Here is a 57,671-nt window from a genome sequence, read left to right as displayed (position 1 = left end):
AATTTCGGATAAGTTCCCGGTCATTCCGATGGGTGCGGGCATACTCCAGTGTTTCAATAATTTCCTGATGGTTAATAAAGTCGACAGCATCAGGTGAATCTACTTTATACATGTCTTTTGTTGATTAGTTGTTATAATCTCCCCGGCTGTAGTCGATGTGATATCCGACCGCTGTCAGTTGCTTTTCCAATAAGGCCAGTCCTTCGGCCGCTTCGGCACCGAAAGCTACTTTCTGGTCGTACAGGTTATATTTGTTTCTTACAATGATAGGCGACAGATTGGGCATGACCACATTGGCGCCGGCAAGAATACCCCGTATTCTGCCGTCCGGTGCCAGGCTTGCCAACGCAGTTGTCGAAGGGATCAGTGCCTTGGGATGCATCAGCCTGAAGATAGAGAGCAGTAACAAGGTCAGCTCTACACTGCCTGCTTTTTCGTCACAGAATGGGGTTCGCTGATGAGGGATAAAAGGTCCGATACCAATCATTTCCGGTTGGAAGTTTTCAATAAAACGTATATCCTCTATCAGAAATTCCACTCTTTGATGAGGGGTTCCCACCATGATGCCTGTCCCGGTCTGGAAACCGATTCGTTTGAGTTCCTGAAGGCATTTGATACGTCTTTCGTTGGACATTTCATAGGGGTGCAGACAGTAGTAATGCCCTCTGTTGAATGTTTCGTGGCGTAACAGATACCGATCGGCGCCTTTCATAAAATAGCGTTCGTAAGCTTTCGCCGGTTTTTCACCGATAGACAGCGTGATGGCACATTCGGGATATCGCCGGCGGATTTCCGCAATGATCTCCTCCATATCATTGTCCGACCGTTTCGGATCTTCGCCTCCCTGGAGAACGAATGAGCGGAATCCGAGTTTGTAGCCATGTTCGCAACAATCCCAAATCATCTCCTTACTGAGTCGGTAGCGATCGGCTCGCCAATTGTCTTTCCGGATACCGCAATAGTTGCAGTTATTCCGGCAATAATTACTTATTTCGATCAGTCCGCGTATGTAGACTCCCTGTCCGAAGTGTACGGTCGCTACTTCCCGTGCCTGCTGATTGATGTATGCCAAGGCTTCATCATCATAGTGCGACAACAGGTGTGCGAACTCTTCGGAGGTGAGGGTGCGCTCCTCCCTTAATTTATCTATGAGTTTCTTCATATGATTCACGGCGTTTTATCAGTTCCTGGTTCAACTGCCGGCGTCCACCGATAGCGTCATTATGGGCACTGGGGCCGCTGATACATCCGCCTTCGCAGGCCATGACTTCAATGAACTGTCCTTGTGCTTTGCCTGTTTTGGCAGCAGCACGCAGCAAGCCTATGTTTTTCTTGTTCAGGTCCGAGACCTGGATAGCGGAGAATTTCTTAGCCTCTTCGCCTAAGTAGGCCTTAATAGCTCCCATTACACCACCTGCCTGAGCAAAACCGTGTGCCTCGCGTACCGAAGTATAGAGTACTGAGAATGGCTGTGTCTGTTCAAGTTGGATGTCCAGTCCCTCAAAGATCGAAGCCATTTCCTCAAAAGTAAGTATATAGTCTACGCATTCATCGCGGCGGGCTTCTTTACGTTTGGCCACACACGGGCCGATAAACACGATCTTTGCATCCGGGTGGCGTTCCTTGGCGATGCGGGCGGCATAATACATCGGGGATCCCGTAGAAGAAACATAAGGCTTCATTCCCGGTATGTGCTTGTTCACTAATTCGATGTAAGACGGGCAGCAAGAGGTTGTCATAAACGGCTGTCCTTCCTCTAGCTTTTCTTTCAGTTCGGCAGCTTCGTGACTTACGGTGTCCATAGCTCCCTGCGCCACTTCGACTACATCGGCAAATCCCATCTGGCGAAGTGCTCCGTATACTGCTTCGATGGATGTGTTGAATTGTCCGAGTATAGAGGGAGCAGGTATCGCTATCATCTTTTCACCGCTACGGATGCCTTCAAGGACATCAAAAGCCTGGGAAATCTCGAAAATGGCTCCGAAAGGACAAGCATTGAGGCACTTGCCACAGTAGATACATTTGCTCTCATCAATATGTTCGATACCGTTCTCGTCTTTGCTGATAGCTTTCACGGGACAGGCTTCTTCGCAAGGAACCGGAATGAATACGATGGCGTGGTACGGACAGCTTTGATGGCACTTCCCGCAACTGATACAAGCGTCGTGGTCAATCTTTGCCTGTCCGTTTTTTCGGAAACGGATGGCATCCTTGGGGCAGTTCATATAGCAACTGCGGGCTACACAACCACGGCAGAGGTTGGTCACCTCATAGTTAACCTGTACGCAAGATGAACAAGCTTCATCGATGACGCAGAGTATATTTTCTTTCTGTTTGTTTTTACGTTCCAACGCCTGGCGTGCGTATTCCGAAAGTGAAGTGAGCTCGTCCGTTTCGTCTGTCATATCGAAACCCAACAACGGGAAAAGTTTATATTTGTATACAGCACGCTCTTTGTGGATACAGCAGCGTCCGAGCGGGCGTGAACGGCGAGGGCTCAGTTCAATGGGAAGTCTGTCAATTTCATTCGTTAATTTGTTCTCTTTCCAGAGATTTACCAATTTAGCCAGCAACTTGTGGCGCACAATCATTACGTTGTTGGTGAAAGCCATATTTGAGTATTTAGAATTAGGGTTACAAAGATACGGCTTGTAGGAGTATTCTGCAAGCGTGCATTAATATTTGTTTTTTATTCCTTAATTATTTAACGCTGAACCACTCTTTAAATTCAGCTACACGTGCTTTACTGACTAAAATCTTCTCTCCTGATACCGAATGACGAAGATTGATGGAAAGACGACTGTTGAACCAGAGGTCTATATCCTTGATGGCTTCCCGTGAAAGGAGATATTGGCGGTTGGCCCGGAAAAAGAGTGTCGGGTCCAGACATTCGGTCAATTCGTCGAGGGTTTGTGGGAATGAATATTCCGTCCCGTCTGTCAGAACAGCTTTCACCTGGCAATCTCTGATGTAGAACAACAGGATCATATCAACCGAAACGGGGAGCAGTTTATCGCCTTTTATCGGAATCAGGAAATGGGTTTTATAGCTTTCCTGCTTTTTTAACATACGCATCAGGTTCACAAGTTCGTTTGTTTCCGGACCGGTAGGTTTGGAATTGCCGGAACTGAACAGGGTCAGTTTTTCTAATGCCTGTTCTATATCCTGTCTTCCGATAGGTTTCAGTAAATAATCGATGCTGTTGACTTTGAAAGCCCGTAAGGCATATTCGTCATAGGCAGTAGTGAAAATGATGGGGCAGGTGATGTGGACGTGTTCAAAGATCTCAAATGCCGACCCATCTGCCAGGTGGATATCCATAAATACCAGATCGGGCATTGAATGATCGGTGAACCACTCGATGGTATCGGCGATACTGTCGAGTTCCGTTACGATTTCTATTTGCGGGCAGACTTCACCGAGTAGTGAAGTCAGGTTTCGTACCGCTGCTTTTTCGTCTTCAATGATGATTGCTTTCATAGGTCTTTCCGGATGAGGGGTATACGAACGGTGAAGTTTCTGTCTTCTGTGATTTGTATTTCTTGTCGGAACAAGAGGCGATAGCGTTTGTCGAGATTGACCAGCCCAATGCCGGTACCGGTTGTAGCTGTCAGTTTAGACTGTAGGGGATTGCTTACCAGGAGTCCTTCTTCCGAATCGGTCGCGATTGTGATGGTAAGAGGACGGCGGTTGCTGATTTCATTATGCTTTACGGCATTTTCAATCAGCATCTGTATGGACATGGGAGGAAGCAAATACTCTTCGGAATTATGAGTTATATTGATCTCGAATCGCAGATTATCTTCAAAACGCATTTTAAGGAGAAAGATGTAGGCTGACACAAAGTCCATTTCTTCACGTAGAGTGACGCATTGCGACTCGTTGCCTTGCAATGTGTATCGTAGTACGTGTGACAGCTCCTGGATGTAATCTTGTGCCCGGTCTTGATTTTCACGAACGAGCGAACGCAGCGTATTGAGCGAATTGAAAAGCATGTGTGGGTTCAGTTGGTTTTTCAGCACTTCGAACTGGTTGCGTATGTTTTCTGCCTTTAATTGTTCGTTTTCAACAATTACTTGTTGTTGGCGACGAATCAGGTAGATGATATAGCAACTGCTGGTCACCAGGCTAGACATAATGAAATCGCGTAATGGATGCAGGTAGTGGTGCACCATGGCATCTATAGCGGGAATATCAAATGTCTTGTGCAAATATACAAAGCATTGTCCCAGGAAATTGCTTAATATCCAGGTTAGTACAAAAGAGAGAATAATCTTTTGCCATGTGATTTTCATTGAGGTCTGATTGAAATGAAACAGTCGGGTGTTGACTGCAAACAGAATCAGCAATGACAAAAAGGTAAAGAGGATCTCGTTGGCTACATCAGCGAATTTCATCCCGGGAAAAAGGGTATGACTCTCAAATCCGTCAAAAAGAGAGACTGATTCGGGAAAATGGATAAGCACCGCCACTGCCAGTGAGATGATGAGGGTGGATAGGAGGTATTTATCGTTGTATATAGCTCGGATTCGTTTCATGGGGACAAAGATAAGACAATACACCGGATTATTTCTGTATTCTCGCCGTTACATACATGCCGGGACGAAACTGTTGGTTGACATCATCGATACGGGCATATACTTCGAGCGAACGGCTTACCTCATCCACCTTCTGACCGATGGAGACCAAGGTAGCTTTGAACACTGTTTTGCCCATACCGTTGACCCGAAACTGGACGGGACTACCTACTTTCATATCTGCTAGGTCTTTTTCATAAGTTGTCAGGCAAAGCAGGGGGGCTGATTTGTCGATGACCTCACAAAGTGCTTCACCCGGTTGGATGTATTTACCGATATTCATCGCTACATCGCTGATATAACCACTGATGGGAGCCTTTACCTGTAGCAAGGGCTGAATGCCGCTTTTCAGCAACTCTTCCGGGACGATGCCCAATAGGGTAAGCTGTGCTGCCGTAGCTTCCAGCTTGCTTTTCATTGACAGATAGTCTGCTTTGCTCTGTTGAAACTTCTTTTGCGAAGCGGCTTGTTCGGTCGAGAGAGTTTTTTGCCGTTCATATTCGGCCTGCAGATATTCTGCTTGGGCATGGCTGTCGAGATAGGTTTGTTGCAGTGCGATGAAGTCGGGATTCTCGAGTGTTGCCAGCAGGGCACCTTGCCGTACTTGTTGCCCTGGTAAGAGTGAGGTGTGTTTCACTACTCCTCCCATAGTGAGGGCCACCGTAGCTTGACGTTGGGGAGGCAATACAATGGTGCCGTTGAAAGATACTTGATTGGGCTTTGAAGTAGCCGATGTTATTCCGTCTACTTGGGTCGTAACAGTATCGGTCGGGATGTCGGCAATAGCAGGAGCCGGAACTATGGTTTCGGATGTCTGTTCAGGGTTTTTGCATGCCGCAAGAACCAATAAGAGGACCGGATAAAATATTTTTTTCATTTTTTTTTATGTTTCAATAGGTTATTGATAAAGTTCGTATTCTAAAGAAGCTATGTTGTATTGATATATAGTTTCGATATAGCCTTTGCGTATTTCACGGGCAGCACTGACCGACTGGATAAATTCCGCAATACCGGTTTCGCTGTGTTGTAATTGTAAGTTGGCTGTTTTGACCAGTTCGTCTGCCTCTTTGAGTGCCGACGAAGTATAGAACCGGAGACTTTCTTCGTAACGTTGCAAGGCAGCACTCAACTCTGTTATTTTATTGTTCAATTCTCGGATGTTGGCTTCGGCCTGTATTTGTGCCGCCGAAACTGCTAATTTCGCTTGTTTGATCCGACTTTTTTGTGGCAGGAAGTAGATCGGGAAGGATACACCCACCATCCAGGCATTTAGATTTTTCAGTGGCAAAATATCCTGGCGGCTGTATCCGATACTTAATTCCGGAAAGAAACGGCTGCGTTCTACATTCAAGATTGCCCGTGCTTCGGAAGCTTGGCTATTGAAGAATCCGAGATGGGCTTCGGAGGTACTTCTCTGCTCACAATCGGTGGGGAAGAGTGTCATTATCGTATCTTTCGGTGTAATCGGGTCATCTGCATAACAACTCCATTGAAATCGGGCCAAAGCTACTTTTTTCTCTTCTAGTGCCTGGAAGAGTCGATTGTGTAAATCGGCTGCCAGTGTAGTCATCATGTTTTTCTCCAATAAGGTGATTTCTCCCTGTTCGTATCTCAACTCACCGATACGCCTTAATTCGGCAGCCATCCGGTCTTGGTCGTGATAGAGTGAAGACATCCCGGAGGCATACTGATAATAGGCCCATGCGCGCTTTACTTCTGCCGTAATCTCCTTTTCGACCATTTGGCGGTAGTAAGTGCTTGTTTGTACCTGTCGGTTGATAAGTACATTTTTGTAAAACGGCGTCAACAATGAACCCAGACTCTGTTCGAAAGCCATTTCCTTGTCTTTCTTATTTTCACCATTCAACTGTCCCCACGAATAGTTGAATGTGGTGGGAGTCGCTTCTACAATTTCTCCCCGTCCGGCTTGTGCCTGCCGGATGGCTGTTGTGGCTATCTTCAGTCTTGGGTGGTTTTGCTTGGCTATCTCTATCGCTTGTTCCAGGCTGACGGTTTGTGGGGCCTGTGCCGTGGCGGTGGCACTCAGCAGAAGTGCCGGTAGCAGGATGAACAGATGCAACCGTCTCTTAGGCTGTTTCCAACCGGCACTTGCCGCATTGACTATTTTATAAAAGACCGGAAGGATAATCAACGTTAATATAGTGGATAGAATCAATCCTCCGATTACAACTGTTGCCAGAGGGCGTTGTACTTCTGCTCCGGCAGATGTGGCGATGGCCATTGGTACGAAGCCCAGTGAGGCTACCAGTCCGGTGAGAAATACCGGACGTAGCAGGTGGGGTGTCCCTCTTTTTATAATCTGATTGGTGGTCATGGCATATTTATTTTGTTTTCTTAAATCGTTGAAGTGATTGATCATCAGGATTCCATTTAGTACCGCTACGCCAAACAAAGCGATGAATCCTACTCCTGCTGAGATACTGAACGGAAGTCCGCGTAACCAGAGTGCCAGAATGCCGCCTATCAGTGATAATGGTACTGTAGAGAATACCATCAGTGTATAGGTCACATTCTTGAAGGCGAAGAACAGAATCAGCAGAATCAGCATCAAGGCTACCGGTATTACAATGGTTAGTGTACGGATGGCATTCTGTAAATTTTCAAATTGTCCTCCGTATTCAAAGTAATATCCGGGTTGTAACTTGATATTCTTATCCAGTATCTGTTGTATTTCTGATACTACCTGCTGAATATCGGCATCACGTACGTTGACTCCGATTACGATGCGGCGTTTGGTGGCGTCGCGGTTAATCTGGAGCGGTCCGTTCACCAAGTCGATGCTTGCCACTTCGCTGACAGGAATCTGTATGCCTTCCGAAGTGCGTATGAAGAGCTTGTCGAGGTTGAGGTCCGCCACTTTTTCCTGATCAAGGCGTACTACTAAATCGAATCTTCTTTCATTTTCGAATACGACGCCACTTACTTCACCTGCATAGGCTGTGCGGATCATTGTATTCAATTCTTCGATATTAATGCCGTATCGGGCTATTTTTCCGCGGTTGTATTTCACTACCAGTTGGGGCAGTCCCATAGTCTGTTCGACAATGACATCGGAAGCCCCGGAAACTTGTTCGACGAAGCGGGCGGCTTCTTTCGCCTTTGCGTAAAGTTCGTGAGTATCCTCACCATATAACTTGACAGCTATATCGGCTTTGGCTCCGGTCATCAGTTCATTGAAACGTAACTGAATGGGTTGTGAGAAGTTGAACTCTGCACGATTTTCCAGGGGCTGGAGGGCTTCTTTCATTTTTTCTACCATTTCCGCCCGGCTCGATGCAGAGGTCCACTCTTTAAAGGGTTTCATCACAATCATTACATCGGCATCTTCTACTGCCATTGGATCGGTGGGTACCTCGGCTGTACCTATCTTAGCGACGACATGTTTGATTTCCGGGAACCGGTCCATCAATAATTTTTCGGCCTGATTGGAAACTTCGATGCTCTCCGAAAGTGAGCTGCCGGCCGGTAATGTCATTTGCATGGCAAAGTCCCCTTCGTCCAAAGTAGGGATAAATTCAGCTCCCAGTCGTCCGAAAAGCAGAAAAGAACCAATTAAAGTAGCGAAGGCCACGGTAACTGTTTGCCATTTGAAGCGGAGGCAGAAATGCAGGCACCGTTGATATATGACATTGAGTTTTTCAAAGAAACGGTCCGCAAATGTAGGTTTTACCATAATGGTGTGTTTTAAAAAAAGAGAAGCCATCATGGGTACATAAGTCAGGGAGAGAAGCAGTGCGCCGATAATGCAGAATACCAATGTCTTTGCCATCGGAGTGAAATATTTTCCTTCGATTCCGCTCAGTGTCAGTATAGGGAAGAATACGATCAGGATGATGAATACGGCGAATGTAGCCGAACGTACTACACCCGAAGCACCTTTCTCCACTTCTTCGTCCATTTCGGTTCCCGATAAAGTGCGTCCTTTCAGTTTATTGCTGTATAGGTGGGCAAGTATGCCTTCTACTATCACGATGGAACCGTCTACTACGATACCGAAATCAATAGCGCCGAGGCTCATCAGGTTGGCTGTCACTCCGAAAATACGCATAAGGATGAATGCGAACAGCATAGCCAGCGGAATGACTGAAGCTACGATAAGTCCGGCACGTATGTTGCCCAAAAAGATGATAAGTACCACAAATACGATAATAGCTCCTTCAATCAGGTTGTGCACTACGGTAGAGATATTCCGGTTTACCAGTTCCGAGCGGTTCAGATACGGCTCTATGCTTACTCCTTCGGGTAATAGTTTCTGTATCTTTTCTACCCGTTTTTCCAGCTCTTGTGTGACTACATTGGCATTGGCCCCTTTCAACATCATGGCGATACCTCCCACACATTCGCCTTTTCCGTCTTTGGTCATTGCTCCAAAACGTTTGGGTGCTCCAAAACGGACAATGCCCACATCGCTGATGTGTACCGGGATGCCGTTGCGGTTGGCAACCACAATCTGCTCGATATCTTTAGTGCGGCTGATCATGCCCTCCGAACGGATGTAATAAGCGTTTTTGGCTTTTTCGATGTAGCTCCCTCCGGTGTTCTGGTTGTTTTTACTCAGCGCCTCGAATACTTCACCGATGGTGATGTTCAATGAAAAAAGGGCATCCGGGTCAACGGCTACTTCATATTGCTTCAGATAGCCGCCAAAACTGTTGATTTCTACAATACCCGGTATACCGGATAACTGACGTTTCACCATCCAGTCTTGAATGGTGCGTAGTTCCATGGCGTCATATTTATCTTCGTAGCCGGGTTCTACTTTCAGGATGTACTGATAGATTTCTCCCAATCCGGTAGTGATGGGCATCATTTCCGGCATGCCCAGTTCCGGTGGAATTTCTCCGGCTACCGATTGAATCTGTTCGTTAATTAACTGTCGGGCATCGAGGGTCGGTACGCTTTCTTTAAATACGACTGTTACCACCGACAATCCGAAGCGACTTACCGAACGAATATCTTCCACGTTCATGATATTGCTCATGGCAATTTCGATGGGCATCGTGATTAATTGTTCTACTTCCTGAGGGGCAAGTGTGGGAGAGACTGTTACGATCTGTACCTGATTGTTGGTGATGTCCGGTACGGCATCGATCGGCAGAGTCAACATTGCATATATGCCTCCGATAAGAAGGAAGAGTGTAGTAAGTCCTACAAATAATTTCTTTTTTATGGAAAAACGTACAATGGCTTTAAACATAGTCTTTAAGTGTTTGAATGTCGGTACAAAGGTAAGTTGCCGGGATATTTATTGTTAACAGAAAACTGTGAGTTGGAAAGATTGACTGGTGAAATGTCAAAATGTGGAGATGAAGTGAATTGGAATAGCTGAAAAAAAACTATCTTTGCATATCAACAACACATCACAAAGATAAGATTATGAAGAAAAAAGTACTTTCCTTGCTGGCATTCCTTCCGGCATTTACGACAGTGATGGCCCAGCAGACGGCAGAAGTGCCGGATGTATGTGCATTTGTCAACCCGATCATCGGAACCAATGGTATGGGGCATACATTTCCCGGTGCTTGTGCTCCGTTCGGACTTGTACAGTTAAGTCCGGATACAGATACGATTCCTCACAACATAGATGGAACTTATCAAAAAAATGCGTATGAATATTGTGCCGGATATCAGTATCATGATCCGACAATTGTGGGATTCAGCCATACCCATCTGAGTGGTACGGGACATTCGGATCTGGGTGATATTTTGATTATGCCCGCCACAGGTCAACTGAAGTTGAATCCCGGAAGAGCCGGTACTCCTGACGAGGGATACCGCTCCCGTTTCAGTCATGACACAGAGGTTGCTCGTCCGGGGTATTATGAAGTGGAACTTGCTGATTATGGCATAAAGGCACAACTGACAGCTACTCAACGGGTAGGAATACATAAATATACTTTTCCCGATAATGCGGACGGGCACATCATTCTTGACCTGATACACGGAATCTACAACTATGATGGAAAAACTCTATGGGCTAATTTACGTGTGGAAAATGACACATTACTGACGGGCTATCGTATAACGAACGGATGGGCACGTACCAATTACACATATTTTGCCATCTCTTTGTCTCAGCCCATCAAGGATTATGGGTATATGGATAAAGGGAAAGCTCTGTATAAAGGCTTTTGGCGGCGGTTTAATACCGACCGTAATTTCCCGGAAATGACCGGTCGGAAGCTGGTGGCTTACTTTAATTTCGATACCCGGCAGAATCCGGAGCTAGTGATAAAAGTCGCTCTTTCGGCTGTGAGCACAGAAGGTGCAGTAAAGAATTTACAGGCAGAGGCTGCCGGAAAAACTTTCAATCAATTGGTTGCCGAGGCAAATTCTGCATGGAATCGTGAGTTGGATGTACTCGAAGCCAAAGGAACTCTCGATCAGTTGGCCATGTTTTATACTTCATTGTATCATACCATGATTAACCCGTCTGTTTATATGGATGTAGACGGTCGGTATCGTGGACTCGATCATAATATCCATACTTCCGAAGGATTTACCAATTATACTATCTTCTCATTATGGGATACATATCGTGCGGAGCACCCTTTCTTGAACTTGCTAAAACCCCGGCAGAATACGGACATGGTGCAGTCTATGATCCGTCATCAGCAGCAAAGTGTACATGGCATGTTGCCGGTTTGGAGCCTGATGGGCAATGAAGGCTGGTGTATGAGCGGTTATCATGCAGTGTCTGCTTTGGCTGATGCGGTTGCCAAAGGAGCGGATATATCTGTCGGGGAGGCTTTGATGGCAATGGATCATACAGCTAATGTTCCTTATTACGAAGGAGTTGAAGCTTATAAAAGATTGGGTTATGTACCTTTCGATCAAAGTGGGACGGCTGCTTCCACTACATTGGAATATGCCTATGACGATTGGACTATTTACCGGACGGCTCTGTTGGCGGGAGACGACCAGTTGGCCGATCTTTATAAGAAAAGGGCGAATAATTACCGGAATGTTTTCGACACTTCGGTTGGTTTTGCCCGTCCCCGTTATAGCAACGGAGAGTTCAGGAAGGAATTTGATGCAATGCAGACTTACGGGGAAGGATTTATAGAGGGAAATTCATGGAATTTCTCTTTCCACGTGCCCCATGATGTGGCCGGATTGATTCGTTTGATGGGAGGTGAGAAGAAGTTTGTCAGTCGGTTGGATACACTGTTCTCAATGGCACTTCCCCGCAAATATTACGAAAAGAATGAAGATATTGCTGAAGTAAGTTTGGTGGGAGGGTATGTACATGGCAATGAGCCTAGTCATCACATTCCGTATCTGTATGCTTGGACTTCCCAACCCTGGAAGACGCAATACTGGCTGCGGACGGTCATGAACCGGATGTATAAAAATGATATTGACGGCCTGGGCGGCAATGACGATTGCGGCCAGATGTCTGTCTGGTATCTTTTTACGGCAATGGGATTTTATCCGGTTTGCCCGGGTACTGACCAATATGTATTGGGAGCACCTTATCTGCCGTATATCCGTATGAATCTGCCCAATGGCCGCACTTTCGAAATAAAAGCGCCAAAGGTGAGCGATCGTAACTGCTATGTCCGGCAGGTGAAGCTGAACGGAAAGGTTTACGATAAGATGTATATTACTCATGCCGACCTTTTGGCGGGAGGAACACTTGAGTTTGATATGGCTGCTTCTCCGAATAAAAAGAGGGGGCTTGCCAAAGAAGCTAAACCTTATTCCATGTCTGAAGAGTAGGCTGCTTTCAAACATTCTGTCGGGGCTGCTTGTTAATTATTTGATAAACCAAATAATAAGATATGAAAGCATTTTTTTCTTTCGTAGCAGCCTTGGTACTTTCACTGTCGATGGCTGCTCAGAATAAATCATTCTATGACTTCACAGTGAAGACCATAGATGGCAAAGAGTATCCACTGTCAGGTCTGAAAGGTAAGAAGGTGCTGGTAGTGAATGTCGCCTCCAAGTGTGGACTGACTCCGCAATATGCAGAGTTGCAGGAGTTGTATGATCAGTATAAAGATCAGAATTTTGTGATTATTGGCTTTCCTGCCAATAACTTCATGGGACAAGAGCCGGGGACAAACGAAGAGATCGCCAAATTTTGTTCGGTGAACTATGATGTTACCTTCCCGATAATGGCCAAGATATCGGTAAAGGGTAAAGATATGGCTCCGCTTTACCACTGGTTGACAGAGAAGAAGCTGAACGGAAAGCAAGATGCGCCGGTACAGTGGAATTTTCAGAAGTTTATGATTGATGAGAATGGAAATTGGGTTGGTTTTGTAGCTCCCAAAGAGAGTCCTTTTTCAGAGACGATAATCAGTTGGATAGAAAAAAAGTAATTTAAGGTGTTAAAACTCACCACAGAAGATACAGAGTAACACAGTGGCAATCTTAAATTGTTGATTATTAACAAAAAAACTCTGTGTTACTCTGTGTTCTGTGGTGAAAAGTGTCTCTACACAGCTTCTTTGGGGGAAGTAGAAGAGAAAATCTCTACTTTATCTATTTCACTTTCAAAGTTCGGTGTGAAGACACCCTTTCCTAAATTCGTTTTGATTTCTTCATAGCTCCAGAAACGTCCGCCATCTAATTCATCGCTGGGATGTATTTCTCCGTCGTACACCGTTTTATGCACAAAGACTAATTCCCGTTCACGGGCAGACTCAAAGACATAGCTTGTCAGGAGTTCCGGTGTGAAGTCTGTGATACCCAGCTCTTCGGCGACCTCTCTCTTTAAAGCTATTTCTACACTCTCTCCCAGATCGATGTGTCCGCCTACGGAAGTATCCCATTTGCCCGGCTGTATATCTTTCCATTCAGGGCGCTTCTGCAAGTAAAGTTCACCTTTTGAGTTGAATACGTGCAGATGGACAACCGGATGCAATAGCTTGCTTCCGCTATGACATTCGCCGCGTGTAGCAGCTCCTGTAATAGTTCCCTGTTCGTCTACGATGGGGAACATTTCCTGATTATTATCGCTTTGCATGTTTTAAGGTATTAATAAAGATGAATCTCCATAACTCAGAAAGCGGAAATCGTGTCCGAGTGCATAATCATAAATGGTATGCCAGTTGCCTTTCACAAATGCCGAAACCAATAATAGCAGAGTGCTCTGTGGCTGATGAAAATTGGTAACCATTGCCTTGACTATCTTATAGTCATATCCCGGAGCAATAATGATCTGTGTACTGGTATGCAGTGCCTCCATTCCATGTCGGTCGAGATAACCTAATATTTTCTGTAAGGCTACTACGGGGCGAACATCACATTCCGTTTCGTAAGGTTGCCACTGCTTTACGTGCAATTGCTCTTCTGTGGCTTCCGGATTGTTAGCCAGTGTTACGCCGATGTGGTAGAGGCTTTCAAGGGTACGCACAGAAGTTGTTCCTACGGCAATGGCACAAGCGTCGTGGTCTATCAGCTTTTTGATAATACTGCGTGATACGGATATATATTCCGTATGCATTTCGTGCCCCTCTATCTCTTCACTTTTTACCGGTTTAAAAGTACCGGCGCCAACATGGAGAGTCAGTTCCTCGAGGTCGATCCCTTTTTCGGTCAGGGCATCCAGTACACGAGGGGTGAAATGTAAACCTGCCGTAGGAGCGGCCACCGAGCCTTTTATTTTTGAATAGACTGTCTGATAGGTCTCCTTATCACTTTCTTCCGTATCCCGGTTGAGGTAGGGAGGGATAGGTAGCTCACCGAACACTTCGAGAATATCGGCAAATGTTACTTCCGGATTGTCCCACCGGAAATCGATCCAATGACTGGTGCCACGACATTCACCGCGGGTGGCGGTCAACGTGATCGGGAATCCTTTTACAGTCATTTCACGACATAGCGGACCGTCTTTCCACTTTTTCAGATTGCCTACCATGCAAAGCCAGGCGGCATGTTCCGTTTGCTGAAAGTTGAGTACGTAGTCATTGGGTTGAATGGGCTCCAGGCAAAATACCTCGATGAGTGCTCCTGTCTCTTTGCGGAAATGGAGCCGTGCCTGAATCACTTTGGTGTTGTTGAATATCATCAGGCTTCCGGCTGGCAAATATTCCGGTAGAGAGGTAAATACATCTTCACTGACCTCGCCATGACGATAAATGAGTAACTTAGACTGGTCGCGCACAGGCAACGGGAATTTAGCGATGCGTTCATCCGGCAATGGATAATTGTATTCGCTAATACGGATATGTTTCGGGTTTTCTTTCATCATTTCTTTCTTTGCGACGACAAAAGTAGTTATATTTGCCTTAATTTGTAGATTGTAAATGGTAAATTGTAAACAGAACAATGAAAATAGGTGATAAAGTGCGCTTCCTCAGTGAGGTGGGCGGAGGAATCGTAAAAGGATTCCGGGGAAAAGATATTGTATTGGTGGAAGATGCTGATGGATTTGATATCCCGATGCAGATACGCGAGTGTGTGGTGATCGATACGGATGATTATAATATGACCCGGAAGGCTGCTCCTGCGCCAAAGAAACCCGAAGAACCCGTCAAACCGGTAAAGCCTGAGATTCCGGTAGTTCGTTCGGCCGAAGTGCGGGGTGGTGATGTTTTAAATGTTTTTCTGGCTTATGTGCCCGAAGACGTGAAAGCTATCAGCAGTACTTCGTTTGAGGCTTATTTGGTAAATGACAGCAATTATTATTTGTATTATACGTATCAGAGTGCCGAAGGAAAGGCCTGGAAAACCCGTTCGCATGGACTGGTGGAACCCAATACGAAGCTTTTGCTGGAAGAGTTTACTAAGGATATGCTGAATGAAATGGAGCATGTGGCCGTTCAGTTCATTGCTTTTAAAGATGGACGGACAGCGCCTTTGAAACCTGCGGTTTGTGTGGAGTTGCGTATCGATACGGTGAAGTTCTATAAACTGCATACATTCCGTGAGTCGGACTTCTTTGAACAGCCGGCTTTGGTTTATGATATTGTGAAAGACGATGTTCCTACCCGTCAGGTATTTGTTTCGGCTGAGGAACTGCAGTCTGTATTGATCCAGAAGAAGGAAGTGGATAAGCCTAAGTCACAACCGATTGTGAAACGTGGCGGAAAGAATGAAATTCTTGAGATAGACTTGCACATCAACGAATTGCTGGATGACACACGTGGCATGGGGAATGCCGAGATACTGAATTATCAGTTGGATAAATTCCGTGAAGTGATGGAGAAGTACAAAGCCAAACGTGAACAAAAAATAGTTTTCATTCATGGCAAAGGTGACGGAGTGCTTCGTAAAGCATTGATTGATGAATTAAAGCGAAAATATAGTAATTGCCGCTATCAGGATGCTTCATTTCAGGAATATGGTTTCGGAGCAACCATGGTGACCATTAAATGATGCTTCTATGCCTGTTTTTGAAATAGATAATCTTTAAAATTATACATCGATGTATTATACGTTGATGTATAATTTGTGTCTTTGTTCTCATCTCTCCACGTCGTTGGGGAAAGTCTTCACTTGTCAAAGTAGCGATGGACGAATTGATGCATGAAGATGAACAGGTTCGGAAACCATTGAAATGCGTACCCGGCAATTGATAGATACCGATATGCCTATGTGCATGAATGATACTGAAAATCTGACCGCTGTGCAAACAGCCATGTTGCGTGTCGTAGCCAATGGTGAATACCGCTTCAATTCTATTCCTGTAGTGCGGAAATATGAATTGGGAAGCGCGTAAACCATCACCCGCAACAAACGCATGCTGACCGAGCGTGATTTTATTGAGAAGGAGGGGGAACTGTATGTGTTTTCTGATCCTGTATTCGAACGTTGGTTTAAGAGGGAGTATTGTTGAGCTAAATTGTATGGGAAAACCGGCTGTTTAACAATGTTAACGTCAATTTCCGTTCATTTTATTCTTGTGTGCAAATAACAAATCTTTTGCATTTAAAGAACTTGTTATTCACATCTAAAGAACAAGCTTTAACACTGTGTTAAAACAAGTTTTTACTGACAGATGTTTTGAACTTTGAATAGCTTGTATTTTAGCTTGTTAAGTTTGATTTTTATTTTTTAGCTTCACTGAAGGTCTCTCAGGTTAGAGCCGATATACTTGCTTTTTTGTCAACTATACACAGGGAACTTACCCTATCCGTTTATTTCCTTTTTGCCTTGTTCAGTGCCGCTATCAGATACCTTCCTTTTGACACTATGTCACTCCAACAAGTGTTGGTAATCAGCCGCCACACCGTCGTTCCCTTTCCTCCATAGTCCGACAGTCTGAGAATGGCATTTACTTCACTTACCTCGTTAATTCCCAATCTTTGGAGCGTATCCTTCAGTCCCGGATAATTGTGTGTCATCGTATTGAAGGCGTATCCCGGTATCGGTAGAGAAGCAGAATCCTCCATCCTTTCTTCCTCCTTCCCCTCAGGGGGAGCTGAGGGGGTAATTCTTTATTTTCCTTTGCTCTACTTTTCTTTACTTTACTTTGTCTGGAATTGCATGCATTTTTTGAGTTAACGGCTACATGACGTACTACATTTCCCAGGCTAACGGCTACATTTCCTGTGCCGACAGCTACTTTTCCTTCTTTAAGCGGCTTGGGTTGTTCTATTTCCTGTTGTGCGGATGTATTGTCCGGTTTGCCGTTTTCCTTTTCCGTTTTCACCATCAGGTAGGGGAGTTTCGACAGCTCTTTCTTTCTCCGCTTTGTTGCCTCCATCCATACCTTCTGTATGTTTTCCGAGGTCAGTATTCCGTTTTCCTGACAACTGCTTCTGTCCAGTATTCCTTTGATAAAGAGAATTACGATAATTCCCTGTACCTCCCCAGTTTGCACTTCCCTTTCTACTTTGTAGGCAAAGATCAGGCACTGCTCCTCATCCCAAAGTATGTAGCATCTCTCCTTGTATATTTTACAAAGCAGCTTCAGTACGATTGCCGGGCCCTTTATTCCGTATTTTGCCTCTATCACTTCCATTGCGTTCTCTTCCATAAAGTTCTCCACCTGGAATGTCGTTCATCGCTGTTCATCTACATTCCAATAGACTACAGGACCTTCTATTTTATGGGATCGTATTTCTTGTGGAATTCCGCTTCATAGTAAATCAGTGTCGCTTTCACCAGCCTGAAGTTTCCGTTCTGCTTCTGATAAGGTCAGAATTTTAAACCTCATAATAAAAAACATTTATTATGTAAGACAATCGCTTTTTATTAACTTGATTCTGTTGTAATAAAACAATAGAATCGATTATGAACAATAAAGCTAATAATGCCTAAATCTATTGCCGCATTTTTTACACTTATAATTAACATTATAATGATTAATAATTGGCATTAAAATAAAACCTAGCGCAACCATCATTAAAGCTATTTTATTTATTAAGGAAGACCTGAGTCCAAAATCTTCAGGCAAAGCAATATAAATACCAGGAGTAAGTATAAGGAACAGGCAAAGGAAAATTAAATAAGTAATATATTTGTGATTACCAGTAATGGGTTTTACATTTTCACTTCCACATTTTGGACAGAATGTACTGATGGTATTAAAATCTTTAAGAATAGGGGAAACTATAGATAAAGCCTTTTCATAATCCTTAGCAAATACATATATAGCAATACCAGTTACGGCGCCATATGCACCAACCCTAGGATCCTGACTCTCGTCATGCTGTCGTAATGCAATATTATGCTTGTTGAGCAAATTCACAATTTTGTAAGCGCGAATACTATTTTCGCACTTTAATAATAATTTTTCATCCATGTTTCTATTGGTAGCATTCTCATGTAAACCAATTTTGTTTAATTGTTTAGATTCTAACTGTGCCATTGTTCATATTATATTTAAAGATTGAAGGAACATTTTTCTAATATAGTCAAAATAAATTTGATTGTAAATATATGTTGATATATTTTGCGTAATTTAACACTTTAGTCTATCTTACGAAAAAATCAGATTACAAAAAGAATATTAATTTTTATAGTTCATATTCCAATTATTACTTAGATTTTGTTTTAAAATATATTATTCTGTAAATAAAATTTAAAGTTGTAGACAAGGACTAATACTCGTTCTGATTTTAGCAAAACGATCTTTCTGAATACCGTTTTTTATCTATTGTCTTTTTCATGCTAAGATGAATCTCCTCTACCAACAGGAAAGGCGGATCAATAAGTTTGAGAATAGGCTTTTCTTTCTTTTTATGCTTCTTGTATTTTTTCTTTTGTATTACACCTCTTCGAGTTCCATCTTTACTAGGAAGAAATTTCTTCTGCAGCAAACAGGCATCATTTATTAGATTAAGCTGAAGATTTTTCTCGCTCTTTCTGAGCAAATAAAAGAATTAATCCAATGGTGTAGCCTTACTAGGAAGTACATCACTTACCAATAGTGTAACAGTATCAATGCAACACCGTAGTTATGAGAAAATATTATAAAATTTTACAATTCACTCATAATCAAATTGTTGAAAATCGTTTGATTTTTTGTCTCTTTAGGTATCTCGTGCGACAAGAAGTCGTATAAGTAATTATTCAGCATTGCGTCTGAATCTATCGTTCCGTCAATAGTAGCCTAAATTGCCGGACCTAATCCTTCGGGAAATTTAGGAGCGATGATTCATGGGATTAGAAATGGTAAGTACTTAAGTATTGGCTCGGAAAAGCGTTTTGATGGTTCAGGATATAGCAAATCTTGTTCCTCTATTGATTGAAAAGGGAGGGATATATAATGTTTGTGACAGTTACCAGCTGAGTTTTCGTGAATTAGAGATGGTGATATGTAAGCAATTGAATAAAAAAAGACCAATATCTATTCCTTATTGTTTGCTAAAAGTATGGCTGTTTTTGGTGATTGTCTTGGGGAAAATATCCCAATAAACAGTTTAAAACTTCGTAAGATTACGCACTCTTTGACTTTTAGTAATGAAAAGGCTATGCGTGAACTTGGGTGGAAACCTATGAATGTTTTGGAGAATTTTCAGATAGAATAAGGAGGTATTGTGAGTGGATTTTTGGGGGATTATAGGACTCCTAATAGGGGGTATTTCTTTTGCCTTTTTAGGACTTCAACTTTGGTTTTATTTCATTAAAAAGAACGAATAGTTTATGTGTTATCTGCTAATCTTAGTTCTGCTATTCCTGGCAGAACTTTTTTATTTCCGTATTGCTGATAAATGCAATATTATCGATAAGCCAAACGAGCGGAGTTCACACACTCGGATTACTCTGAGAGGAAGAGGAATCATCTTCTATTTGAGTGCATTGACTTTTTTTCTGACGAATCAGTTTGAATATCCTTGGTTTATATTGGCTTTGACCTTGATCACTTTTATCAGTTTTATAGATGATATCCGTTCTACTTCGCAGGGTTTGCGTTTAGTCTTCCATTTTACGGCAATGGCCCTGATGTTCTATCAATGGGGGTTGTTCAGCTTGCCTTGGTGGACGTTGCTTGTCGCTCTGATCGTCTGTACGGGGATTATCAATGCCTATAACTTTATGGATGGCATTAACGGCATTACCGGCGGGTATTCATTGGTTATCTTGGTTTCTTTGGCATATGTGAATGCAGAAGTGATCTCCTTCACAGAACAGAATTTTATTTATACGATGATTTGTTCTGTGTTGGTGTTTGACTTTTTTAATTTCCGTAAGAGAGCGAAATGCTTCGCCGGTGATGTGGGTTCGGTCAGTATAGCTTTTGTAGTCCTGTTCCTGATCGGGAGTTTGATTCTTCAAACGAAAGATTTCAGCTGGCTTGTGATGCTTACTGTATATGGAGTGGATAGTGTGTTGACAATCATACACCGGTTGTTGCTACATGAAAATATTGGTTTGCCTCACCGGAAACATTTGTATCAGATCATGGTTAATGAATTGAGAATACCGCACGTGGTGGTATCGTTGGTGTATATGATTGTGCAAATTGTGATTATTATTGGGTATTTATATTGCCGGGGTTATGGTGATTGGTATTTATTGGGCTGTATCCTTTTGCTGAGTGGAATATATATTGGTCTTATGCGCAAATATTTTCACTTGCATCTTTTACCTAAAAGATAATTATTATATTTGCAATAATTATAAATATAATAATTTTAGTTATGGCGGTTATTAATCCTTTTGTAGTTGGAGGATACGTTTCTCCTCGTTATTTTTGTGATAGAGTTGCTGAAACAGAAAATTTGATCCGTAACTTGATAAATGGGAGAAATGTGGCTCTTGTTTCAACTCGCCGAATGGGAAAAACGGGATTGATAAGGCATTGTTTTTATCAGCCTTTGATTAAAGAAGGCTATTATACTTTCTTCATTGATATATATGCGACTTCAAGTTTGAAAGAGTTTGTTTTTGCTTTGGGTAAAGGGATTTTTGAGAAGTTAAAGCCCCAGGGGAATAAATTCATAGATCGTTTCTTTTCTATAATTACCTCTTTAAGGATTGGATTTAAATTAGATAGTATTACAGGAGAACCGATTTTAGAACTTGGTTTGGGAGATATTCATGCTCCTGAAACTACTCTAGAAGAAATCTTTATCTATCTGGAGCAGGCAGACAAGCCTTGTATTGTAGCAATAGATGAATTTCAGCAAATCAGTTCATATCCGGAGAAAAATCTGGAAGCTATTTTAAGGACTAAAGTTCAGCATTGCAGTAACTCTAATTTTGTTTTTGCAGGAAGTCAGAGGCATATAATGATGAATATATTCAACAGTCCTTCCAGGCCATTTTATCAAAGCGTGAGTATGATGCACTTAGGAGCAATTCCTTTGGAGGTATATAAACCTTTTGTGAAGGGATTGTTTGAGGAGAATGGTAAGAAAGTGACAGATCAATTGGTAGAGAATGTATATACCCTGTTTGATGGGCACACTTGGTATGTGCAGTTAATATTGAATGAACTTTTTATTTTGACAGACAAAAAGGGTATCTGTGATGTACCTATGATAAATCTGGCACTAAACAATATAATTGCTACACAAGACTTTACTTTTCAAGAAATATTTTCTCGTCTTCCGGAAAAGCAAAAAGAGATAATGATTGCCATTGCCAAGGAGCAGAAAGCAAAAGGAGTTACTTCTGCTGCATTTATTAAAAAATATCGGTTGACTTCTGCCAGTTCGGTGCAGTCGGGGTTGAAGGGTTTACTGGAAAAAGACATGTTGACTCAGGAGTCTGGAGGGTATCAGGTGTATGATAGACTTTTCAATATCTGGCTTAGGAGGAATTACTGATTTAACCGGAAACATCAGTGTTAACCATCTTCGCGGCTGTCAGTGATTGGCATAAAAATAAAAGACCGATGTCAGTTCATTCGACGACACCGGTCTTTTATCCTTTTATTCATCAATCAAGTTCCTACTTTACTTCGATGCCTTTGTTCTTCAAAGTCATGTTCAATATTGTAGTATACTTAGTGTACTGAGCATCTGTCAACGTCTTTTTCATCAATTTCAGATTGCCGTAAACAGCGTTACGAACCATGGTATCCTTGTTCTTTTTCGCAGTGGTGGCTCTTCCCATCTGTTCGTCAAAATAGTTGCAAATGTTGGCTACTTCTTCTGCCTGTACAGAAGATAAATTCAGGTATTTACCCAATTTATTCACATTGATGTTACCTTCCCATTTTGCAACTGTAGGTTGATTGCCTGCTGCAAATGTAGTAGCAACAAGGCATAGCGCTGCCACTAATGTTAATCCTAATCTTTTCATAATACCTACTTTTTTAATTGTTATTCCTGAAAACTAATCTTTGTCCTTATCCTTGTCATAAGGACCCTAATACCTATTAAAAACAATTGCTAAGCGCTTAGCTTTTTCTTTTTACCTATGCAAATATACAAATATGTTATTCAACATAAAAGCGCAAAGAAAGAAAAGTGAGCAGAATGATACCATTTCTTGATGTATATCAAAAATATGCTGTAAAAAAGATGGGATATTAGAGAAAACTGAAATCGTTTTGTAATATGATGCCTATATGGAGCAGAATAATGTCACCAGAAACGGTACGCTAAAGTCTACAATGAATCCATGGAAAATGGAGACGATGACAAATTCCTGTCCGGAACAACGGGTGATAATAGGAAGAGTCGTGTCCATGGTGGTGGCTCCTCCGACTGAAATGGGGGCTAGTTTTCCGAAGAACTTTACCAATAGGGGGGCACAAAGCAAAGCGATGATTTCGCGCATGATGTTTGAAAGCAATGCGATGGTACCCAATTCGGCTCCTTTGTACTCGGTGATGAATATACTTGAGAGTGAATAATACCCGAATCCGGAACCTACCGCCATACAATCGGACGGTGAACGATGGGACAAAAAGAGGCTGACTACGGCACATCCAGCCAATGTTCCCAGAATGGTCATGACGGGCAGGAAGAGTAGGCGGGGATTCAGTGACCGGAAACTTTTCAGTGTCTGCGGATCGTTGCCTATGCTAATGCCGACGCAGAACATCAGCCCGCATAAGGCATAAAAACTGAGTTTACTTTGGCTGAAATCGTACGGGATCAGCTGAAGAAGTCCGCACAGAGTGCCGACAATGAAGAAAGAGACGATAATGAGACTGCCTTTCATGGTTTAGCCTCCTTTTTCTGATAGCGTGTATGGAGCAGATACCAAAGTCCCCAGGCAGCCAGTGTGCTTCCGGTTACGGCAGCTGCCGTGATGATGAGAGCTTCCAGCCCGATGGCATGCAATCCTTTCACGATGGCTTCGTTGCCTCCTACATCGATGCCGAGCAGGAAGAGCAACAGCCATATTAATAATGTGATGACTTTATGTATCCACGTGAGCCTTTTGCTACGTAACAGGTAACCCAGTAGCATGCCCGTGAGCATGATTCCGATAATTATAAACATATAAATGTGCTTTTAGGGCACAAAGATAGTGGTTTCTTTATAAATCCGGTACCATTGGGGGAACTGCGTTGTTTTTAACTGTCAGCATATAGTTTGTTTCTGTACTGAACCCTACCATTCCGGTACCTCCGTTCACATTGCTTGGGAAAGCGATAGGCTCGCTCAGGGTGTTGTCGTAGGCATCGGAGTCGAGCAGATTCAACGCTCTTAAATAATAATATTCTTTTTCGGTAATGCTGAGTATGCGGATGTAGACATCCGTCTTTATCCAGATATACTCCTGTCCCCAGAATCCCCATCCGTAGATATCGTTATAGACGTTCATCGTATAACTTCCGTCGGTGAAACGTGAGTCGTCAAATATGGCATACTTGTTATTGACAGTGCCGAAGAGTCCGTTTTCATCATCTTCTTCCGTACTGGGTTTGCCGTCGGTCAACACCACGTCTTCGTTTGTTTGCAGTTTAAAGCTTTTCTGCATTGCCGAACTCCAACAGGTCTGGTCATTTTGTTCCCAATAGTATTTCCAGTATTTCCGTTGTTCCACAATGATCCGATAAAAATTCTTCTCTCCCGGGCGGTCCTTTATTTTGATTTGGTAACGGAGATGCCGTCTTGGCGGAGTTCCGTAGCCATAGTTACTCGGCTTTCTCATGATGGAGGCCGTATCCACCTTTTCTATCTTCCCGATGGGTTGAGGTACGGTGACTTCGGCCCATGCGTGGTGTTCGCCGTCATCCGTCATAGCATCTATACGGACCACATCGCCCGGATGGAAAGCACTGTTTATATAAAAGCGCCCTTTATCGCTGCTATGCGGATCGGGACGGAGAGTTTCACTGAGAGAACCGTTGATGCGTACTTCTACGGTGGCTCCTTTTATTTGTCCGATCTGGTTTCTGCCGGTGAGGTTCAGAAACAAGGTATTGTAGGTGCTGTCGGCGTTGATAATGGCATTCATCACTAACTTGGGCGGATTCTCCTTCAAGTCGAAAGGAAGATCGTTATTGCATGCCGCAGTGGATATGATAACCAGCAAGAAAAGGAATATATCAAGAATAGATCGTCTCATAAATACTTAGAATTTATATGTATAACTGAATGAAGGAATGCAAGGCAACAGAGTGAATTTCCGAATGACCGGTATGCGGTTGCCTTGTGCTTGTTCGCCTTGAGTATATTCAGTCTTTTTGTAGGTGCGATATATCAGAGTGGGGTTCATGGCATTGTATACATTATATATGCTGACATTCCAGATGCGCATGCCATGTTTAGTCTTCTTGCTGAAGTTGACCCCTACATTTAACCGGTGGGTGGCGGGGAGGCGATAATTGTTGCGATGCTTGACGTAGTCTCCCTCTTCTATCGATGAGTCGTTGTCGCCCGGACGGATAATACCTGTCAGTTCGGTGGGGATCGTTGTCGTACCTCCGGTGGTAAATATCCAGGAAGCACTTACATCGATCCGTTCGTTGAACCGATGATTGAGTGTCAGGTCGATGTTGTGTCGGCGGTCATATTTATATGGAAAGCGTTCGCCGTTGTTTATTCCTCCTGTGGCAAACTTACGGTCACTCTTAGCCAGGGTATATGCCAGCCATCCCGTTGTCTTTCCTATGGTTTTCTGCGCCATGAACTCTACACCCATAGAGCGGCCGTGTCCCATCTCCACTTTGTCCTCCCATCCGGTAGAAGAACCGAGAAAGCTGACACCGTCTTTGTACTCGAGTACATTTTTCATTCCTTTATAGTATCCTTCTATTGAGAATTCCCATCCGTCGATTCCCGTATAGTAACCGCCTAACGAGACCTGATGGGCCTGCATGGGTTTGATTTTGCTGGTGACAGGTACCCACAAGTCGGTGGGCATGGCAAAAGGCATGGATGAAATCAAGTGTACATATTGGCTCATTTTCGTATACGAAGCTTTCAATACTACATCTTTGCTGAGCTGATAGCGTGCGGAGATGCGGGGCTGCACGGAGAAGTAGTTTTTCTTTTGCACTTGGAAAGTCGAGAAGTGCAGGCCCAGATTCATACGCAGGCGACTGCTCAGATTGAAGTTATCTTCAAGATAGGCAGATGCTTCGTGGGCAAGGATCTCACTGTTGGAGGTAGTATAATACGTCGTGTCCCGCTCGATGGTTTCTCCGGTCTTGTCGAATATCTTCGAGGTGGAGACTTCCGGACGGAAGCTATGGTGCAGATATTGCACTCCGAACTTGACATGATGTGTGGGGATAGGGTTATAGTCAAAATCTATCTGAGCGCTCCAATCCCGGATTCCCGATTTATAATCGGCCTTATAGCGGTTCCAGGTGATTTGGTTGTTTGTATGTATCTCATTCTTGGTGAATGTACTGACGTCAAACTTATAGTTATTGAAAGCGACTGTGGTATTGCTGAACAGCTTGTTGTTAAAGATGTAGTTCCAGCGTCCCGAAACGATGGTATTTCCCCAGTTCATCTTTCCGCCATCCCTGTACTTGTCTTCGTCACCGTAGTAAGTGTCGTCATACTTTGTCATAAAATGGTCTTTGCCATTGTATGCACTGAGGAACAGGCGGCTGCGATCAGAGAACTTATGGTTGATCTTGGCATTGACATCAAAAAAGTAATAGCTGTATTTCTCGTCTTTGGGCATGAAGGGTTTGGCCAGCAGGTCGATGTACGAACGGCGGGCGGAAATGTTGAACGAAGTCCGGTTCTTTATGATCGGTCCCTCGAAATTGATTTTGCTGGTCAGAAGCCCCACGCTGACCACTCCGTGATAGTTCTTCATGTCGCCATCGTTGGTGCGCACATCGATAACGGAAGAGAGGCGTCCGCCAAAGCGGGCGGGGAAGGAGCTTTTGAAAAGTGTCACTTTCTTCACGGCTTCAGGTGTAAAGACGGAGAAGAAGCCCAATAAATGGTCTACGTTGTATACCGGTACTCCGTCCAGAAGGATCAGGTTCTGGTCGGGGCCTCCGCCGCGTACATAGAGTCCGGCAGAGCCTTCCATTCCGGCTTGTACGCCCGGCATCAGCTGGATGGCTTTCATCACATCGGCTTCTCCCAGGATGCTGGGTGTGTTTTTTATCTGGGTCATCGGTATTTCGCTGGCTCCCATCTGGGTGGCCATGACTCCCGATTCGGCTTTGTCCGACACGATGACTACTTCTTGCAGCATATTGTTGTCTTTCATCCGGATGTTCAGTAGAGTATCTGCGGTTAAGTTCAGCACATGTTGCTGGCCGGTATATCCCAAATAGGAGAAACTCAGCCGAGCTTCTCCTTCAGGCAGCGTGATGCTGTAGAAACCGTAAGGATTGGTGGTAGTTCCCTGATGATGACGACTCTCAAGAATATTTGCACCAATCAGCGTTTCGGCAGACGCTCCGTCGGTCACGTATCCACTGACAGTGAACTTCCGGCTTACGGGTTTGGGGGGCGTTTTTTGTAATAAGATATGCTTCCCGGTTATTTTATAGCTTATCGGCTTATTGGCGAATAGCAGGTTCAGGACTTCTCTGAGAGGTTTCTTTTGTACGTTGAGGCTGACTTTATGGTCGAGCTTCACCTCCTCTCCATAGATAAAAGAGAAGCCGGTGTCCTGTTCTATCTGCCGGATGACTTCTGACAAGCTGGTGTTTTGCAGTTTGAGTGTGAGCTTGGGTTCCGGTGTTTGCGCATAGATTGTCGAAAAGGTTAGGGAAACCACACACATCAGAATGTAACTTCTGATGTGGTGGAAATCCGGATTGGATTTTCTCATGTCTAGTTAAGTTTAGTAGTAATCGTTATTTCTTTATTATTGTATGAATAGTTGAAATTGCCAACAGTATGTAGCAGATCGAGAATCTGGTCGAGGCCTTCTTCACTGGAGAACCGTGCCGTGATCCGGTAATTCTGCAAAGCAGTGTCTGTTATGGAGATATCTACGCCAAATGTGTTGGACAACTGGCGGGCAATCTCCTGCAAGGGGAGATTGGTAAAAATCAATTCTCCGTTCCGCCAGGCTATCTCTTCGGCAACGCGGTCTGAAACTTCAAGGGTCATGCTTTTTTTCTCCTTATTATATATAGCACTTTCGTTTGGTTTCAAGACGATACGTACAGAATTGCTTTTATTGCTCACGGCTACAGAACCTTCGAGTAGCGTGGTCTTCACTTCCGGATCGTCCGGATAGGACTCTACGTTAAAGTGAGTGCCCAGTACCTCTACATTGACCGACTCTGTCTGTACGATGAAAGAGTGTTTCCTATTTTTCGTCACTTCGAAATACGCTTCTCCTTTCAGGTTCACTTCCCTGTGTTCTCCCTTAAACTTTTCGGGATAGGTGAGTGACGAGAAATGGTTCAGCGTCACTTCCGTTCCGTCGGGCAGTTTGATGGTCCGCGTATCGGCCAGTGTGGAAATTGTCTGTAGGGCGGCAGGTTTCAGATAGCAGTAAGTGTTCCATCCTATGAAGCAGAGCAAAGCGATGGCAGCTACTGCCGACAAGGTGCGTAAAGAGAAGAGGCGAAGTGCCGGACGCGGCAATCGTTTCTCTAATATCTGATAGCTTGCCGCTGCCGAGAATTTTCCTCTGGGCGAGCGGGTGGATGCGATAAGTTTCTCCAGTAATCGGTCAAGTTCCCGGTCTGTATATTTCATTGTTTATTTCGTTATTTTTTCACCAGCCGGATAGACATCTTGGTCGTTTCCGACTTTCCGTTCTGAGGCCGGCAGATAAGCTGAATGTATTCATTCGTTCCCACTTTCCGGGGATAAACCAGGATTGTGGCTTTGGCAGATTTGCTGCCGCCCTTGATGGTGATTTTATTATCTTTAATTTTATAAAACGGTGCCGAAGAGCTTCCGGGCTTCGTTGGCCGTGCGGGCGACTCGATGAAGACAATCCGGTCTTCACTTGTTTTATCAGCCGCAACGATTTTTACTTGCAGTTCCGTTTCCTCTGCATTCTTTTGATAAGAGAAATCCTGCGCTTTCTTTTCGAATCCCAGGTATTCTTTGGGGTAAGAGTTGTTGCCGTTCTCACACGCAGTGAAACACAGTGCCATTGTAAGCAGTGCAAAGGTTGTAGGTCTTAATAACTTCTTCATAAGCTAAGTCTTTGTGTTTTGGTTTAAATGAACTTCATAGATAAAGACAGAGCGTTTGAAGAATCTCCCTATCGGAAGTGTGCAAATAAAAGTTAAACCTCTCTTGCTGTTCGCCGGGCATTATTCACTGTCGATTGTTTATCGATCATTATTCACCATCGATATTGCTTCTTTCAGCCGGATGGTTGCCTTCTGGAGTTGAGCATCTACGGTCTTGGTGCTGATACCCAGTTCTTCTGCTACCTGTGCATAGCTTTGCTTCTCTTCCCGGATGCGGATGAATACCTCTCTACAACGTTCGGGCAAGCGGTCGAGTGCTTTCACATAAATGGCAAACAACTCTTCACTGATCATCGATTCTTCGGGTGAGTCGCTTTGTGCTTCGGGTTCCGGCAATGTCTCGGTAGATACCGTGGTACGCCTGTTTTCTTTCTCCAGATAGTTGAGTGAAGCGTTTTTAACCAATATGAAGCAATAGTCCTCAATGCTTTTGACTTCGGGAAGCGAGCTGCGCTGTTCCCAGAGTTTCAGGAACACATCGAGTACGATTTCCTGCGACCATTCTTCGCGTTTTACATAGTAGTAGGCGATGCGGTAGAGACGGTCGTACGTCATATCGTAGAAGGCCCGGAACGCTGTTTGCGAATCCAGCTCCTTCATTCGTCTGAGTAGTTTTCGAACCTCTGATTCGGTCATGACTTTATAATTTTAGTTTTCCACCCAGAGCAGGTCGCTCATGATGCTGTCGGAAATAAAAATTCCTTCGCGGGTGAGGCGCAAAGCACCTTCGTATATTTCTAATTTGCCGTTTTCTAAAGAAGGACGTGCCATTTTGAGACAATATTGTTCCAGTTGCGTTCCGTAATCATTACTGAGGCGTTCGAGTGAAATTCCCCATTGAGTGCGGACAGAGGTAATGATAAATTCGTTGTATCGGGTGGTCAGATCCCGCTCTTCCCGTTCGAAGTCCCGTTGTCCGCTTTCAATGCCGGACATGTATTTTTCGATCGAAGAGCAGTTCCATTCCCGGGTTTGTCCGTCGAAAGAGTGTGCCGACGGGCCGCAGCCGAGATAACTTACTCCCTGCCAGTACGAAGTGTTGTGGCGCGAATACATGCCCGGCTTGCAGAAGTTGGATATTTCATAATGCTCGTATCCGGCTTCACGCAACCGGTCTATTAATAAGGTGAAGAACCGGACACTGCTGTCCTCGTCCACCTCTTCGACCTGATGCTTTTGCAACATTTTATAAATGGGAGTACCTTCTTCGTAAATCAAGTGATAAGCCGATATATGTTCCACGTCTAGGGCAATAGCCTGTTGCAAGTCTTTTTCCCAGCGTTCCGTTGTTTCACCGGGGAGCCCGTAGATCAGGTCGATGCTGATGTTGCGGAAACCGTGGGCACGGCACAACTCTACCGCACGAATGGCTTGAGCCGCATTGTGGCGGCGTTTCAGCAACTTGAGCGTAGTGTCGTCAAATGTCTGGATGCCCATGCTGATGCGGTTGAACGGCAATTCGGAGAGCATTTGCAGGTATTCCGGACAGAGGTCATCCGGATTGGCTTCAAGTGTTATTTCATGGCAATTCTCCATCCCATAAACCCGGCGGACGGTGTCGAATACTTTCCGGAAATCCTTTTCGTCGAGCTGCGAAGGAGTACCTCCACCAAAGTAGAGCGTCTCAATAGGCTTTCCTTTCAGGTAAGTATATCTCATTTCCAGCTCTTTGCAGAGTGCTTCGATGTAGCGTCCTTTCCATTCGCTTCGCGTCGTTGAGTAAAAATCGCAATAGATACAGCGTGTCTTACAGAAGGGGACGTGTATGTATATGCCTGCCATGATGGTCTGAGTTATTTTTGCGTTTCAAATTGCAAAAGTAAGGTTTTCGTGTTAGTAAACAACCCTGTAGGGTAGATATTCTCTTTTATTTAACGGGAGGAAAGTTCCTTTTTGACCATTTGACAATCTGATAATCCGATGGCCTCAGAATGCTTTCGTTTCGTGCCGTCCTGAAGGTTGGCCGGAAAAACGCCTGCATTTGCCAACAGACTTTTCTCCTGTGTCACAGATTTATGGTATATGTGTGCAAATGGACGGACTTGGGGCGGAATCCGATGAATTTGCTTTCGTTCTGTCTCTGTCCCGATGCTTTTGCTATATTCTCTCCGTATGCTTCTGCGGGGCAACCGGAGAAAAAAAGGCGCCGGTGCGGGGTTCTGCACATAACAATATATGTGATGAGGCAAAACATATAGACATCTCACCCGAAAGAAGTAAGCATTTTCCGGAAATGCTTACTTCTTTTGCACGGAATGTTTGCTTCTTTTTGGGAAAATGCACCGTGTTCAACCCGAAATGCCCCCTTCTTTGGTTGGAAAAACCTCCGTTTTGCACCGAAAAGTCTGCTGCTGCATTCTATTTCATCCTGTCCGGAAGAAGAAGGAGTCAGTAAATGTAAGGCAAACTGCTCTTTTTAATCGGGAATCGGAAAGAATACTTCCATTCTGTCAGATAGCCTGTTTCGCGCTTGTCGAAGGCTGTATGTTACATAACATTGTTTAGTAACACTGTCCGTTTTATTGCTTTTCATTTGATTAATGCCTAATTTGCGCCTCAGTAAAAAAAGGGTATGCGAAAAACACATACTGAATCATTCATTTAAATCTTATATATCATGAAAGTATATCAGACTAACGAAATTAAGAACATTGCCCTTCTTGGCAATGACGGCTCAGGAAAAACCACTCTCACAGAAGCGTTGCTCTATGAGAGTGGTATTATAAAACGTCGCGGCAGGATTACTGCCAAGAATACCGTAAGCGATTACTTTCCGGTGGAACAGGAATATGGATATTCCGTCTTTTCAACTATTTTTCATGTGGAATGGAATGGAAAGAAACTGAACATCATAGACTGTCCGGGCAGCGATGACTTTGTAGGCGCTGCCATGACGGCACTCAACGTAACCGATACAGCTATTTTGCTGCTGAACGGACAATATGGACCGGAAGTGGGAACACAAAATCATTTCCGCTATACCGAAAAACTGGGTAAACCGGTAATCTTCCTGGTGAATCAACTCGATAACGAGAAGTGCGATTATGATATGGTGCTTGAACAACTGAAGTCCATTTACGGACCGAAAGTGGTTCCCGTCCAGTATCCTTTGGCTACAGGCCCGAATTTCAACTCACTGATCGACGTGCTGCTGATGAAGAAATACTCTTGGGGACCCGAAGGTGGAGCACCCACTATTGAAGAGATCCCGGCCGAAGAGATGGACAAGGCTATGGAAATGCACAAAGCCCTGGTAGAAGCCGCTGCTGAGAATGATGAAGGCTTGATGGAAAAATTCTTCGAACAGGATTCACTGACAGAAGACGAAATGCGCGAAGGTATCCGTAAGGGTCTGGCTGCACGCGGCATGTTCCCCGTATTCTGCGTATGTGCAGGCAAAGATATGGGGGTACGTCGTTTGATGGAATTTCTGGGTAATGTAGTGCCCGGTGTATCGGAAATGCCGAAAGTGCATAATACCCGTGGTGAAGTGGTGGAACCCGATCCCAACGGACCTACCTCTTTGTATTTCTTCAAGACCGGTGTGGAACCACACATTGGTGACGTTCAGTATTTCAAGGTCATGAGCGGAAAAGTGCATGAAGGAGACGACTTTACCAATGCCGATCGCGGTTCGAAAGAACGTGTGGCGCAGATTTATGCTTGCGCCGGTGCCAACCGTATCAAAGTAGAAGAGATGGTGGCAGGTGACATTGGCTGTACGGTGAAGCTGAAAGATGTTCATACCGGAAATACACTGAACGGTAAAGGTGCCGAGAACCGGTTTAATTTTATCAAATATCCGAATTCTAAATATTCACGCGCCATCAAGCCGGTGAACGAGGCCGATACGGAAAAGATGATGGCCATCTTGAACCGTATGCGTGAGGAAGATCCGACTTGGGTCATCGAACAATCGAAGGAACTGAAACAGACCATCGTGCATGGCCAGGGAGAATTCCACCTCCGTACGTTGAAATGGCGTCTGGAGAACAATGAAAAGCTTCAGGTGAAATTTGAAGAACCGAAGATCCCTTATCGTGAAACCATCACAAAAGCTGCCCGTGCCGACTATCGTCACAAAAAGCAATCGGGTGGTGCCGGACAGTTCGGCGAGGTGCATCTGATAGTGGAACCCTATTATGAAGGAATGCCGGTGCCCGATATGTATAAATTCGGTGGACAGGAATTTAAGATTAACGTGAAGGGTACTGAGGAAGTTCCATTGGAATGGGGCGGAAAATTGGTATTTGTTAACAGTATTGTCGGGGGGTCTATCGATGCCCGCTTCCTGCCGGCCATCCTTAAAGGGATCATGTCCCGCATGGAACAGGGACCTCTGACCGGTTCGTATGCCCGCGATGTACGCGTCATTGTATATGATGGAAAGATGCACCCGGTAGACTCTAATGAAATTTCGTTCATGCTGGCCGGACGTAATGCCTTCAGCGAAGCGTTTAAGAACGCCGGACCGAAGATTCTCGAGCCAATTTATGATGTGGAAGTCTTCGTACCGTCCGATAAGATGGGTGACGTGATGGGTGACCTTCAGGGACGCCGTGCCATGATCATGGGTATGAGCAGCGAAAACGGTTATGAGAAACTGGTGGCTAAAGTGCCTTTGAAAGAGATGTCTTCTTATTCAACCGCTCTTAGTTCGCTTACCGGAGGCCGTGCTTCGTTCATTATGAAATTTGCAAGTTACGAACTGGTTCCGAGTGATGTGCAGGATAAGTTAATAAAAGACTTCGAATCCAAACAAACAGAAGAGTAATTATAGTCATAAGCTGCCGGGCTTAGGCTATAAGTGGCTGTGCTACTAAATGATAAGGCTACGAGAAGTGTGCAATGAATGTGCAGCTACTCGTAGCTTTACTTTTTTAGGTATTCTTTGGGACGTGCTTGTCCGGTGTGGCGGTTGTGAGAGAGGACGTAACCGGTATCTTATAGCCTTCCCGTCCATTAACAATGATTAAAGAAAGTAGATTTTCTGAAGAGAAATCTTTAATTTTTTATTAAATTTGCAAACCAAAGGTGTATACGTTTTGTTATAGTGGTCAGAATACGACCTAAAAAACGCCTTTCGGTTAATTATAGAGAACGTCCTGTTAAAACAGGTTAAGCTGTTAGGAGTGTTAATTAGGGAGTGTTAATTTTGTTGCTATGAAAAAGTCAACAATCTGGATATTAGGCATTATTATGGGTCTTTCCTTTCTGAGTTTGCTCTATTTACAAGTGAGCTACATCGAAGAAATGGTGAAGATGCGTAAAGAACAATTTAATACATCCGTGCGAAATGCTTTGTTTCAGGTTTCAAAGGATGTAGAGTATGATGAAACGCAACGTTGGCTGTTAGAGGATATCACTGAAGCGGAACGCAGAGCACTGGCTCAGTCTTCTTCTACTACCGAACAGAAAAACGGTTTAATTCAGCAATCGGAGCGTTATAGGTTCAAGTCACCGGACGGAACCCTGTATTCGGAGTTTGAACTGAAGATGATTACCACCGAGCCGTCGAAAGTGCCCAAAGCCATGATTTCCGAAAGGCATGGCCGGAATACCATTCCGCAGACATCACGGAGCTTGACTGATGCTATTAAAAATAGGTATATGTATCAGCGTTTTCTGCTCGACGATGTGGCTTTGCGGATGATTTACAAGGCAAGCGATAAATCGATTGGCGAACGGGTGAACTTTAAAAAGCTGGATAATTATCTGAAATCGAACTTTATTAATAATGGTGTAGAGTTGCTCTACCATTTTTCGGTGATCGATAAAGATGGACGTGAAGTATATCGTTGCTCGGACTACGAAGACGGAGGGAGTGAAGACTCTTATACGCAACCTCTGTTCCAGAATGATCCGCCTGCGAAGATGAGTATTGTGAAGGTGCACTTTCCCGGTAAGAAAGATTATATCTTCGACTCGGTTAGTTTTATGATTCCTTCGATGATATTCACTATCGTACTGCTGATTACATTCATCTTCACCATCTACATCGTCTTCCGTCAGAAGAAGTTGACAGAGATGAAGAATGACTTTATCAACAACATGACGCATGAGTTCAAGACACCGATATCGACCATCTCGCTTGCTGCCCAGATGCTGAAAGACCCCGCAGTCGGGAAGTCGCCGCAGATGTTCCAGCATATATCGGGAGTCATCAATGATGAAACGAAGCGGTTGAGATTCCAGGTGGAGAAGGTGCTTCAGATGTCTATGTTCGACAGGCAGAAAGCAACGCTGAAGATGAAGGAACTCGATGCCAATGAGTTGATTACCGGAGTTATCAATACGTTCGCTTTGAAGGTGGAACGCTATAATGGTAAGATTACATCGAACCTTGAGGCTACCAATCCTGTTATATTTGCGGACGAAATGCATATCACCAATGTGATATTCAACCTGATGGATAACGCGGTGAAATACAAGAAGCCCGAAGAAGACCTGGTGCTCAACGTGAGAACCTGGAACGAGCCCGGTAAACTGATGATTTCGATACAGGACAACGGTATTGGTATTAAAAAAGAAAACCTGAAGAAGGTGTTTGATAAGTTCTATCGCGTGCATACAGGTAATCTGCACGATGTAAAAGGTTTCGGTCTGGGACTGGCTTATGTGAAAAAGATTATTCAGGATCATAAGGGAACCATCCGGGCAGAGAGTGAACTGAATGTAGGAACTAAATTTATTATTGCATTACCTTTATTAAAAAATGATTGATATGGACGAGAAACTGCGTATTTTATTATGCGAGGATGATGAAAATCTTGGCATGCTTTTAAGAGAATATTTACAGGCTAAAGGTTACTCTGCTGAGTTGTATCCTGATGGAGAAGCCGGATTTAAAGCTTTCCTGAAGAATAAATATGACTTATGCGTGTTTGACGTGATGATGCCTAAAAAAGATGGTTTCACACTGGCACAGGAGGTTCGTGCGGCCAACGCTGAAATTCCTATTATCTTCCTGACTGCAAAAACACTCAAAGAAGATATCCTGGAAGGATTTAAGATCGGTGCGGATGATTATATCACCAAACCTTTCAGTATGGAAGAGCTTACTTTCAGAATCGAGGCTATCCTGAGACGTGTTCGCGGAAAGAAGAACAAGGAGAGCAATGTTTATAAGATTGGTAAGTTTACGTTTGATACCCAGAAGCAAATCCTGGCTATCGGCGACAAACAAACGAAACTGACTACCAAAGAATCGGAATTGCTGGGATTGCTTTGTGCGCATGCTAACGAAATCTTGCAGCGCGACTTTGCCTTGAAGACTATCTGGATCGATGACAACTATTTCAATGCGCGTAGCATGGACGTGTATATCACTAAACTGCGCAAGCACCTGAAAGATGATGATTCGATTGAGATTATCAACATCCACGGAAAAGGTTACAAGTTGATCACCCCCGAACCCGAATCATAATGGATAGGGGAGTGTATAGAAATAAAAAAGCCGGAAAACATTCGTTTTCCGGCTTTTTTATTTCTTGCTGAAACTATTAATCTGCAATTCTTTTGTTTATCGCAATATAAGTAATCAGTCCGAGTACCACCAATACTATCGAGCCTCCCAAGACAGCGTTGTTGTTTACTTCTCCGGTCAGAGAGCAAGCAATCAGAATGATTACTCCGACTAAGATTAATAGCAATCCTAAATTCTTTAATAAGCCTTTCATGTGTGTGTATTTTAATAGATTATTATATTCCAGTCACAAATTAACGCATAATTCTTTAACGGACGAAATATTTTTCGCAAAAAAACCATTAATTAGCCATAAATAGTTGATTTTGTTGCTCTCACTTCTTCCTCCTGTCGATTAATCTTTGGTGTTGAAGAATATTTTTCTTAATACTTCCTGGCTTACGCTTAGCTCTTCGACTGTGATGCCATGCAGCGCCTCTTTAAGGGTCCGGTTAGCTATGATACGGGCCTTTTCTTCCAGCTCTTTTCCTGTTCTGGTCAGATGAATCAGATTGGTACGGCGGTCTTTTTTATCGGAGATGCGTACCACCAGATGTTGGCGTTCCATATTATCAATCAAGCGGGTCATACTCGGTTTGTCTTTAAAAGTTGCATTGCACAACTCTTGTTGTGTCACTCCGTCTTTTTCCCAGAGAAAAATAAGAACCGTCCATTGCTCCGGACTGATTTCCAGACCGTTCTGTCTGAAGTTCCGGTATAGTTTCCGATTAATGGCAGCAGAGACCTTACCATTCAAGATGGCAAAGATCAGCCTGATATCAAAGTTAAATTGTTCGATCATGAAATTATTGTTTAAGCAACTTTGCAAAGATAGATGTCTTCTTTGACAAATCCTATCTCGTAACACAAAAAAAGATTAAATGTTTGCAGTTCAAAATAAAATGCCTACCTTTGCACCGCATTTTTAAAATCAAATAATTTATTTATTTAATTAAAACGAGTATGAATCAATACGAAACCGTTTTCATTTTAACTCCCGTTTTGTCTGATGTTCAGATGAAGGAAGCGGTAGAAAAATTCAAAGGCATTCTTCAGGCTGAAGGTGCTGAGATTATCAATGAAGAAAACTGGGGACTGAAGAAACTGGCTTATCCAATCCAGAAGAAGTCTACAGGATTCTATCAGTTGATTGAGTTCAATGCAGAACCTACTGTAATTGACAAGTTGGAATTAAATTTCCGTCGTGATGAACGTGTAATCCGTTTCTTGACTTTCAGAATGGATAAATACGCTGCAGAATATGCTGCAAAGAGAAGAAGTGTTAAATCAAACAAAAAGGAGGATTAATCATGGCACAACAAGTTCAATCAGAAATCAGATATTTAACTCCGCCTTCAGTAGACGTTAAAAAGAAAAAATACTGCCGTTTCAAAAAGAGCGGTATCAAGTATATCGACTACAAAGATCCTGAATTCTTGAAGAAATTCTTGAATGAACAAGGTAAGATCCTTCCGCGCCGTATCACCGGTACTTCTTTGAAGTTCCAGCGTCGTATTGCGCAGGCTGTAAAGAGAGCACGTCACCTGGCGTTACTTCCATTTGTAACTGACATGATGAAATAAGGAGGAAAAGTATGGAAATTATATTGAAAGAAGACGTAGTAAACTTGGGTTATAAGAATGACATCGTAACTGTTAAGTCTGGTTATGGTCGTAATTACTTGATCCCCACTGGAAAAGCTGTTATTGCTTCTCCTTCTGCAAAGAAAATGTTGGCTGAAGAACTGAAACAACGTGCTCACAAACTTGAGAAAATCAAGAAAGATGCTGAAGCATTGGCTGCTAAGTTGGAAGGCGTATCATTGACTATCGCTACAAAAGTTAGCTCAACCGGTACTATCTTCGGTTCTGTTGGTAACATCCAGATTGCTGAGGAATTGGCTAAATTGGGTCACGAGATCGACAGAAAGATCATCGTTGTAAAAGACGCTGTGAAAGAAGTTGGTGCTTACAAAGCTATCGTTAAACTGCACAAAGAAGTTTCTGTAGAAATTCCTTTCGAAGTAGTAGCTGAATAAGTAGCATACAATACCGAGATATAAGGAAAGGGTATTCTTGAAAGAGAATGCCCTTTTTTTAGTATCCTTATGTGACGTTACGATATTAACTTCTTTGCTGATACGAAGTTAATTTGCTGATGACAGGAAGTTAACTTGCTGTAGTCAGGATGTTAATATCCTGTTGCTGCGATATTAACTTCTTTCGATTACGGTATGGGGACACTGTCTGTTGCCGTCCGGAAGAGTTTGTTTTGAGGAGAGGGGAGAGGTAAGGACACAAAAAAAGTCTGTACGTGCTTTGGCACGGCAGACTTTCAATTCTCTCTAATGTTGTTCGAGATTATTCAGCTACAACAGTTTCAGTTACTACTGTAGTGTCAGCTGCGATAGTATCAGCTGCCTGAGCTGCTGCTTCAGCTGCAGCTGCTTCTACTGCTGCGATAGAGTCAGCGATACGGATAGAATCTGCAGTTGCTTTTTCAGCGTCAGCTGCTTTGTTACCACAAGATGCGAATGATACTGCTGCGATAGCTACGAACATCAAAACTAATTTTTTCATTTTCTTTGCTTTTTAAATCTGTAATACAATCAATTGCTTATTAAAACGCTGCAAAGGTATGTACTTTTTGTATATGTTGTACTCCTAAGCCCAACTTTTTTTTATTTTTTTTTTAGAAGAATGTTTCATTATGTTTTTTTGTATGTTTTAAAACATATCTAATCTTCTGCTATACTGTTATATAGATAGCGTTTGATACTTCTTTTCGGAGTTTTCTCAAACTCAGTGGGGTAGAGTTGGATCTGGCTTACTTTTTCGTAGGCGGCTACATTATTATTCAGATTCTTCAGATTCTCGTCCATGATCGTTTTTAAGTTGTCTTCGTGGTTGAGTCCTAAAGAGTCCAAAGCTTCATAATCGGCGTAGACCAGGGCAACCAGTTTTTTGTTTCGTTCGATCACGAGACTTTCAAGAATAAATGGAAGATTATTAAGTTTAGCCTCGATTTCTTCGGGGAAGATGTTCTGTCCGCTTGAACTGAGGATCATCGTCTTCAGTCGGCCGCGAATGAAGATATTGCCTTCGTCATCCATGGTGCCTAAGTCACCGGTGCGCAACCATCCGTCTTTAGTGAACACTTCCTGAGTGGCTTCCGGGTTCTTATAATATCCGGTCATTACGTTCTCTCCCCGTACCTGAATCTCTCCGGTCTCGGCTTCGGGATTCTCTTTATAGATGCGGGCTTCCATAATATCGAGTATTTTGCCCGATGAAGAGGGGACGAATTTGTCCCAAGGAGCATAACTGATAAGCGGACCGCATTCCGTCATGCCGTAGCCAATGGTGAAGGGGAACTTGATTTTGTGGAAAAACTCTTCTACTTCCGGGTTCATGGCGGCTCCACCGATAATGATTTCTTTGAAGCGTCCGCCAAGCGCATCGATCAGCTTTTTGCGGATCTGGCCATAAATCTGATTATCCAGTAGAGGAATGCTCAAGGCCCATTTCATTCCTTTTTTGCTGATGATAGGCTGGATCACGTTTTTATAGATTTTCTCGATGACCAGCGGTACCGTAATAATCAGATTCGGTTTTACCTCTTCGAATGCTTTCATGATGATTTTGGGTGAGGGCACTTTACCGAGAAGGGTTACATGCGTACCGACTGCCGTGGCTGTCAGAAAGTCGAAGGCGCATCCATAAGCATGGGCCAGCGGAAGGAAAGAAAGCACTTTATCACCCTTTTTCAGCAGTTCCGTGCGGATACCGAAAGTCACGTTGCCGGCCAGGTTGTTGCCTGTCAGCATCACTCCTTTGCTGAATCCGGTGGTGCCGGAAGTATAGTTCAGCAGCATCACCTTATCGTTGGACAGGGTGGTGTAGAGCACATCTTCTTTCCGGAATCCCTTTGGATAAGTATCTGTCATGTACTGATCGATATGCTTCAGGAATTTCTGTACTGTTTCTCCGTCCCTCTGGTGCAGGCAACGGAAGTCGGTCAGTGAAAAGACAGCACGGATACCCGTCAGGCGTTCTTCTTCCAGATTCTCCCAGATGGTGTCACTGGTGAAAAGGAAAACGGATTCGGAATGATTGACAATATGGTGTACGTCGTTCGGATTGAAGTCCTGTAAGATGGGCACTATGATGGCTCCGTATGTGATGGTAGCCATGTAAGCGATGCACCAGCGGGCATTATTCTTTCCGATAACGGCTATTTTATCTCCCCGTCGCAAACTACAGTGCTTGAACAGTAAATGAAGTTTGGCTATTTCTTCGGCTACTTCACCGTAGGTATAACTTTCCGGTTCGCCATAGTTGGTGTAGCAAGGTAAATCCCAGTTTTCACGGAAACTGTTCTCGTAGAGTTTAATGAAGTTTTCTTTTATCATTGCACGTTTTTTGAAGATTTGTGCAAAAGTAGGTATAAACTTCCAGATTAAGAAACCTTTAGGTGTTAATTAGGCTTATTGTTTATTTATATCTTTACATGAAGAGGAAACGATAACTGTCCGTACTCTTCTCTAATCGGTTGAAATATAGCATTCTATCCTTCACGGAAATACCTTTTAAAGCAACGGGCTCTTGCTTTAAAAGGCAGGTGTCTTTGGCTTAAAGTCAATGCTTCCCTGGTTTTAAACCAAAGAGGGATGCCTTTTGATGCAGGCAGAAGGATTTACAAACGTGGAATGTTTCTTTCCGGTGTCCTTCACGTCCCGTACCTCTTCTTCGGTCCCCTCTAACTCCTTTTAACTCCTTTCACCTCTTTACTCCTAATAATAATGTGTAACTTTGCGCTGAATATGCGTTTTTACAGATTATGATAGATACCACTGTATTTCAAGATAAGACAGCCGTTTATTATACATTAGGCTGCAAACTGAATTTCTCAGAGACTTCGACGATTGGTAAAATCCTGCGTGAGGCAGGTGTACGTACAGCCCGGAAAGGTGAAAAGGCTGACCTTTGTATTGTCAACACGTGTTCGGTGACCGAGATGGCGGACAAGAAATGCCGTCAGGCCATTCATCGGCTGGTGAAACAACATCCCGGCGCTTTTGTGGTGGTGACAGGTTGCTATGCCCAGTTAAAACCCGGCGATGTGGCAAAGATAGAGGGAGTGGACGTTGTGCTCGGTGCGGAACAGAAGAAAGATTTGCTTCAGTATCTGGGCGACCTGCATAAGCACGAAGGAGGAGAAGCCTATACGACCGCTACAAAAGATATCCGTTCGTTTGCACCGTCTTGTTCGCGAGGTGACCGTACCCGGTTTTTCCTTAAAGTGCAGGATGGTTGCGATTACTTCTGCTCTTATTGTACTATTCCCTTTGCCCGCGGACGAAGCCGTAACGGTACCATTGCTTCTTTGGTGGAACAGGCCCGGCAGGCTGCCGCCGAAGGCGGAAAGGAAATAGTGCTGACCGGAGTCAACATCGGCGATTTCGGAAAGTCCACCGGAGAGACCTTCTTTGATCTGGTAAAGGCCCTCGATCGGGTGGAAGGTATCGAACGTTATCGTATTTCTTCCATCGAACCCAATTTGCTGACGGATGAAATTATAGAATACGTATCCCGTTCACGCAGTTTCATGCCACATTTCCATATCCCTTTGCAGTCCGGTAGTGACGAAGTTCTCCAACTGATGCGTCGCCGCTATGGGACAGAACTTTTTGCTTCGAAGATTGCGAAGATAAAAGAGGTGATGCCCGATGCGTTTATCGGTGTGGATGTGATTGTAGGTACCCGGGGCGAAACTGCCGGGTACTTTGAGAAAGCTTATGAATTTATTCACGGACTGGACGTCACCCAGCTGCATGTGTTCAGCTATTCGGAACGTCCGGGAACCCAGGCCCTGAAAATAGACCATGTGGTGACTCCTGAAGAGAAACACCAGCGAAGCCAGTGTCTGCTTGCACTGTCGGATGAAAAAACAAAAGCCTTTTATGCCCGTTACATCGGGCAGACCATGCCTGTCTTGATGGAAAAGCCCAAAGCGGGAGCGCCGATGCATGGATTTACGGCAAACTATATCCGTGTGGAAGTGGAGAGTGACGCCGCGTTGGATAATAAAGTAGTGAATGTTCTTTTGGGAGATTTTAATGAAGAGGGTACCGCACTGAAAGGAACTATAACACAATAAACATGAAATCGAAACTCCTCTATTTGTTGACCTATGTAGGAATGTGGCTTTTGGCTGTTCTTCCGTTTCCGGTATTGTATGCACTGTCCGATTTTATCTATTTCTGGCTGTATCATGTGATCGGTTACCGGAGGAAGGTGGTACGTACCAACCTGAAGAACTCTTTTCCGGAAAAGTCGGCAGCAGAATTGAAGGCCATCGAACGCAAGTTCTTTCATTATCTTTGCGACTATATGCTCGAAGATGTGAAAATGCTGCGCATGTCGGAGAAAGAACTTTGCAAACGGATGACCTACGAGAATAAGGAAACCTACCTCCGGATGATAGACGAACGGGGCGGGATTGTCCTGTTGATACCCCATTACGCTAATTTTGAGTGGATTACGGGTATGGGAATGATTATGCGTCCGGGCGATGTGCCCGTGCAGGTATACAAGCCCTTGAAAGATGTCTATCTGGATGGACTCTTTAAATACATCCGTGCCCGTTTCGGAGGATATAATGTTCCGAAACACTCTACCGCCCGCGAAGTGATTAAGTTGAAGCGTGCCGGCAAGAAGATGGCCATCGGACTGATTACCGACCAATCGCCCAATATGCATGAAGCCCATTATTGGACTACTTTCTTGAATCAGGATACGGTATTTATGGATGGTGCCGAACGTATCGCCAAGATGATGGATTTTCCGGTTTTCTATTGCGAGCTGCGGAAGGAGCGGAGAGGATATTGCCGGGTAGACTTCGATCTGGTAACCGACCGTCCGAAGGAGACAGCCGACGGGGAGATTACCGAAATATTTGCCCGCAGACTGGAACAGACCATCCGGAAAGAACCGGCCTATTGGCTATGGTCGCATAAGCGTTGGAAACTGAAACGCCCCGAAAAGAAAAATGAATAGGATATCTGTCGTTATATTGAACTGGAACGGTTGCGAGATGCTCCGTTCGTTTCTTCCCTCCGTGCTTCGATATTCGGAGGCTGAAGGTGTGGAAGTCTGTGTGGCTGATAACGGTTCTACGGATCAGTCGGTGGAGATGCTGCGCCGCGAGTTTCCCTCGGTACGCCGGATTCTGCTGGATGGGAATCATGGTTTTGCAGATGGGTACAATCTTGCCCTTCGGCAGGTGGAGGCCGAGTATGTGGTGTTGCTCAATTCCGATGTCGAGGTGACCGGACAGTGGTTGCAACCGATGGCTGCCTATTTGGACGCCCATCCTGAGGTGGCTGCCTGCCAGCCGAAGATACGCAGTTGGCGACAAAAAGAATGGTTCGAATATGCCGGAGCTGCCGGCGGATTCATCGACCGCTACGGATATCCGTTTTGTCGGGGAAGGGTGATGGGAGTAGTCGAAGCGGACCGAGGGCAATATGACACCGTACTGCCGATATTCTGGGCTACCGGTGCCGCCATGTTCATCCGTCTGGCGGACTATCGCGAAGCGGGAGGACTGGACGGACGCTTCTTTGCCCACATGGAAGAGATCGATCTTTGTTGGAGACTCCGTGCCCGCGGACGTGGAATTGTTTGCATCCCCCAAAGTGTGGTCTATCATGTAGGAGGAGCCACGTTGAAGAAGGAGAATCCGCACAAGACCTTCCTCAATTTTCGTAATAACCTTGTCATGCTTTACAAGAATCTTCCGGACAGAGAACTGGCCGGAGTGATGCGTGTACGTTGCTGGCTCGATTACATCGCGGCTGCTACGTTTGCGCTTAAAGGGCAGCCGGCCAATGCGAAAGCGGTGGTTCGTGCCCGTCGCGAATTCAAGTTGTTACGTGACAGTTTCCGGGATGCAAGAGCGGAGAATCTCAGAAAAACTTCCTCACACTTTATTCCCGAACGGATAAAAAGTAGTATCTTAGTGCAATTCTATGTGAAAGGGCGGAAGTTCTTTTCACAATTATCAGATTTAAAAGGATGACGTTATGGAAAAACTAATTCGAAGAATCGGGCTGGTAGCGCACGATGCTATGAAAAAAGACCTGATTGAATGGGTTCTTTGGAACTCGGAGTTATTGATGGGACATAAGTTTTATTGTACAGGTACCACCGGTACGCTGATACAGGAGGCATTGAAAGAGAAACATCCCGATGTGGAGTGGGATTTTACTATCCTGAAATCCGGTCCTCTGGGCGGCGACCAGCAGATGGGATCGCGTATTGTGGATGGAGAGATCGATTATCTTTTCTTCTTTACCGACCCGATGACTCTTCAGCCGCACGATACGGATGTGAAGGCACTGACCCGTCTGGCAAGTGTGGAAAACATCGTCTTTTGTTGCAACCGTTCCACTGCCGATCATATTATTTCAAGTCCGCTCTTCCTTGATCCGGACTATGAACGGACACATCCGGACTACTCGGGCTATACGAAACGTTTCGAGAATAAACCGGTGGTGACCGAGGCGGTAGAATCGGTGAAGAAAAGAAAGAGAAAGAAATAAGAGCCTATTCGGTTACGAAATATATTTCACTACAGAGTATACAGAGAGCACGGAGTTTTAATTATGTAGAATCACTATATAATAACTTTGTGCTCTCTGTGTATTTTGTGGCGCGTTTACTTTGTGATGTATCGGTTCCGGCTGCTGTCTTTCCGCCTATTTTGGTCAATAGCAGATTTATGTATTGTTAACTTTCGGGACTTCATCCTTTCCGTTGTTCATTATCAATAGGAGATAAGAAATTATCTTCTGGTGAAAAACGATTTTCATGCCGGGAAATGGGAGCCGACATACCGGGAAAAGTAGCGGAAGCAACCGTGTAAATGTGGAAAACAACGGCTCTAAAGTAGGTGAACACCGGCTCTGCAAGCTTTGGAAACCGGCTCTGCGGAAACGCACTGTTAGTAGTATAAAAAATAGGGAGAAGCCAATGCTTCTCCCTATTACCGTACTTTAATTGGAATATACTTTATGATTACATAGGCAAAGATACTCTTTTTCTTTGCGGAAGTCAAGCTTTTGCCCGTTTTTCTTTTCTTGATCAGCTTATTCCGAAGTCTGTTTTTACTTGTTATAATAGGTGCTCAACTGTTCGATCACTTTTTCGGGTTCACTCGGTGCTGCGGCATGGCGAATGACTATCTTTCCCGTCTTATCAATAATGACAAAGCAGGGGATACTCAGTATTTGCCGTTCGTTTCCCAATTCGGTGTATAGCGATTTTCCTAACTTTTCGTTTACTAATAAATGATAACCTTTCAGTTGATGGTATGCGATGGTCTTTTCCCATTTCTTCCGCTCCTCCGGACGGTCTATCGAAATGTATAGGTATACAACGTCCATGTTGTGCGCTTTTTCCTTGAGGGTGGGCAGGTATTGGAACTCTTTGAGGCAGGGACCGCACCAGGTAGCCCATACATCGATATAGACAACTTTACCTTTAAAGGGTTTTACCGCATCCTCCAGACTGGTGATGGTGGAGTCGCATGTCAGAATATGATAGTCTTTGTCGGTGATACGGCTATTCTGAAAGCGCAGGTTTTCTTTAACGCCCGGTTCGAGTACGTTCAAAAAAGGACTGTTGGGGAACTCTGCCCTATAAGTTTCGTATAGTTGGGGGATCGAAGGAGTTTTGCTACCCTGAAATTCATCTTCGTAGATAAGCTGGGCCTGCATGTATTGCAGATTGTCTCCTGTGAAGAACTTCCGATACCGGTCGAAGAGGAAGGAGGCGTACTCCTTTATCTCTTTGAGGTCACCGTTTTCGAGGTTGGTGAACTGCATCATAACCAGGTCGTTTACAAAGAATCCGATTCCGCGGTAGGAACGCAGATAATCACCGTTGACAGATGAATTGATGACTTCTGTCAGTTCTCTTTGCCAATCTTCGGGTAGTTTTTCTTTTCTCGACAGCTGCCTTGCAATATGTATAAATATAGACCGGCGGATGTAATCGATGTGTGCACGCTGTTCCGCGAGAAACTCTTCATTGAGTCCGGAAGCATTTACAGCGTCGAGTGCCTGCCGCATTCTGGCGTCTGCCAGCCGGTGATATTGCTCCAGTGAAGTGATTCCTCGCAGTTCGTGCGGCTGCATGTACACCAGTTTATCGCTGTATTTCTGATAATCGTTCACTGTTTTCAGGCATCGGTTATAGGCCGAGTTTGTACCGCTGATGATCAGGGTATCTTTGGTCACGGTAATGGTGTCTTTGCTTCCCGGTGTCAGGTAGAGTGTAAAAGAATCACTCCCTTGGGTCCATACCTGCACCATGCCGGGGCGGTCGGTGCGGAATTGATGGACAAATTCTCCCAGAGGGCCGGCTTGTGCTTTGGTTCCCAGAGCAATGCAGAACAGGTGTTCTTTGCCTGTAGGCCAATAAGCAATTTCGTTGTCCGGGGTAGTCTTGACTACAATCGTTGCTGCTTGTTGTGCGCTGATTTCTCCTGCCAGTACCAGTAGGAGGATTAATAAAAGTTTTTTCATCTTATTAGTGTTTTAATGTCGATTCAGTCTCGCGTGCAATGCATCTCTACTCCGGCAGAGTCGATGTCTGCTCCCATGGGCGGGTTTCTTTTCGCCAGTTTGATTTCTATCTCCCTGATTTTCCGAAAGTCCCGGAAGAGCCTTTTTACGATTCGTCCGCATACATGTTCCAGCAGTTTTGAAGGCAGTTCCATCTCTTCTTTCAGTGCGGCATATATGTCGGCATAACTCACGGTATCTTCCACTTCATCGGTTTCGGTCGCTTTGCCGAAGTCTGTTTTCAGTCTCAGGTTGATGATAAACTCATTGCCGATGGCGGTCTCCTGGGGGGCCACTCCGTGATAACTGTAGAAACGTACGTTTTCTAGGAAGATATAATGCTGGGTAGTCATAAGTTTTATAATTGATGTATCTTCCGGCAAAAATAGGATAATTAATGCAATTATGATCCTTGTTGTGTCGATTGTTTGGTTTTAATAAAGTCTTTTTGTGCCACTGCTTGCGGAATCAGTTTCAGGAATATGGGGGTCGCAATGATGCAGACGGTCAGCGTCAGTAGCAGTAAGGCAATGGCCTGTCCCCATTCGTTGTGGATAAACCGGCTGACAACCGGATATTCAAAATGGAGTAAAGGTGCGTGTATGCCCAGTGTTATGACCGAGTAACGCCCCATATACGAGATGACGGGCAGCTTCTTGAACTTCTTGCAGAAAAGCATGATCATAAATATGCCGGCAAAGGCTGAGGCCCAAAATTGGAAAATGTTGCCGGCATAATTGTTGGTGCGCATGCCCACGAATGTGGCGGTGAAGTACATCACTGCCAGGGCTACCAGGATACATAAGGGAATCAGCTTGTCGAAACGATGGGGAAAGAGGAAGAAATTGTAACGGCGAATCCAGAATCCGGCTACGTAGAAAGGCAGGGCGCTCATGGCTACATCCATATAAAGGGGCAATTCTATCTGATGCTTGCCCATATAGAATCCGGCTGTCCCGATCAGCAAAGTGAGGGCAAACATGAGACCTAACCGCCGGTTGCGCAAACTGTGAACCAGATAGAACAAGATGTTGCAATTGAAGAGTGCCAGCAAGAACCAGATGGGAGGGTTGAACTTGATCAGCGCATGGTCATGAAACACAACTAGGAGTTCCGTCCAGCTGACCGGAAGCTGGAAGACTCCGGGAGCGATTTTCCATACAATGTATTTCAGAAAGAACGCGCTGAGATAGAAAAAGAGGAAAGGGATGATCAGCTTGTTTATCTTTCGGATGAAGAAGCCGAAAAGGCCTTCATAGGATTTGAAGAAAATGCCTGAGATAAAGAAATAAAGAGGCATGCGAAAACTGGCAATCATCGAGTGATAATCAAGTTTTTCGAAGGCTCCACCTATGTGTGCCATTACTACCAGAATGATGCAGACTCCTTTCGTTAAGTCCACAAAATCTATTCGTTTGTTTTTGTCATCTCCCATTCCGGATGTTTGTGTAGTTGGTCTGACAAAGATACTGAATATTACTGAAAACAAAGAGAGAAGAGTGAAAAACACTTGGTTTCACTCTTCTCTCTTTGTTCTTTTTCTTCTTAAAGTGACAGGCGGATGTTACTTTTCCGGATTTCTGCCTGTCTGCTTCACCAATTCCCTGATTTTTTCATTCAGGCTTTCTGCTTTCATCAGTTGTTCCAGTGTCAGGTGCATCCGGTAGCGCCAGTAATGACGCGGATTGGCGGGGATATTGATCCGTTCTTCCTGTACATTCGGGTTGCGCCATTTTCCATCCATCGACAGCCAGTCTTGCAGGGATAGGATGCAGAGGATGGAATTGCTGTAAAGGTGATTGCGTACTATTTCTTCGCACAGCTCCGGCGTTGCTATGGCAGGAGCGGTACCATAATGTCCCAGCATCTGATTGTAGTAGCGTTGGGTCTGCTGATAGTCTTCTTCCCACCAGCCCCGCAGGGTCGACATATCGTGGGTGGAGAAGGTGCAGACCGAACGGTACGGATATTCGTTCAGCCTCCCGAATTCTTCTGCCGGATTCTTGGGCATCCGCTGAATTTCGAGACTCAGGATACGTAAGTCATTCATCACCCATGCCACGCAGTCGGGAATCATGCCTAAGTCTTCGCCACATACCAGCATGCGGGTAGACTGGGTAAGCTGTGGCAATTTCTTCATGGCTTGCTGTTGCCAGAAGTCATTGTGACGATGATAGTAGTACTGGTCGTAAAGGCGGTTGAATGCTGTTTTTTCCCAGTCGTTCAGGGCACGGTAGATAAAGTCGTGCTGCACGCCAATGCGGGGATGGTACAGGTTCGGGTCTTTGCGGTCGGGAACAAATAATACGTCACTGATCAGGGCATATAATCCGTCTCTGACCCATATACTGTCTTCGTCGTTCTTGCCGGCAAAGAAGGCTTCTACCTTGCGTTGGGTATCAAATTCCGGACGCATACGGTATACCTCGTAAGTTTCAGTCGGTTCGATGAACGTCTGCTTTACATAGTCGGTATGTGGTCCGAACACTTGTCCGAGGAAATATTCATGGATATACGGCCGCAGGAACTCTTCACGGAAAGAGAGTCCGTAACTTTCTATCTCTTCACGGCTCATGGGAAGGGCGGGTACAAACTGTCCCAGCAATCCATGCACGGCATTCATCGGGATTTCCCAGATGCGGAAGAATCCCAGAATGTGGTCGATGCGGTAGGCGTCAAAGTATTCAGCCATCTTTTGGAAACGTTTCATCCACCATTTATAACCGTCGTTCTCCATCACATCCCAGTTATAGGTGGGGAAACCCCAGTTCTGCCCGTTGATAGAGAAATCATCGGGTGGAGCACCGGCCTGTCCGTTGAGGTTGAAATAATAAGGTTCTGTCCAGGCTTCTACACTGTTGCGACTGATACCGATGGGGATGTCCCCCTTCAGCACTACTCCATGCTCGCGGGCATAAGTGGTGGCTTCGAGCAATTGCAGGTGAAGATTGAACTGGATATAGAAGTAGATGGCGATATGGGCATAGTCCGCCGTGTCGGGGCGGCACAGTTCTTCAATCTCTTGAGCATTGTACTCCGAGTATTGGGGCCATTCGCGGAAGTTCGGTGTATGGTATAAATCGCGCAGGTAGCTGAATGCAGCATACGGTTGCAGCCAATCTTTGTTGGCTTCGAAGAAGCTGCGGAAGGCTTTCGAAGCCAGCACCTTTTCTCCTTCTTGCTTGAATATCTGATGGAAATATTCCCATTTCACCCGGTTGACAGCTTCGTAGTCGATGGCGGAAAGTGCATTCAGTTCTTTTTGCTTCCGGTTGAAGGCGGCCGCAGTTTCCTTATCCTTCAGGTTGCCCATCTGTTTAAGGTCGGCATACATCGGGTGGAAGGCATAAATGGAAATGCTGTTGTAGGGATAAGAGTCTGTCCATGTATGAGTCATGGTGGTATCGTTGATCGGTAAGATCTGTACTACCTTCTGGTTGGTACTGACCGCCCAGTCCACCATTCTCTTCAGGTCTCCGAAGTCTCCTACACCGAAACTTTTTTCCGACTTTAGTGAGAATACAGGGACAGCTACGCCTGCACCTTTCCAGGAAGGAATATTAAAGTAGGCATATCGGTCGGCAATGACCAACGTTTCGTTTGCTTTGATTTCGGGAGCAGCCAGATAGCGGTTGGGGTTATTCTCCCAAGCTTCGGCACGTTTCTCTTCTTTATTGTACAATACAAATTTGTATTCTAGCGGAAATTCCAGTTTGGAAGCATCCAGTTCGGCTTGCCATTCCGGAAAGTTGGCATCACTCATGGGCCATGCCTTGTCCGGGTCCCAGTTGCCGAGTGTTTTCTGGTTACCACAGATGGCCAGGCAGTACTTGCTGTTGATGCGTGGAGCATAAGCCTTGATCATCAATCCTTTTTTGTAGCTTTTGGGGATTGCGCTTCGTTCGCGGTGCGCCAGCAGTGCTTCGGTAAATGCCGAACTGTAGAAGTATTGCTGCTCCGGAAGATTCTTCCAGCAGTCGTTGATGCGCAGGCTTTTCTTAACGTCGGCCGGCAGATAGATGCGTCGCGGAAAGGAGTTCCATTCGGTACGGATGGCCTTACCGTCACGGTATATGTGATAACTGTATTCGACAACCCCTTCGGCCGGCAATTGAATGGATATTTCATTGCTCCAATGAATGCCGTCTACTGTGGTAAGGGCTACAGCCTGCTCCGGATTATTTTTCCCAAGTTCGGGGACAGAACCTAATATTCTGACTTCTTCTCCCCAGCTTGTGCGATATTCAATATGAAATGTAACTATCATATATATTAGATTTAATTATTGACTAATGATTTTGCAAGTATAGAAATATTCTACATATGTCGTATCTTTACTTTCGTCGAACTACTTTAAAATAGTATGCAAACGTTTGTGCTCTTTGTATGATTAAACATTGAAAGGAGCCTATGGGCTCCTTTCAACACTTTTTGCTTACATATTAATCATTTACTTGGCTAAGTTTATCCACATCTGGATGCACCGCAAGTGGTACAGATGAGGCAACCTTCCTGATAAACTAATGTCTCGTTTCCGCAGTTGGGGCACTTCTTGCCTTTGGCTTCTGTTCCGTCCTGCACATATTTTTTCAGCGCACGCTCTACACCATTCTTCCAGGTGTTGATGTTCTCGCTGTCCAATTGCAGCGAACCTACCAGTTTGATCACCTGTTCGATCGGCATTCTCCAGCGAAGTACGCCTGAAATCAGTTTAGCATAGTTCCAGTATTCTTTATTGAACTTCTCAGACAGACCTTCGATGGTCATTTTGTATCCGCGTTTGTTCTCGAACTGGAAGTCATAGCGTTTGTTTCCGTTTTCATCGACGTTCTTGATGATGCGTCCGGTATTTACGCTTTTCGGAATAATGATTCCTTCGTCATCGTCTTGCAGACCGGTGAATATCTCATAAGGTCTGCCGTCGAGCAAGCCGACCAGGGCCACCCATTTCTCTTTGTTGTTTTGGAAGCGTACGACGTCGGCTTCAAGCACTGTCGGGCGTACCTCGACTACCGTTGGTGGTTTGCAAGGAGGGAGTTCCTCTTTCTTATCTTTGTCGGACTTCGCAGAGATCAGCACTCCTGAACGGGAACCGTCACGATAAACCGTACAGCCCTTGCAGCCTGACTTCCAGGCTTCCACATACAGGCGATTTACCAATTCTTCGTCTACATCGTTCGGCAGGTTGATGGTCACACTGATGGAGTGGTCTACCCATTTCTGAATTTTACCTTGCATACGCACCTTCATCAGCCAGTCCACATCGTTGGACGTTGCTTTGTAATAAGGTGATTTTGCTACCAGTTCGTCTATTTCTTCCTGAGTGTATCGTTTAGCCGGATCATAGCCGTTTGCTTCCATCCAAGTCACAAACTTGTGGTGGAATACGATGTATTCTTCAAAGGCATCTCCGGTTTCGTCAACAAAGTCGACTCGTACGTTGGTATCGTTCGGGTTTACTTTTCTTCTGCGTTTGTATACCGGAAGGAATACTGGTTCGATACCCGAGGTAGTTTGGGTCATCAGACTGGTTGTGCCGGTAGGAGCGATGGTCAGGCACGCAATGTTACGGCGACCATATTTTTTCATATCCTCATACAATGCCGGGTCGGCTTCGCGCAAGCGGTTGATAAACGGATTGTTCTTTTCTCTTTCCGAGTCATATACATCGAATGCTCCGCGTTCTTTGGCCATATCCACTGATGAACGATAAGCGCCCAAAGCGACTGCTTTGTGCACTTTCTCTGAAAACTCTGTCGCTTCTTCTGTTCCATAACGCATTCCGAGAGCGGCAAGCATATCGCCTTCGGCTGTAATACCGACACCGGTACGTCGTCCCTGACCACTCTTCTTATAGATCTTTTCCCACAGTCCGCGTTCGGTGTGTTTCACTTCTTCGTTTTCGGGGTCCTGATCGATTTTCTCGATGATACGTTCTATCTTCTCCAATTCCAGATCGATGATATCATCCATGATGCGCTGAGCCAGTGCTACATGTTTATGGAAGAGATCGAAGTCGAAGTAGGCATCTTTGGTGAACGGATTGACTACGTATGAATATAGATTGATGGCCAACAGTCGGCAAGAATCGTAGGGGCATAATGGAATTTCACCACAAGGGTTTGTCGAAACCGTTTTATATCCTAGGTCCGCATAACAGTCGGGCACTGATTCGCGAATAATGGTATCCCAGAACAATACACCCGGTTCTGCTGATTTCCATGCGTTATGCACAATTTTTTTCCATAGGTTGGAAGCTTCGATCTCTTTTACCGTAGTCGGGTGATCGGAGTCAATAGGGTATTGTTGGGTATATTTTCTGCCTTCTACGGCTGCTGACATGAATGCATCGTCCAGCTTAACTGAAACATTGGCTCCTGTTACCTTACCTTCTGTCATTTTGGCGTCGATAAATGCTTCCGAGTCCGGATGCTTGATCGATACACTGAGCATCAGTGCGCCGCGACGTCCGTCTTGAGCAACCTCACGTGTGGAATTGGAATAACGTTCCATGAACGGAACCAGACCGGTAGAAGTCAGAGCGGAGTTTTTCACAGGAGAACCTTTGGGACGGATGTGCGAGAGATCATGACCTACACCACCACGTCTTTTCATCAGTTGCACCTGTTCTTCGTCTATTTTGATGATGGCACCGTATGAATCGGCAGAACCATCAATACCAATCACAAAGCAATTGGAAAGTGAAGCAACCTGATAATCGTTACCTATACCTGTCATCGGACTACCTTGCGGTACGATATACTTAAAATGATCAAACAGCTCAAACAACTGTTCGGAACTTAGTGCGTTGGGGTACTTTGCTTCAATGCGAGCCACCTCGTTGGCAAGTCTCCAATGCATATCCTTCGGTGACTTCTCGTAAATATTTCCGAAAGAGTCTTTTACTGCGTATTTGTTTACCCAAACTCGCGCAGCAAGTTCATCGCCCTGAAAATATCGTAAAGATTCTTCGAAGGCTTCCTCGTAAGAGTAAATTTGCTTTTCCACGATGCAATGTGTCTTAGATTTCTTTATTAATAAGTAAATATGTAGAAGCTTACTTATCATTAACAAACGTGCCTGCAAAGCTATGAATGTTTTTTGGTATATCAAAATAAAAACGAGATAATTTATTAACCGGTACTAAGTTATCCGTTTATAAACGATAAGCAATTGATAAACAAATGAATGATGCTTTTGTTCGACGCTTGAAGTTTTCCAAAAAGAAAATTATTCTATTTTATAAATGAGATAGAATGATTATTCTTTTTATATCTTTGCAGAAAAAAGATATGATGGATACAGTTAAGAACAGAAGGACAATCCGCAAATACCAGCAAAAAGATATTACGCCGGATTTGTTAAATGATTTGCTTGAAACTTCATTTCGCGCTTCTACGATGGGTGGAATGCAGCTTTATAGTGTGGTTGTCACCCGTGATGCCGAGAAAAAAGAAATACTTTCTCCGGCTCATTTTAATCAGCCGATGGTAAAGGAGGCTCCGGTTGTATTGACATTTTGCGCGGATTTTCGTCGTTTTTGCAAATATTGTCAGGAAAGGAATGCGGTGCCGGGATATGGTAATTTAATGTCCTTTTTGAATGCCGCTATGGATACTTTATTGGTTGCACAGACTTTCTGTACGCTTGCCGAGGAAGCCGGATTGGGTATTTGCTATTTGGGTACTACTACCTATAATCCTCAAATGATCATCGATGCTTTGCACTTGCCCGAGTTGGTGTTTCCCATTACTACAGTGACTGTGGGATATCCGGCGGAATCTCCGAAACAGGTAGACCGTCTGCCGATAGAGGGCATTATACATGAAGAGAGCTATCACGATTATACCGCCGAAGATATAAACCGGTTATATGCTTATAAGGAATCTTTGCCTGAGAACAAGTTATTTATAGAAGAGAATCAGAAAGAGACTCTGCCCCAAGTATTCACGGATGTCCGCTATACAAAGAAGGATAATGAATTTATGTCTGAGAATCTGTTGAAGGTACTTCGCCGGCAGGGCTTTATGGATTAAATAACGATGAACAGTGAGCGATAAATGGGGCGAGCGATGGACGATGAACATCTTACATTATTTTGCAGTATGTCCATCGTTCATCGTCTACCGTTCACCGTTACTCACGTTTCTTTTCTTGAGTAAAGTTTCTATGTTTTCCAGATCCGATCGGAATCCTTTGTCAACCTCACATTGCCCTTTTACTGTTTTGCATGCATGCAAAACGGTGGCATGATCTTTATTGCCTATGAATTTTCCAATTTTGGAAGTAGAGAAGTCTGTATGTGTTTTAGCTAAATACATGGCTACTTGGCGTGCCTGTACGACTTCCCTTTTTCTTGATTTGGTATGGATAGCAGATGACTCCAAATCGAAGTGCTTGCAAACTACGTTGATGATATCATCGATAGTGACAGCTTTTGTCTCACAACGAACGACTTTGCGAACAATGCGTTGTGCCAGGTCCAGATCGATTTCTTTATTGTAAATGGTAGAGTGGGCCATGATGGAAATGACAATACCTTCCAGGTCACGCACGCTTTCATTAACATTCTCAGCAATATAGTCGATTACTTCCGAAGGGAATTGTAATCCATCCCGATGAATTTTATTTCTTAATATATTTTTTCTCAGTTCTACGGTAGGCTTCTCCAATTCGGCTACCATTCCCCATTTAAACCGGGTCAGTAAGCGCTCTTCCATACCCTGCAATAATACAGGAGCACGGTCGGAAGTCAATATCAGCTGTTTGCCATTCTGATGTAGGTGATTAAAGATATGGAAGAAAGTGTTTTGTGTTTTGGTGACACCTGCAAATTCTTGAATATCATCAATAATTAATACATCGATTGTTTGGTAGAAGTTGATGAAGTCATTCGTTGTATTGTTACGTACGGAATCGGTATATTGTACCTGAAATAAATGTGCTGAAACATAAAGCACTCTTTTGTCCGGATACAACTCTTTGATGCGGGTACCGATGGCATTGGCCAAATGGGTCTTTCCTACTCCCGATGCTCCATGGAGGAACAGCGGATTGAAGACTGTTTTTGCCGGATTCTCGGCAACAGCTTCGGCAACACTTCTTGAAAGCTTATTACTGTATCCTTCAATAAAGGTCTCAAAGTTATAGTTCGGATTTAGATGGGGATCAAGATCCTGAACGGCCGGTGCACGCAGCAAGCCCGGAGCTTTCCTTTCATCAACACGGGGAAGTCCGGATTGGGGAATAGCCGTAGAGCGGGTAGTAGACTCCTGGTTCACGGTTGCCCCTGAACTTTTGTCCACCAGCACATTGTACATCAACTTCGTGCCGTCGCCTATAACCTTATATAACGTCTTACGTAGCAAGTCCACAAATTTATCTTCCAGGAATTCATAGAAAAACTGGCTGGGAACTTGTACGATTAACGTTTTGTCCTCATATTTTAAAGGAACAATGGGAACAAACCATGTTTTGTATGTCGACTCAGGAACATTGTCTCTAATAATTTCAAGACAGCGGTTCCATAGGCCGACATGACTCGATTCACTCATAGCGGCTGTAATACATTTATTAATTAAGCAAAACTTCTACGGTTGCAAAATTGGGAATCTTATTCGAGAAAAACAAATCTCCTTTTTCTTGTATTTCTCACTGAAAGAATAATGTGTTTACTTTCAGTGACTTATCATTTCCCTATAAAATACTTCTTATGGGAAGCTATTGCTTTTTTATAACTACTTGTTAATTAATTGCTTATCACGTGACGGCCCATCTGTTATTCTTTAACCTGATAGTTGGTGCACGTATCCTTTCTGTCTATGAATAGACTTTTAAAGGATTTCATCCTATCCTCGTTTGGTACACGCTTATTTAGATAAATTCTATTTAAGGCGTATTCTCTACTTATCTTTCTTACCAAACAAAGAGAAGTGAACATATCGTTTCGGATGTTCCTTCAGGTCTTCAAGCAGATTTGCTGCATTAATGGTTGTTTGGTTCAGGTTATTGTATAATTGTGGATCGTTTAACAGTAATCCGACAGTGTTGTCTTTGCTGTTAAGTTTTTCTGTAAGCATTTTTACGTTGCTAAGAGTGGTGTCTATTTTTTTGAATGTGGCAGCATAATCAATTTCTTTCAGATTGCCGCTGATTACAACAAAGTTATCACCGATAGTATTGAGCTTTCCTGTTAATTGTGGGATATCATTGTTCATCAATACTTTCAATTGACGGCTGGTAACTTCGAGATTGGCTGTTGTCTTTTCAATAGAATGCAGAGTTGCCGGAATGCTTTGATCTGCCATGATTGTGTTCAGTGAAGTAAGGATAGAGTCTAATTTGGGCAACATCTTTTCGACAGCGGGCATCATTGCTGCAACTTTCTCCATCATGCCGTTGTTTAGCGTTCCCGGAATCGTATCGCCTACTGTATAGCGTTCGCGAGGATTGTTGGCCAATAAAATATTCATTCTTACTCCTCCCATCAGTTCGGGTACCAGTTCGGCTGAGCTTCCTTTCGGTATGCGTAAATCAGTATCTACTTCTACTTCCACTATTACATTTTCCGGTTGATTGTAATCGTAAGCAATATCACGGACGATACCTACACGGACACCATCAGCGAATACCGGACTCGATTGTGCCAGACCGTTTACATTATGGAATTTTACATAAAAATAGCTGGCAGGCTTAAACATGTTGATGCCTTTCAGATAATTGATCCCGAAGACGAGTAAGCACAAGGCCGCAACACCTGCTATTCCTATCCTGACTTCTTTTGTAATGAGTTTCATGTTTTGTTATTTAGTCTTTTTATTTATTTCTTCTTTTCTTAAAATTGGCTATAGCCTCGTTGATATTCATCTTTTCTCCGTTGCGGAATGCAATGATGAAGGCATCCTTAAATAATGGAGTGACTGTATTACGGCGTGTCCGTAATACCTTATTATAATCGGACGATGCCCCGTAAGTGTATTTGTATAGTCCATTTTCCTTGTAATAATCTACATCTTTCAATCCCTTCAGTCG

General features: G+C 44.2%; 47 protein-coding genes and 3 pseudogenes (2 of these 50 cut by a window edge). 17 read left to right on the top strand and 33 right to left on the bottom strand.

The genetic code is table 11. The annotated features are described in order from the left end of the window. The 7 genes from hydG to BF9343_RS17660 all read right to left on the bottom strand — a co-directional run. Positions 1-112, bottom strand: the beginning of a protein-coding gene (gene hydG / locus BF9343_RS17690; RefSeq protein WP_005798359.1) for a [FeFe] hydrogenase H-cluster radical SAM maturase HydG. 1,307 nt of this gene lie to the left of the window's left edge; only the first 112 of its 1,419 coding nucleotides appear in the window; it begins with the start codon at positions 110-112; the stop codon falls past the left edge of the window. Between the two features lie 12 nt (positions 113-124). Next, positions 125-1,162: a [FeFe] hydrogenase H-cluster radical SAM maturase HydE gene (gene hydE, locus BF9343_RS17685; protein WP_005817572.1), complete on the bottom strand. Its 1,038-nt coding sequence runs from the start codon at positions 1,160-1,162 to the stop codon at positions 125-127. After that, entirely contained in the window at positions 1,143-2,612 is a 1,470-nt protein-coding gene (locus tag BF9343_RS17680) for a 4Fe-4S dicluster domain-containing protein (RefSeq protein WP_010993508.1), read from the bottom strand. The genes hydE and BF9343_RS17680 overlap by 20 nt, the downstream gene beginning before the upstream one ends. A gap of 88 nt (positions 2,613-2,700) precedes the next feature. Continuing rightward, positions 2,701-3,480, bottom strand: a complete 780-nt coding sequence (locus BF9343_RS17675; RefSeq protein ID WP_005798355.1) for a LytR/AlgR family response regulator transcription factor — start codon at positions 3,478-3,480, stop codon at positions 2,701-2,703. Further along, entirely contained in the window at positions 3,477-4,538 is a 1,062-nt protein-coding gene (locus tag BF9343_RS17670; RefSeq protein ID WP_041926258.1) for a sensor histidine kinase, read from the bottom strand. Before BF9343_RS17670 ends, BF9343_RS17675 begins: the two co-directional genes overlap by 4 nt. 28 nt (positions 4,539-4,566) lie before the next feature. After that, entirely contained in the window at positions 4,567-5,454 is an 888-nt protein-coding gene (locus BF9343_RS17665) for an efflux RND transporter periplasmic adaptor subunit (protein ID WP_005791002.1), read from the bottom strand. A gap of 21 nt (positions 5,455-5,475) precedes the next feature. After that, on the bottom strand, positions 5,476-9,795 hold the full coding sequence (locus BF9343_RS17660; protein WP_010993506.1) for a CusA/CzcA family heavy metal efflux RND transporter: 4,320 nt from the start codon (positions 9,793-9,795) through the stop codon (positions 5,476-5,478). A 179-nt stretch (positions 9,796-9,974) separates the two neighbouring features. Between BF9343_RS17660 and BF9343_RS17655 the strand changes: the two genes are divergently transcribed. Both BF9343_RS17655 and BF9343_RS17650 read left to right on the top strand, forming a co-directional pair. After that, complete coding sequence (locus BF9343_RS17655; RefSeq protein WP_010993505.1) at positions 9,975-12,320, top strand: GH92 family glycosyl hydrolase; 2,346 nt, start codon at positions 9,975-9,977, stop codon at positions 12,318-12,320. Between the two features lie 62 nt (positions 12,321-12,382). After that, a complete protein-coding gene (locus tag BF9343_RS17650; protein WP_005802164.1) occupies positions 12,383-12,925 on the top strand; it encodes a glutathione peroxidase in 543 nt (180 codons plus the stop codon). Between the two features lie 116 nt (positions 12,926-13,041). Here BF9343_RS17650 and BF9343_RS17645 read toward each other — a convergent pair whose 3' ends face one another. Together BF9343_RS17645 and BF9343_RS17640 are read right to left on the bottom strand one after the other, a co-directional pair. Then, positions 13,042-13,572, bottom strand: a complete 531-nt coding sequence (locus tag BF9343_RS17645) for an NUDIX hydrolase (protein WP_005790994.1) — start codon at positions 13,570-13,572, stop codon at positions 13,042-13,044. Positions 13,573-13,575: 3 nt separating this feature from the next. Next, positions 13,576-14,796, bottom strand: a complete 1,221-nt coding sequence (locus BF9343_RS17640; RefSeq protein ID WP_005790992.1) for an S-adenosylmethionine:tRNA ribosyltransferase-isomerase — start codon at positions 14,794-14,796, stop codon at positions 13,576-13,578. An 80-nt stretch (positions 14,797-14,876) separates the two neighbouring features. Between BF9343_RS17640 and BF9343_RS17635 the strand changes: the two genes are divergently transcribed. Continuing rightward, positions 14,877-15,926 carry a DUF2027 domain-containing protein gene (locus tag BF9343_RS17635; RefSeq protein WP_010993503.1) on the top strand — a complete coding sequence of 350 codons (1,050 nt, stop codon included), beginning with the start codon at positions 14,877-14,879 and terminating at the stop codon, positions 15,924-15,926. 761 nt (positions 15,927-16,687) lie between these two features. Here BF9343_RS17635 and BF9343_RS17625 read toward each other — a convergent pair. From BF9343_RS17625 to BF9343_RS17620, 3 genes and pseudogenes are all read right to left on the bottom strand, one after another. Further along, positions 16,688-17,529 (bottom strand): annotated as a pseudogene (locus BF9343_RS17625) (DUF4373 domain-containing protein). A gap of 24 nt (positions 17,530-17,553) precedes the next feature. Further along, positions 17,554-17,687, bottom strand: a pseudogene (locus tag BF9343_RS23155) (SH3 beta-barrel fold-containing protein); the annotation flags it as partial. A gap of 112 nt (positions 17,688-17,799) precedes the next feature. Continuing rightward, positions 17,800-18,363 (bottom strand): putative signal transducing protein, encoded by a 564-nt coding sequence (locus tag BF9343_RS17620; RefSeq protein ID WP_008657609.1) that lies wholly within the window; start codon positions 18,361-18,363, stop codon positions 17,800-17,802. A 748-nt stretch (positions 18,364-19,111) separates the two neighbouring features. Here BF9343_RS17620 and BF9343_RS23995 point away from each other — a divergent pair. From BF9343_RS23995 to BF9343_RS17605, 3 genes and pseudogenes are all read left to right on the top strand, one after another. Then, positions 19,112-19,525, top strand: a pseudogene (locus tag BF9343_RS23995) (NAD-dependent epimerase/dehydratase family protein); the annotation flags it as partial. 115 nt (positions 19,526-19,640) lie between these two features. Then, entirely contained in the window at positions 19,641-20,597 is a 957-nt protein-coding gene (locus BF9343_RS17610; RefSeq protein WP_010993499.1) for an MraY family glycosyltransferase, read from the top strand. A gap of 41 nt (positions 20,598-20,638) precedes the next feature. Next, on the top strand, positions 20,639-21,769 hold the full coding sequence (locus BF9343_RS17605; protein ID WP_010993498.1) for an AAA family ATPase: 1,131 nt from the start codon (positions 20,639-20,641) through the stop codon (positions 21,767-21,769). Positions 21,770-21,893: 124 nt separating this feature from the next. On the opposite strand, the gene BF9343_RS17600 is transcribed toward BF9343_RS17605, so the two are convergent. From BF9343_RS17600 to hemW, 9 genes are all read right to left on the bottom strand, one after another. Continuing rightward, positions 21,894-22,247: a hypothetical protein gene (locus BF9343_RS17600; protein ID WP_005790982.1), complete on the bottom strand. Its 354-nt coding sequence runs from the start codon at positions 22,245-22,247 to the stop codon at positions 21,894-21,896. Between the two features lie 264 nt (positions 22,248-22,511). Continuing rightward, positions 22,512-23,114 carry a lysine exporter LysO family protein gene (locus BF9343_RS17595; RefSeq protein WP_005790980.1) on the bottom strand — a complete coding sequence of 201 codons (603 nt, stop codon included), beginning with the start codon at positions 23,112-23,114 and terminating at the stop codon, positions 22,512-22,514. Further along, positions 23,111-23,398, bottom strand: coding sequence for a LysO family transporter (locus BF9343_RS17590; protein WP_005790978.1), 288 nt, complete (start codon positions 23,396-23,398; stop codon positions 23,111-23,113). The genes BF9343_RS17595 and BF9343_RS17590 overlap by 4 nt, the downstream gene beginning before the upstream one ends. A gap of 37 nt (positions 23,399-23,435) precedes the next feature. Then, entirely contained in the window at positions 23,436-24,470 is a 1,035-nt protein-coding gene (locus BF9343_RS17585) for a DUF4249 domain-containing protein (RefSeq protein WP_005798228.1), read from the bottom strand. Positions 24,471-24,476: 6 nt separating this feature from the next. Continuing rightward, on the bottom strand, positions 24,477-27,155 hold the full coding sequence (locus tag BF9343_RS17580; protein ID WP_005790972.1) for a TonB-dependent receptor: 2,679 nt from the start codon (positions 27,153-27,155) through the stop codon (positions 24,477-24,479). Between the two features lie 2 nt (positions 27,156-27,157). Further along, positions 27,158-28,036 carry a FecR family protein gene (locus BF9343_RS17575; RefSeq protein ID WP_005790969.1) on the bottom strand — a complete coding sequence of 293 codons (879 nt, stop codon included), beginning with the start codon at positions 28,034-28,036 and terminating at the stop codon, positions 27,158-27,160. 11 nt (positions 28,037-28,047) lie between these two features. Further along, positions 28,048-28,485 carry a hypothetical protein gene (locus BF9343_RS17570; RefSeq protein ID WP_005790964.1) on the bottom strand — a complete coding sequence of 146 codons (438 nt, stop codon included), beginning with the start codon at positions 28,483-28,485 and terminating at the stop codon, positions 28,048-28,050. A 138-nt stretch (positions 28,486-28,623) separates the two neighbouring features. Beyond that, the gene (locus BF9343_RS17565) at positions 28,624-29,181 is read right to left on the bottom strand and encodes an RNA polymerase sigma-70 factor (RefSeq protein WP_005798225.1); all 558 of its coding nucleotides are present in this window, start codon (positions 29,179-29,181) and stop codon (positions 28,624-28,626) included. A 12-nt stretch (positions 29,182-29,193) separates the two neighbouring features. Beyond that, positions 29,194-30,327 (bottom strand): radical SAM family heme chaperone HemW, encoded by a 1,134-nt coding sequence (hemW, locus tag BF9343_RS17560; protein WP_010993497.1) that lies wholly within the window; start codon positions 30,325-30,327, stop codon positions 29,194-29,196. Between the two features lie 835 nt (positions 30,328-31,162). Here hemW and BF9343_RS17550 point away from each other — a divergent pair. The 3 genes from BF9343_RS17550 (at position 31,163) to rprY (ending at position 35,971) form a co-directional block, all read left to right on the top strand. Then, positions 31,163-33,319, top strand: a complete 2,157-nt coding sequence (locus tag BF9343_RS17550; protein ID WP_010993494.1) for an elongation factor G — start codon at positions 31,163-31,165, stop codon at positions 33,317-33,319. A 389-nt stretch (positions 33,320-33,708) separates the two neighbouring features. Then, complete coding sequence (locus BF9343_RS17545; protein WP_005790953.1) at positions 33,709-35,268, top strand: sensor histidine kinase; 1,560 nt, start codon at positions 33,709-33,711, stop codon at positions 35,266-35,268. Position 35,269: 1 nt separating this feature from the next. Then, a complete protein-coding gene (rprY, locus tag BF9343_RS17540) occupies positions 35,270-35,971 on the top strand; it encodes a response regulator transcription factor RprY (RefSeq protein WP_005790952.1) in 702 nt (233 codons plus the stop codon). A 76-nt stretch (positions 35,972-36,047) separates the two neighbouring features. Here the strand turns inward: rprY and BF9343_RS23785 are convergent, their stop codons facing one another. Next, positions 36,048-36,224 carry a hypothetical protein gene (locus BF9343_RS23785; protein ID WP_005790950.1) on the bottom strand — a complete coding sequence of 59 codons (177 nt, stop codon included), beginning with the start codon at positions 36,222-36,224 and terminating at the stop codon, positions 36,048-36,050. Positions 36,225-36,365: 141 nt separating this feature from the next. Further along, positions 36,366-36,812 carry a MarR family winged helix-turn-helix transcriptional regulator gene (locus tag BF9343_RS17535; protein ID WP_005790948.1) on the bottom strand — a complete coding sequence of 149 codons (447 nt, stop codon included), beginning with the start codon at positions 36,810-36,812 and terminating at the stop codon, positions 36,366-36,368. A 161-nt stretch (positions 36,813-36,973) separates the two neighbouring features. Here BF9343_RS17535 and rpsF point away from each other — a divergent pair, with 161 nt between their 5' ends. From rpsF to rplI, 3 genes are read left to right on the top strand one after another with little or no spacing between them, the layout of a single operon-like run. After that, positions 36,974-37,318, top strand: a complete 345-nt coding sequence (gene rpsF, locus BF9343_RS17530) for a 30S ribosomal protein S6 (RefSeq protein ID WP_005781453.1) — start codon at positions 36,974-36,976, stop codon at positions 37,316-37,318. 2 nt (positions 37,319-37,320) lie between these two features. Beyond that, the gene (rpsR, locus tag BF9343_RS17525) at positions 37,321-37,593 is read left to right on the top strand and encodes a 30S ribosomal protein S18 (RefSeq protein WP_005790946.1); all 273 of its coding nucleotides are present in this window, start codon (positions 37,321-37,323) and stop codon (positions 37,591-37,593) included. 11 nt (positions 37,594-37,604) lie between these two features. Further along, complete coding sequence (gene rplI, locus BF9343_RS17520) at positions 37,605-38,048, top strand: 50S ribosomal protein L9 (RefSeq protein WP_005790944.1); 444 nt, start codon at positions 37,605-37,607, stop codon at positions 38,046-38,048. Positions 38,049-38,370: 322 nt separating this feature from the next. On the opposite strand, the gene BF9343_RS17515 is transcribed toward rplI, so the two are convergent. After that, a complete protein-coding gene (locus BF9343_RS17515) occupies positions 38,371-38,589 on the bottom strand; it encodes a PG1828 family lipoprotein (protein WP_005790940.1) in 219 nt (72 codons plus the stop codon). A gap of 158 nt (positions 38,590-38,747) precedes the next feature. Next, positions 38,748-40,421: a long-chain fatty acid--CoA ligase gene (locus tag BF9343_RS17510; protein ID WP_005798215.1), complete on the bottom strand. Its 1,674-nt coding sequence runs from the start codon at positions 40,419-40,421 to the stop codon at positions 38,748-38,750. 428 nt (positions 40,422-40,849) lie between these two features. Between BF9343_RS17510 and mtaB the strand changes: the two genes are divergently transcribed. Genes mtaB through BF9343_RS17490 form a run of 4 tightly spaced genes read left to right on the top strand, consistent with a single transcriptional unit; the run spans position 40,850 to position 44,615 of the window. Continuing rightward, positions 40,850-42,169, top strand: a complete 1,320-nt coding sequence (gene mtaB, locus BF9343_RS17505; protein ID WP_010993493.1) for a tRNA (N(6)-L-threonylcarbamoyladenosine(37)-C(2))-methylthiotransferase MtaB — start codon at positions 40,850-40,852, stop codon at positions 42,167-42,169. A 2-nt stretch (positions 42,170-42,171) separates the two neighbouring features. Further along, positions 42,172-43,068 (top strand): lysophospholipid acyltransferase family protein, encoded by an 897-nt coding sequence (locus BF9343_RS17500; RefSeq protein WP_005790934.1) that lies wholly within the window; start codon positions 42,172-42,174, stop codon positions 43,066-43,068. Continuing rightward, positions 43,061-44,092 carry a glycosyltransferase family 2 protein gene (locus tag BF9343_RS17495; protein ID WP_010993492.1) on the top strand — a complete coding sequence of 344 codons (1,032 nt, stop codon included), beginning with the start codon at positions 43,061-43,063 and terminating at the stop codon, positions 44,090-44,092. Before BF9343_RS17500 ends, BF9343_RS17495 begins: the two co-directional genes overlap by 8 nt. A gap of 4 nt (positions 44,093-44,096) precedes the next feature. After that, on the top strand, positions 44,097-44,615 hold the full coding sequence (locus BF9343_RS17490) for a methylglyoxal synthase (protein ID WP_005790931.1): 519 nt from the start codon (positions 44,097-44,099) through the stop codon (positions 44,613-44,615). Positions 44,616-45,179: 564 nt separating this feature from the next. Here BF9343_RS17490 and BF9343_RS17480 read toward each other — a convergent pair. From BF9343_RS17480 to BF9343_RS17460, 5 genes are all read right to left on the bottom strand, one after another. Beyond that, positions 45,180-46,601, bottom strand: coding sequence for a TlpA family protein disulfide reductase (locus tag BF9343_RS17480; RefSeq protein ID WP_010993491.1), 1,422 nt, complete (start codon positions 46,599-46,601; stop codon positions 45,180-45,182). 23 nt (positions 46,602-46,624) lie between these two features. Next, positions 46,625-46,993 carry a dihydroneopterin aldolase gene (folB, locus tag BF9343_RS17475; RefSeq protein ID WP_005790928.1) on the bottom strand — a complete coding sequence of 123 codons (369 nt, stop codon included), beginning with the start codon at positions 46,991-46,993 and terminating at the stop codon, positions 46,625-46,627. Between the two features lie 50 nt (positions 46,994-47,043). Then, on the bottom strand, positions 47,044-48,075 hold the full coding sequence (locus BF9343_RS17470; protein ID WP_032590628.1) for an acyltransferase family protein: 1,032 nt from the start codon (positions 48,073-48,075) through the stop codon (positions 47,044-47,046). 129 nt (positions 48,076-48,204) lie between these two features. Beyond that, positions 48,205-50,907: a 4-alpha-glucanotransferase gene (locus BF9343_RS17465; RefSeq protein WP_010993489.1), complete on the bottom strand. Its 2,703-nt coding sequence runs from the start codon at positions 50,905-50,907 to the stop codon at positions 48,205-48,207. A gap of 197 nt (positions 50,908-51,104) precedes the next feature. After that, on the bottom strand, positions 51,105-53,648 hold the full coding sequence (locus BF9343_RS17460) for an adenosylcobalamin-dependent ribonucleoside-diphosphate reductase (protein ID WP_008769973.1): 2,544 nt from the start codon (positions 53,646-53,648) through the stop codon (positions 51,105-51,107). Positions 53,649-53,932: 284 nt separating this feature from the next. On the opposite strand from BF9343_RS17460, the gene BF9343_RS17455 reads away from it, so the two are divergent. Continuing rightward, a complete protein-coding gene (locus BF9343_RS17455; protein WP_010993487.1) occupies positions 53,933-54,676 on the top strand; it encodes an NADPH-dependent oxidoreductase in 744 nt (247 codons plus the stop codon). Positions 54,677-54,763: 87 nt separating this feature from the next. On the opposite strand, the gene dnaA is transcribed toward BF9343_RS17455, so the two are convergent. The 3 genes from dnaA to BF9343_RS17440 all read right to left on the bottom strand — a co-directional run. After that, the gene (dnaA, locus tag BF9343_RS17450; protein ID WP_005798188.1) at positions 54,764-56,194 is read right to left on the bottom strand and encodes a chromosomal replication initiator protein DnaA; all 1,431 of its coding nucleotides are present in this window, start codon (positions 56,192-56,194) and stop codon (positions 54,764-54,766) included. A 348-nt stretch (positions 56,195-56,542) separates the two neighbouring features. Then, positions 56,543-57,436, bottom strand: a complete 894-nt coding sequence (locus tag BF9343_RS17445; RefSeq protein ID WP_010993486.1) for an MlaD family protein — start codon at positions 57,434-57,436, stop codon at positions 56,543-56,545. A 19-nt stretch (positions 57,437-57,455) separates the two neighbouring features. After that, positions 57,456-57,671: the 3' portion of an N-acetylmuramoyl-L-alanine amidase family protein gene (locus BF9343_RS17440; RefSeq protein ID WP_005790917.1), read on the bottom strand. 1,029 nt of this gene lie beyond the right edge of the window; only the last 216 of its 1,245 coding nucleotides appear in the window; its start codon lies off the right edge, out of view; it ends in the stop codon at positions 57,456-57,458.

This window comes from Bacteroides fragilis NCTC 9343 (assembly GCF_000025985.1).
Lineage (GTDB): Bacteria > Bacteroidota > Bacteroidia > Bacteroidales > Bacteroidaceae > Bacteroides > Bacteroides fragilis.
Note: the sequence above shows the minus strand (reverse complement) of the source record. Positions and strands in the feature narration are given on the sequence as shown.

Bases quoted from the DNA above. Each gene is read 5' to 3' on its own strand.
- hydE (WP_005817572.1), bottom strand. From the start codon at position 1,162: ATGAAGAAACTCATAGATAAATTAAGGGAGGAGCGCACCCTCACCTCC.
- BF9343_RS17680 (WP_010993508.1), bottom strand. From the start codon at position 2,612: ATGGCTTTCACCAACAACGTAATGATTGTGCGCCACAAGTTGCTGGCT.
- BF9343_RS17675 (WP_005798355.1), bottom strand. From the start codon at position 3,480: ATGAAAGCAATCATCATTGAAGACGAAAAAGCAGCGGTACGAAACCTG.
- BF9343_RS17670 (WP_041926258.1), bottom strand. From the start codon at position 4,538: ATGAAACGAATCCGAGCTATATACAACGATAAATACCTCCTATCCACC.
- BF9343_RS17665 (WP_005791002.1), bottom strand. From the start codon at position 5,454: ATGAAAAAAATATTTTATCCGGTCCTCTTATTGGTTCTTGCGGCATGC.
- BF9343_RS17660 (WP_010993506.1), bottom strand. From the start codon at position 9,795: ATGTTTAAAGCCATTGTACGTTTTTCCATAAAAAAGAAATTATTTGTA.
- BF9343_RS17655 (WP_010993505.1), top strand. From the start codon at position 9,975: ATGAAGAAAAAAGTACTTTCCTTGCTGGCATTCCTTCCGGCATTTACG.
- BF9343_RS17650 (WP_005802164.1), top strand. From the start codon at position 12,383: ATGAAAGCATTTTTTTCTTTCGTAGCAGCCTTGGTACTTTCACTGTCG.
- BF9343_RS17645 (WP_005790994.1), bottom strand. From the start codon at position 13,572: ATGCAAAGCGATAATAATCAGGAAATGTTCCCCATCGTAGACGAACAG.
- BF9343_RS17640 (WP_005790992.1), bottom strand. From the start codon at position 14,796: ATGAAAGAAAACCCGAAACATATCCGTATTAGCGAATACAATTATCCA.
- BF9343_RS17635 (WP_010993503.1), top strand. From the start codon at position 14,877: ATGAAAATAGGTGATAAAGTGCGCTTCCTCAGTGAGGTGGGCGGAGGA.
- BF9343_RS17620 (WP_008657609.1), bottom strand. From the start codon at position 18,363: ATGGCACAGTTAGAATCTAAACAATTAAACAAAATTGGTTTACATGAG.
- BF9343_RS17610 (WP_010993499.1), top strand. From the start codon at position 19,641: ATGTGTTATCTGCTAATCTTAGTTCTGCTATTCCTGGCAGAACTTTTT.
- BF9343_RS17605 (WP_010993498.1), top strand. From the start codon at position 20,639: ATGGCGGTTATTAATCCTTTTGTAGTTGGAGGATACGTTTCTCCTCGT.
- BF9343_RS17600 (WP_005790982.1), bottom strand. From the start codon at position 22,247: ATGAAAAGATTAGGATTAACATTAGTGGCAGCGCTATGCCTTGTTGCT.
- BF9343_RS17595 (WP_005790980.1), bottom strand. From the start codon at position 23,114: ATGAAAGGCAGTCTCATTATCGTCTCTTTCTTCATTGTCGGCACTCTG.
- BF9343_RS17590 (WP_005790978.1), bottom strand. From the start codon at position 23,398: ATGTTTATAATTATCGGAATCATGCTCACGGGCATGCTACTGGGTTAC.
- BF9343_RS17585 (WP_005798228.1), bottom strand. From the start codon at position 24,470: ATGAGACGATCTATTCTTGATATATTCCTTTTCTTGCTGGTTATCATA.
- BF9343_RS17580 (WP_005790972.1), bottom strand. From the start codon at position 27,155: ATGAGAAAATCCAATCCGGATTTCCACCACATCAGAAGTTACATTCTG.
- BF9343_RS17575 (WP_005790969.1), bottom strand. From the start codon at position 28,036: ATGAAATATACAGACCGGGAACTTGACCGATTACTGGAGAAACTTATC.
- BF9343_RS17570 (WP_005790964.1), bottom strand. From the start codon at position 28,485: ATGAAGAAGTTATTAAGACCTACAACCTTTGCACTGCTTACAATGGCA.
- BF9343_RS17565 (WP_005798225.1), bottom strand. From the start codon at position 29,181: ATGACCGAATCAGAGGTTCGAAAACTACTCAGACGAATGAAGGAGCTG.
- hemW (WP_010993497.1), bottom strand. From the start codon at position 30,327: ATGGCAGGCATATACATACACGTCCCCTTCTGTAAGACACGCTGTATC.
- BF9343_RS17550 (WP_010993494.1), top strand. From the start codon at position 31,163: ATGAAAGTATATCAGACTAACGAAATTAAGAACATTGCCCTTCTTGGC.
- BF9343_RS17545 (WP_005790953.1), top strand. From the start codon at position 33,709: ATGAAAAAGTCAACAATCTGGATATTAGGCATTATTATGGGTCTTTCC.
- rprY (WP_005790952.1), top strand. From the start codon at position 35,270: ATGGACGAGAAACTGCGTATTTTATTATGCGAGGATGATGAAAATCTT.
- BF9343_RS23785 (WP_005790950.1), bottom strand. From the start codon at position 36,224: ATGAAAGGCTTATTAAAGAATTTAGGATTGCTATTAATCTTAGTCGGA.
- BF9343_RS17535 (WP_005790948.1), bottom strand. From the start codon at position 36,812: ATGATCGAACAATTTAACTTTGATATCAGGCTGATCTTTGCCATCTTG.
- rpsF (WP_005781453.1), top strand. From the start codon at position 36,974: ATGAATCAATACGAAACCGTTTTCATTTTAACTCCCGTTTTGTCTGAT.
- rpsR (WP_005790946.1), top strand. From the start codon at position 37,321: ATGGCACAACAAGTTCAATCAGAAATCAGATATTTAACTCCGCCTTCA.
- rplI (WP_005790944.1), top strand. From the start codon at position 37,605: ATGGAAATTATATTGAAAGAAGACGTAGTAAACTTGGGTTATAAGAAT.
- BF9343_RS17515 (WP_005790940.1), bottom strand. From the start codon at position 38,589: ATGAAAAAATTAGTTTTGATGTTCGTAGCTATCGCAGCAGTATCATTC.
- BF9343_RS17510 (WP_005798215.1), bottom strand. From the start codon at position 40,421: ATGATAAAAGAAAACTTCATTAAACTCTACGAGAACAGTTTCCGTGAA.
- mtaB (WP_010993493.1), top strand. From the start codon at position 40,850: ATGATAGATACCACTGTATTTCAAGATAAGACAGCCGTTTATTATACA.
- BF9343_RS17500 (WP_005790934.1), top strand. From the start codon at position 42,172: ATGAAATCGAAACTCCTCTATTTGTTGACCTATGTAGGAATGTGGCTT.
- BF9343_RS17495 (WP_010993492.1), top strand. From the start codon at position 43,061: ATGAATAGGATATCTGTCGTTATATTGAACTGGAACGGTTGCGAGATG.
- BF9343_RS17490 (WP_005790931.1), top strand. From the start codon at position 44,097: ATGGAAAAACTAATTCGAAGAATCGGGCTGGTAGCGCACGATGCTATG.
- BF9343_RS17480 (WP_010993491.1), bottom strand. From the start codon at position 46,601: ATGAAAAAACTTTTATTAATCCTCCTACTGGTACTGGCAGGAGAAATC.
- folB (WP_005790928.1), bottom strand. From the start codon at position 46,993: ATGACTACCCAGCATTATATCTTCCTAGAAAACGTACGTTTCTACAGT.
- BF9343_RS17470 (WP_032590628.1), bottom strand. From the start codon at position 48,075: ATGGGAGATGACAAAAACAAACGAATAGATTTTGTGGACTTAACGAAA.
- BF9343_RS17465 (WP_010993489.1), bottom strand. From the start codon at position 50,907: ATGATAGTTACATTTCATATTGAATATCGCACAAGCTGGGGAGAAGAA.
- BF9343_RS17455 (WP_010993487.1), top strand. From the start codon at position 53,933: ATGATGGATACAGTTAAGAACAGAAGGACAATCCGCAAATACCAGCAA.
- dnaA (WP_005798188.1), bottom strand. From the start codon at position 56,194: ATGAGTGAATCGAGTCATGTCGGCCTATGGAACCGCTGTCTTGAAATT.
- BF9343_RS17445 (WP_010993486.1), bottom strand. From the start codon at position 57,436: ATGAAACTCATTACAAAAGAAGTCAGGATAGGAATAGCAGGTGTTGCG.